At 73.8% G+C, this 54881-nt stretch carries 54 protein-coding genes (1 of these 54 running past the window's edge); 39 read left to right on the top strand and 15 right to left on the bottom strand.

The window, feature by feature from the left end:
• Positions 1-459 carry the 3' portion of a sulfite exporter TauE/SafE family protein gene (locus ACFYXV_RS06480; RefSeq protein WP_389382165.1) on the top strand. It extends 252 nt beyond the left edge of the window, so only the last 459 of its 711 coding nucleotides appear in the window; its start codon lies off the left edge, out of view; its stop codon occupies positions 457-459.
• Here ACFYXV_RS06480 and ACFYXV_RS06475 read toward each other — a convergent pair.
• A complete protein-coding gene (locus tag ACFYXV_RS06475; protein WP_385470541.1) occupies positions 443-1486 on the bottom strand; it encodes a substrate-binding domain-containing protein in 1044 nt (347 codons plus the stop codon). The genes ACFYXV_RS06480 and ACFYXV_RS06475 overlap by 17 nt on opposite strands.
• 211 nt (positions 1487-1697) lie before the next feature.
• Between ACFYXV_RS06475 and ACFYXV_RS06470 the strand changes: the two genes are divergently transcribed.
• The 3 genes from ACFYXV_RS06470 to ACFYXV_RS06460 all read left to right on the top strand — a co-directional run bounded on the left by ACFYXV_RS06470 (position 1698) and on the right by ACFYXV_RS06460 (position 4570).
• Positions 1698-2531, top strand: coding sequence for a class I SAM-dependent methyltransferase (locus ACFYXV_RS06470; RefSeq protein ID WP_385470539.1), 834 nt, complete (start codon positions 1698-1700; stop codon positions 2529-2531).
• Positions 2532-2730: 199 nt separating this feature from the next.
• On the top strand, positions 2731-3594 hold the full coding sequence (locus tag ACFYXV_RS06465; RefSeq protein WP_389382164.1) for a hypothetical protein: 864 nt from the start codon (positions 2731-2733) through the stop codon (positions 3592-3594).
• Between the two features lie 172 nt (positions 3595-3766).
• Positions 3767-4570, top strand: coding sequence for a polysaccharide deacetylase family protein (locus ACFYXV_RS06460; RefSeq protein ID WP_385470535.1), 804 nt, complete (start codon positions 3767-3769; stop codon positions 4568-4570).
• Positions 4571-4583: 13 nt separating this feature from the next.
• On the opposite strand, the gene ACFYXV_RS06455 is transcribed toward ACFYXV_RS06460, so the two are convergent.
• Positions 4584-5213 (bottom strand): TetR/AcrR family transcriptional regulator, encoded by a 630-nt coding sequence (locus ACFYXV_RS06455; RefSeq protein ID WP_385470533.1) that lies wholly within the window; start codon positions 5211-5213, stop codon positions 4584-4586.
• A gap of 98 nt (positions 5214-5311) precedes the next feature.
• Here ACFYXV_RS06455 and ACFYXV_RS06450 point away from each other — a divergent pair, with 98 nt between their 5' ends.
• Positions 5312-6355 (top strand): aldo/keto reductase, encoded by a 1044-nt coding sequence (locus ACFYXV_RS06450; RefSeq protein ID WP_385470531.1) that lies wholly within the window; start codon positions 5312-5314, stop codon positions 6353-6355.
• 15 nt (positions 6356-6370) lie between these two features.
• Here ACFYXV_RS06450 and ACFYXV_RS06445 read toward each other — a convergent pair whose 3' ends face one another.
• Positions 6371-7051, bottom strand: coding sequence for a TetR/AcrR family transcriptional regulator (locus tag ACFYXV_RS06445; RefSeq protein ID WP_389382163.1), 681 nt, complete (start codon positions 7049-7051; stop codon positions 6371-6373).
• Positions 7052-7112: 61 nt separating this feature from the next.
• Here ACFYXV_RS06445 and ACFYXV_RS06440 point away from each other — a divergent pair, with 61 nt between their 5' ends.
• A complete protein-coding gene (locus ACFYXV_RS06440) occupies positions 7113-8750 on the top strand; it encodes an FAD-binding oxidoreductase (RefSeq protein WP_389382162.1) in 1638 nt (545 codons plus the stop codon).
• A gap of 79 nt (positions 8751-8829) precedes the next feature.
• On the opposite strand, the gene ACFYXV_RS06435 is transcribed toward ACFYXV_RS06440, so the two are convergent.
• Both ACFYXV_RS06435 and ACFYXV_RS06430 read right to left on the bottom strand, forming a co-directional pair.
• The gene (locus ACFYXV_RS06435) at positions 8830-9249 is read right to left on the bottom strand and encodes a subtilase-type protease inhibitor (RefSeq protein ID WP_389382161.1); all 420 of its coding nucleotides are present in this window, start codon (positions 9247-9249) and stop codon (positions 8830-8832) included.
• Positions 9250-9755: 506 nt separating this feature from the next.
• The gene (locus ACFYXV_RS06430; protein ID WP_389382160.1) at positions 9756-10988 is read right to left on the bottom strand and encodes a M20 family metallopeptidase; all 1233 of its coding nucleotides are present in this window, start codon (positions 10986-10988) and stop codon (positions 9756-9758) included.
• Positions 10989-11210: 222 nt separating this feature from the next.
• On the opposite strand from ACFYXV_RS06430, the gene ACFYXV_RS06425 reads away from it, so the two are divergent.
• The 3 genes from ACFYXV_RS06425 to ACFYXV_RS06415 all read left to right on the top strand — a co-directional run bounded on the left by ACFYXV_RS06425 (position 11211) and on the right by ACFYXV_RS06415 (position 12430).
• Positions 11211-11579, top strand: a complete 369-nt coding sequence (locus tag ACFYXV_RS06425; RefSeq protein ID WP_385470521.1) for a PRC-barrel domain-containing protein — start codon at positions 11211-11213, stop codon at positions 11577-11579.
• Positions 11580-11768: 189 nt separating this feature from the next.
• Positions 11769-12035 (top strand): DUF4235 domain-containing protein, encoded by a 267-nt coding sequence (locus ACFYXV_RS06420; RefSeq protein ID WP_385470519.1) that lies wholly within the window; start codon positions 11769-11771, stop codon positions 12033-12035.
• Positions 12036-12184: 149 nt separating this feature from the next.
• Entirely contained in the window at positions 12185-12430 is a 246-nt protein-coding gene (locus ACFYXV_RS06415) for a DUF5133 domain-containing protein (RefSeq protein ID WP_389382458.1), read from the top strand.
• A 92-nt stretch (positions 12431-12522) separates the two neighbouring features.
• Here ACFYXV_RS06415 and ACFYXV_RS06410 read toward each other — a convergent pair whose 3' ends face one another.
• Positions 12523-12789 (bottom strand): protealysin inhibitor emfourin, encoded by a 267-nt coding sequence (locus ACFYXV_RS06410; protein ID WP_389382159.1) that lies wholly within the window; start codon positions 12787-12789, stop codon positions 12523-12525.
• Positions 12790-13171: 382 nt separating this feature from the next.
• On the opposite strand from ACFYXV_RS06410, the gene ACFYXV_RS06405 reads away from it, so the two are divergent.
• The 4 genes from ACFYXV_RS06405 (at position 13172) to ACFYXV_RS06390 (ending at position 15026) form a co-directional block, all read left to right on the top strand.
• Entirely contained in the window at positions 13172-13369 is a 198-nt protein-coding gene (locus ACFYXV_RS06405) for a CsbD family protein (RefSeq protein WP_389382158.1), read from the top strand.
• A gap of 284 nt (positions 13370-13653) precedes the next feature.
• A complete protein-coding gene (locus tag ACFYXV_RS06400) occupies positions 13654-14031 on the top strand; it encodes a hypothetical protein (RefSeq protein ID WP_385470513.1) in 378 nt (125 codons plus the stop codon).
• Positions 14032-14109: 78 nt separating this feature from the next.
• Positions 14110-14508, top strand: coding sequence for a VOC family protein (locus ACFYXV_RS06395; RefSeq protein WP_385470511.1), 399 nt, complete (start codon positions 14110-14112; stop codon positions 14506-14508).
• A gap of 26 nt (positions 14509-14534) precedes the next feature.
• Positions 14535-15026 (top strand): flavin reductase family protein, encoded by a 492-nt coding sequence (locus tag ACFYXV_RS06390; RefSeq protein ID WP_385470509.1) that lies wholly within the window; start codon positions 14535-14537, stop codon positions 15024-15026.
• A 4-nt stretch (positions 15027-15030) separates the two neighbouring features.
• Here ACFYXV_RS06390 and ACFYXV_RS06385 read toward each other — a convergent pair whose 3' ends face one another.
• Both ACFYXV_RS06385 and ACFYXV_RS06380 read right to left on the bottom strand, forming a co-directional pair.
• Complete coding sequence (locus ACFYXV_RS06385) at positions 15031-15219, bottom strand: DUF6381 family protein (RefSeq protein WP_389382157.1); 189 nt, start codon at positions 15217-15219, stop codon at positions 15031-15033.
• 127 nt (positions 15220-15346) lie between these two features.
• The gene (locus ACFYXV_RS06380) at positions 15347-15964 is read right to left on the bottom strand and encodes a hypothetical protein (protein ID WP_389382156.1); all 618 of its coding nucleotides are present in this window, start codon (positions 15962-15964) and stop codon (positions 15347-15349) included.
• A gap of 396 nt (positions 15965-16360) precedes the next feature.
• On the opposite strand from ACFYXV_RS06380, the gene ACFYXV_RS06375 reads away from it, so the two are divergent.
• The 4 genes from ACFYXV_RS06375 to ACFYXV_RS06360 all read left to right on the top strand — a co-directional run bounded on the left by ACFYXV_RS06375 (position 16361) and on the right by ACFYXV_RS06360 (position 19941).
• Positions 16361-17794, top strand: coding sequence for a lamin tail domain-containing protein (locus ACFYXV_RS06375; RefSeq protein ID WP_389382155.1), 1434 nt, complete (start codon positions 16361-16363; stop codon positions 17792-17794).
• Positions 17795-17928: 134 nt separating this feature from the next.
• Positions 17929-18351, top strand: a complete 423-nt coding sequence (locus ACFYXV_RS06370) for a GNAT family N-acetyltransferase (RefSeq protein WP_385470502.1) — start codon at positions 17929-17931, stop codon at positions 18349-18351.
• 133 nt (positions 18352-18484) lie between these two features.
• Entirely contained in the window at positions 18485-18883 is a 399-nt protein-coding gene (locus tag ACFYXV_RS06365) for a VOC family protein (protein WP_385470500.1), read from the top strand.
• Positions 18884-18969: 86 nt separating this feature from the next.
• Complete coding sequence (locus ACFYXV_RS06360) at positions 18970-19941, top strand: arylamine N-acetyltransferase (RefSeq protein ID WP_389382154.1); 972 nt, start codon at positions 18970-18972, stop codon at positions 19939-19941.
• Between the two features lie 104 nt (positions 19942-20045).
• Here the strand turns inward: ACFYXV_RS06360 and ACFYXV_RS06355 are convergent, their stop codons facing one another.
• The gene (locus ACFYXV_RS06355) at positions 20046-21080 is read right to left on the bottom strand and encodes a medium chain dehydrogenase/reductase family protein (RefSeq protein WP_385470496.1); all 1035 of its coding nucleotides are present in this window, start codon (positions 21078-21080) and stop codon (positions 20046-20048) included.
• A 181-nt stretch (positions 21081-21261) separates the two neighbouring features.
• On the opposite strand from ACFYXV_RS06355, the gene ACFYXV_RS06350 reads away from it, so the two are divergent.
• From ACFYXV_RS06350 to ACFYXV_RS06320, 7 genes are all read left to right on the top strand, one after another.
• Positions 21262-21927, top strand: coding sequence for a WHG domain-containing protein (locus ACFYXV_RS06350; RefSeq protein ID WP_385470494.1), 666 nt, complete (start codon positions 21262-21264; stop codon positions 21925-21927).
• A gap of 159 nt (positions 21928-22086) precedes the next feature.
• Positions 22087-23604: a peptidoglycan DD-metalloendopeptidase family protein gene (locus tag ACFYXV_RS06345; protein WP_385470492.1), complete on the top strand. Its 1518-nt coding sequence runs from the start codon at positions 22087-22089 to the stop codon at positions 23602-23604.
• Positions 23605-23675: 71 nt separating this feature from the next.
• Positions 23676-25172 (top strand): hypothetical protein, encoded by a 1497-nt coding sequence (locus ACFYXV_RS06340; protein WP_389382153.1) that lies wholly within the window; start codon positions 23676-23678, stop codon positions 25170-25172.
• 14 nt (positions 25173-25186) lie between these two features.
• Positions 25187-27226, top strand: coding sequence for a family 43 glycosylhydrolase (locus ACFYXV_RS06335; RefSeq protein ID WP_389382152.1), 2040 nt, complete (start codon positions 25187-25189; stop codon positions 27224-27226).
• 111 nt (positions 27227-27337) lie between these two features.
• Positions 27338-28156, top strand: coding sequence for a serine/threonine protein kinase (locus tag ACFYXV_RS06330; RefSeq protein WP_389382151.1), 819 nt, complete (start codon positions 27338-27340; stop codon positions 28154-28156).
• Positions 28157-28164: 8 nt separating this feature from the next.
• Positions 28165-29631: a serine/threonine-protein kinase gene (locus ACFYXV_RS06325; RefSeq protein ID WP_389382150.1), complete on the top strand. Its 1467-nt coding sequence runs from the start codon at positions 28165-28167 to the stop codon at positions 29629-29631.
• A gap of 70 nt (positions 29632-29701) precedes the next feature.
• Positions 29702-31255: a hypothetical protein gene (locus tag ACFYXV_RS06320; protein ID WP_389382149.1), complete on the top strand. Its 1554-nt coding sequence runs from the start codon at positions 29702-29704 to the stop codon at positions 31253-31255.
• A gap of 197 nt (positions 31256-31452) precedes the next feature.
• Here the strand turns inward: ACFYXV_RS06320 and ACFYXV_RS06315 are convergent, their stop codons facing one another.
• Together ACFYXV_RS06315 and ACFYXV_RS06310 are read right to left on the bottom strand one after the other, a co-directional pair.
• Positions 31453-32094, bottom strand: coding sequence for a sigma-70 family RNA polymerase sigma factor (locus ACFYXV_RS06315; protein WP_389382148.1), 642 nt, complete (start codon positions 32092-32094; stop codon positions 31453-31455).
• Between the two features lie 164 nt (positions 32095-32258).
• Positions 32259-32927 carry a hypothetical protein gene (locus tag ACFYXV_RS06310; RefSeq protein WP_385474147.1) on the bottom strand — a complete coding sequence of 223 codons (669 nt, stop codon included), beginning with the start codon at positions 32925-32927 and terminating at the stop codon, positions 32259-32261.
• A gap of 172 nt (positions 32928-33099) precedes the next feature.
• On the opposite strand from ACFYXV_RS06310, the gene ACFYXV_RS06305 reads away from it, so the two are divergent.
• The gene (locus ACFYXV_RS06305; RefSeq protein WP_389382147.1) at positions 33100-34212 is read left to right on the top strand and encodes a sugar ABC transporter permease; all 1113 of its coding nucleotides are present in this window, start codon (positions 33100-33102) and stop codon (positions 34210-34212) included.
• A gap of 101 nt (positions 34213-34313) precedes the next feature.
• A complete protein-coding gene (locus ACFYXV_RS06300; protein WP_389382146.1) occupies positions 34314-36158 on the top strand; it encodes a CoA transferase in 1845 nt (614 codons plus the stop codon).
• Positions 36159-36246: 88 nt separating this feature from the next.
• Here ACFYXV_RS06300 and ACFYXV_RS06295 read toward each other — a convergent pair whose 3' ends face one another.
• Positions 36247-36927, bottom strand: a complete 681-nt coding sequence (locus ACFYXV_RS06295) for a DUF4389 domain-containing protein (RefSeq protein ID WP_389382145.1) — start codon at positions 36925-36927, stop codon at positions 36247-36249.
• 166 nt (positions 36928-37093) lie between these two features.
• Here ACFYXV_RS06295 and ACFYXV_RS06290 point away from each other — a divergent pair, with 166 nt between their 5' ends.
• Positions 37094-38074 carry a GlxA family transcriptional regulator gene (locus ACFYXV_RS06290; protein WP_385474140.1) on the top strand — a complete coding sequence of 327 codons (981 nt, stop codon included), beginning with the start codon at positions 37094-37096 and terminating at the stop codon, positions 38072-38074.
• Between the two features lie 168 nt (positions 38075-38242).
• Positions 38243-38854, top strand: a complete 612-nt coding sequence (locus ACFYXV_RS06285; protein ID WP_389382144.1) for an isochorismatase family protein — start codon at positions 38243-38245, stop codon at positions 38852-38854.
• Positions 38855-38929: 75 nt separating this feature from the next.
• On the opposite strand, the gene ACFYXV_RS06280 is transcribed toward ACFYXV_RS06285, so the two are convergent.
• A complete protein-coding gene (locus ACFYXV_RS06280) occupies positions 38930-39280 on the bottom strand; it encodes a hypothetical protein (protein ID WP_389382143.1) in 351 nt (116 codons plus the stop codon).
• A gap of 122 nt (positions 39281-39402) precedes the next feature.
• Between ACFYXV_RS06280 and ACFYXV_RS06275 the strand changes: the two genes are divergently transcribed.
• The 4 genes from ACFYXV_RS06275 (at position 39403) to ACFYXV_RS06260 (ending at position 43143) form a co-directional block, all read left to right on the top strand.
• The gene (locus ACFYXV_RS06275; RefSeq protein WP_389382142.1) at positions 39403-40632 is read left to right on the top strand and encodes a Gfo/Idh/MocA family protein; all 1230 of its coding nucleotides are present in this window, start codon (positions 39403-39405) and stop codon (positions 40630-40632) included.
• A 93-nt stretch (positions 40633-40725) separates the two neighbouring features.
• Positions 40726-41469: a carbonic anhydrase gene (locus tag ACFYXV_RS06270; protein WP_385474132.1), complete on the top strand. Its 744-nt coding sequence runs from the start codon at positions 40726-40728 to the stop codon at positions 41467-41469.
• A gap of 155 nt (positions 41470-41624) precedes the next feature.
• Positions 41625-42452 (top strand): class I SAM-dependent methyltransferase, encoded by an 828-nt coding sequence (locus ACFYXV_RS06265; protein ID WP_389382141.1) that lies wholly within the window; start codon positions 41625-41627, stop codon positions 42450-42452.
• Positions 42439-43143, top strand: coding sequence for a M24 family metallopeptidase (locus ACFYXV_RS06260; RefSeq protein ID WP_385474128.1), 705 nt, complete (start codon positions 42439-42441; stop codon positions 43141-43143). The genes ACFYXV_RS06265 and ACFYXV_RS06260 overlap by 14 nt, the downstream gene beginning before the upstream one ends.
• 73 nt (positions 43144-43216) lie before the next feature.
• On the opposite strand, the gene ACFYXV_RS06255 is transcribed toward ACFYXV_RS06260, so the two are convergent.
• Together ACFYXV_RS06255 and ACFYXV_RS06250 are read right to left on the bottom strand one after the other, a co-directional pair.
• Positions 43217-45958 carry a SpoIIE family protein phosphatase gene (locus ACFYXV_RS06255; protein ID WP_389382140.1) on the bottom strand — a complete coding sequence of 914 codons (2742 nt, stop codon included), beginning with the start codon at positions 45956-45958 and terminating at the stop codon, positions 43217-43219.
• Between the two features lie 62 nt (positions 45959-46020).
• Positions 46021-46422: a DUF1992 domain-containing protein gene (locus tag ACFYXV_RS06250; RefSeq protein ID WP_389382139.1), complete on the bottom strand. Its 402-nt coding sequence runs from the start codon at positions 46420-46422 to the stop codon at positions 46021-46023.
• A 149-nt stretch (positions 46423-46571) separates the two neighbouring features.
• Between ACFYXV_RS06250 and ACFYXV_RS06245 the strand changes: the two genes are divergently transcribed.
• The 7 genes from ACFYXV_RS06245 to ACFYXV_RS06215 all read left to right on the top strand — a co-directional run.
• The gene (locus tag ACFYXV_RS06245) at positions 46572-47942 is read left to right on the top strand and encodes an MFS transporter (protein WP_389382138.1); all 1371 of its coding nucleotides are present in this window, start codon (positions 46572-46574) and stop codon (positions 47940-47942) included.
• A 141-nt stretch (positions 47943-48083) separates the two neighbouring features.
• Entirely contained in the window at positions 48084-49367 is a 1284-nt protein-coding gene (locus tag ACFYXV_RS06240) for a lysine N(6)-hydroxylase/L-ornithine N(5)-oxygenase family protein (RefSeq protein ID WP_389382137.1), read from the top strand.
• On the top strand, positions 49367-50902 hold the full coding sequence (locus ACFYXV_RS06235) for a class I tRNA ligase family protein (RefSeq protein ID WP_389382136.1): 1536 nt from the start codon (positions 49367-49369) through the stop codon (positions 50900-50902). Before ACFYXV_RS06240 ends, ACFYXV_RS06235 begins: the two co-directional genes overlap by 1 nt.
• The gene (locus ACFYXV_RS06230) at positions 50899-51966 is read left to right on the top strand and encodes an NAD(P)/FAD-dependent oxidoreductase (protein WP_389382135.1); all 1068 of its coding nucleotides are present in this window, start codon (positions 50899-50901) and stop codon (positions 51964-51966) included. The genes ACFYXV_RS06235 and ACFYXV_RS06230 overlap by 4 nt, the downstream gene beginning before the upstream one ends.
• The gene (locus ACFYXV_RS06225; protein ID WP_389382134.1) at positions 51963-53258 is read left to right on the top strand and encodes an MFS transporter; all 1296 of its coding nucleotides are present in this window, start codon (positions 51963-51965) and stop codon (positions 53256-53258) included. Before ACFYXV_RS06230 ends, ACFYXV_RS06225 begins: the two co-directional genes overlap by 4 nt.
• On the top strand, positions 53255-54538 hold the full coding sequence (locus tag ACFYXV_RS06220) for an ATP-grasp domain-containing protein (protein WP_389382133.1): 1284 nt from the start codon (positions 53255-53257) through the stop codon (positions 54536-54538). The genes ACFYXV_RS06225 and ACFYXV_RS06220 overlap by 4 nt, the downstream gene beginning before the upstream one ends.
• Positions 54535-54881, top strand: a 347-nt coding sequence (locus ACFYXV_RS06215; protein WP_389382132.1) for a SidA/IucD/PvdA family monooxygenase, incomplete at its 3' end; no start/stop codon positions are given. The genes ACFYXV_RS06220 and ACFYXV_RS06215, both read left to right, overlap by 4 nt.

Genomic DNA, 54881 nt, shown 5'->3' with positions numbered 1-54881 from the left:
GGGCTGGCCCTGCTCTGGCTGATCCCGGACCGCAGCCTGGGCCTGTTCGTGGGCGCCGCCACCGTGCTGGCGGCGGTGGTGAGTCTGGCCGCTCCCGTGTTCACCCCCGGCAGGGCCGCCTACGTCGGGGCGGGCGCGGTGACGGGGCTGACGGAGACCGCGACCGGTGTGGGCGGTCCGCCGCTCGCCCTGGTGTACCAGCACCGGCCGCCCGCCGAACTGCGCGCCACCGTCGCCGTCTGCTTCCTCATCGGCGAAGTGGCCTCGCTGGTCCTGCTGTTCGCCACCGGGCAGGGCCGTGTCCGGGACCTGGGCTGGGCGCTCCTGCTGCTTCCGGCGATCGCCGCCGGGGCGTGGCTGAGCCGCTCGGTGCACCACCGCCTGGACGCCCGCAGGACGCGCGTGTTCGTCCTGCTGTTCGCCCTGGTCTCCGGGGCGGTCCTCATGCTGGGGGCCTGACCCGCAGTGAGGACGCCCGTACGACCAGCCGGGGTGCGGGCGCCGTCGCCACCACCGGCACGCCCTCCGCGCCCCGCAGCCGCCCCAGCAGCAGTTCCACCGCGTCGGCCGCCGCCCGGTCCAGGTGCAGGTCGACGGCGGTGAGCAGCGGATCGCAGGTGCGGGCGCGCAGTCCGTCGTACCGGGTGACGACCATGACGTCGTCCGGTACGGTCCGCCCGCTGTCCCGGATGGCCCGGACCGCGCCCACCGCGAAGGCGTCCACCAGCGCGCAGACGGCGTCGGTGGCGGGATGCTCGGCGAGCAGGGCCGCGCAGCGCTCGTATCCGGCCTGTTCGCCGCCCGCCTCGGGGGCGGTGGCCACGACCGGCGGCCAGCCGTGCTCCGCCGCCATGCGCGCGTAGGCCTCGCGCGCGTCGACGGAGGAGTGCCGTTCGCCGGACCCGATGATCAGCGCCGGCCGCTCGGCGCCCTGTTCGCGCAGGTGGGCCAGGAGCATCCCGGCCACCGGCCCGCCGCGCAGGTCCACGTACGGAACCTGCTCGTCCGGGGAGACGGGCCTGCCGAGCGCCACGTACGGCAGGCCGCGCTCGCGCAGCCGGGCCGTCGCGGGGTCGTTCACGTCCGGCTCGACGACGATCGCCCCGTCGATGTCGACGGAGTGCAGCCCGGAGCCGGACTGGACGGGCGGCACGAGGACGAGGGCGTAGTCGTGCAGCAGGGCGCTCTCGGCCGCGGCGGCGGCGATCTCCATGTAGAACCCGAGCCGCGAGGGCCCGCCGGCCACCGCGAACGGCATGGAGGAGGCGAGCGCGATGGCCTTGGCCTGTCCGCGCCGCAGCCGCTGCGCCCTGAGGTTGGGCCGGTATCCGAGCTCGGCGGCGACCTGCTTGATCCGCTCCCGGGTGCGGGGGTCGACCTTGCCGAGTCCGTTCAGGGCGTGCGAGACCGTCGTGCGGGACACCCCGGCGACCCGCGCGACATCCGCGATCGTCGGAGGCTTGGGACCGGGAACGGACGCGGGCATCTGCGCGGACTCCTCACGTGTGGCGGACGGGCGACCCCGTCATCCTCGCCGAACCGCACGGCGGAAGCGCCCTGCGGGTCGGCCAATGATCGCCCACCACCCGGTCCCCGCGCCCGGCGTGGCCGGGCGGGTCCCCTGTCGCGCCGGGGATCCACGGGCCACACTGGGGATTTCGGGGCGCGGCGCCCCGTCGCGAGGAGGTGGTGGGGTGGTGTCGGGGACCCCTGAAGAGAAGCCCGCTCCGGTCGTGCGGCCCGAAGTGTGGGAGACGTACGGGCCGGCCGATCTGAGCGCCGTACCGGTGTTCGCCGGCGGGTTCATCAACTTCGGCTACTGGCAGGCGGTCGATCTCGAACGGCCGCTGTCCCAGGGGGACCGGATCCGCAGCGAGCAGGACCTCTACCGGCACGTGCTCGACGCGGTCGGTCCCGCGGGCGGCCGGGTCGTGGAGATCGGCTGTGGGCTCGGCCTCGGCTGCGCCCTCGCCCTGGAGGAGTACGGGCCCGCGGAGATGACCGGGGTGGACATCCACCCCCAGCAGCTGGGGCGGGCCCGCGAGGCGAACGCCCTCCTCCTCGGAGCCCGGCCGCCGAGGCTGCGCTTCGTGCTCGGGGCGGCGGAGAGCCTGCCGCTCGGCGACGCCGAGTTCGACTGCCTCTACAGCGTCGAGGCGGCCCAGCACTTCCCGGACCTGCCCGCCTTCGCCCGCGAGGCGGCGCGGGTCCTGCGTCCCGGTGGGCGGGTGGCCGTCGCCAGCTTCTTCAGTGTCGAGGGGGCGTCCGCTCCGGCGGAGCGGCTCGCCGGGCTGCTCGACTCGTTCGCCAGCGGTCTGGACATCGCCCGGCCCGTCTCGCGGCTCGACGAGGCCCTGACGGACGCCGGTTTCACCGATGTGCGGATCACCTCGATCGGTCCGCAGGTCTGGCCCGGCTGGGACCGCTGGCTCGCACGCCTCTGGGAGCCGGGCACGTGGCCCCGGAACTTCCACGCCGCCTGGGAGCAGCGGATCCTGGACTACTACCTGGTCACCGCCAGCCGCCCGTGACCCCACCCGTGACAGGCAGGCGAACCGCGCGGATCATGGGGAGCGGCCGGCGGACGCACATCATGGACGCGCCGGTCCGAGTGGTGTGACAACTGTGGCCGCGGGCGCTTCCTTTGGGTCGTGTACTGCACAAACTCACACACCTCACAGGTCACCTGGGTAGAGTCCGCGCGCAACACCGTCCATTCGAGGAGCCATCATGTCCGCTCGGGAGATTCCCACCCTCAAGTCCCAGTACGCAGAGAAGGTCGCCGCCGACCTCGACCTGAACACCGGTGAGCAGGAACGCATCCGGGAGGAGATCGCCTCCCTCCAGGGGCGCTTGGCCGGTCTGGAGCAGGACCACGCACTCCTCGTGGGGATGCGGGCGGCCCTCGGCGACGTCGTGACGCCGGTGCCCGCACCGCGCACCGGCGGGAAGACCGCGACGACCGCCGCCGGTACGACCGCCGCCGCGAAGAAGACGGCGGCCCGGAAGGCGACCGTCAGGAAGCCGGCCGCCAAGAGCACGGCCTCCAAGAACACGGCCGCCAAGAACACGGCAGCGAAGAACACGGCGGACAGGAAGGCGCCCGCCGTGAAGGCCGAGGCGGCCGAGCCCGTGAAGACCGCTCCGGCCGAGCCCGTGAAGGCCGCGCCGGAGAGTCCCGCGCCGGCCGGGCCCGCGAAGGCCACGAAGGCGGTGAAGGCTGTGAAGGCTGTGAAGGCCGCGAAGGAGCCCGCCAAGGCGAAGCCCGTCGCCGCCAAGGAGAAGCAGGTCCCGCTGGCCGAGCTGATCCATCGGCACCTGAGCGGACAGGCGGAGCCGAAGACGGCCCGCGAGATCGCCCAGGCGCTGAAGTCCGCGGACCCGGCCCGCAACGTCAGCGACAACCTGGTGCGCACGACCACCGAGCGACTGGTGGCCCGCAGCCTGGTGGAGCGCGTCAAGCAGGGCGCGACCGTGTACTACACGGCCCTCCCGCGCCACGGCGAGGCGGATGCGGTTCCGGCCGTCGCCGGGGGAGCGGCGGCCGGGACGGAGAAGGAGACGGAAAACACTCCGGCGCCGGCCACCGCCTGACCGACCCGTACCGCGGGCGCCGCGCACGTGCCTCCCCGGGCCTGTAGGAAATTTCCTCCGGCCCGGGGCGGGGCGCATGGGCCGATCGGGTGAGGTGGCCGCCCCCGCGCGTGACCTACCCTGGATCGGAATCGCGGGTTCCGGGGGTCGAGCGCAAAGGAAGAGCGCGTCCATGGGCATCACCAGCAGTTCCGCGCGTCGTCGACGGGCGGGATCCGCCGTGGCGGGGACCGTCCTCGCCCTTCTCCTCGCGGCGGCCGGCACGCCGGCCCTCGCCGCCACGGACGGCTCGGCGGGGCGTTCCCGTTCCGGGGCCGGATCCGAGCCGGCCCACGGCTTCGAGCCGGCCCACGGCGCCGGCGGGATCCCGCTGGGGATCTCCCGGCTGGCCCAGGGCCCGGGTCGCGACGTCGCCATCACCATCGACGACGGTCCGGACCCCCGCTGGACCCCGCAGGTCCTCAAGGTGCTGAAGCAGAACCACGTCAAGGCCACCTTCTGCATGATCGGAACCAGGGCGCAGAAGTACCCCGAGCTGGTGCGCGAGGTCGCCGCCGAGGGGCACCAGCTGTGCGACCACTCCGTCGACCACGACGTGACCATGGACCACAAGCCCGTGGCCTACCAGCGGCAGCAGATACTCGACGGCAAGGCCATGATCGAGAAGGCCGTGCCGGGCGTCGCCGTGAACTACTACCGCGCACCGGGCGGGGCCTTCACGCCCGACAGCCGTGCCATCGCCGCCGCCAGCGGGATGCGGCCGCTGGGCTGGAGCGTGGACCCCAAGGACTGGAGCCGTCCGGGCCTGCCGGCGATCGTCGCCGCCCTGGAGGGCAAGCTGCCCGAGCAGCCGACCGTGCTCTTCCACGACGGCGGCGGTGACCGCAGCGAGACGGTCGCGGCGCTGGAGCAGTACCTGCCCTGGCTCAAGGGGCAGGGCTACGGCTTCACCTTCCCGGCCCGCACCACCCCGTAGGGCGCACGCGGGCTCAGGCCGCACCCTCCCGTACGTACGCCCCCGCTCGCGCCGCCGCCGCCGCGGCCCCCGCGGCGCGGTCGGCGTCGGCCTCGTCGAGCGGGAAGGGCGTGGTCAGGAGGCGGTAGTAGAGGGGGGCGGAGGTCGCGCGGATCACCTCGTGCGCGTCCGTGCCCCCGGGCACCTCGCCGCGGGCGGCGGCCTGTTCCACACAGGGCGCCCATTCCTCGACGCGGGCGGAGTAGAAGCCGTACAGGGCCTCCGCCGCCTTCGGGTCGGAGCCGGCCGCCGCGATCACCGCCTTGAACAGCGCCCCCTGCCGGGGATCGGCCAGCGTCCGCCGCACCAGCCGGGCGTTGGCCGTCAGGTCCCCGAGGAGCGAACCCGTCTCCGTGCGCGGCACCGACTGCTGCGCCATGTCCAGCAGCAGGTCGGTCACGAGACCGGTGACCGTCCCCCAGCGGCGGTAGACGGTGGTCTTCCCCACCTCCGCGCGGCGGGCGATGTCGGCGAGGTCGAGACGGGCGAAGCCCTGCTCGGCCAGGACGTCCGCGGTGGCACCGAGCACGGCCGCCCGTACCCGCGCCGTACGCCCTCCGGGCCGGGCGGTTCCCGGGTCGGCTGCGGCTTCCGTGAACTCCATAACGGGACTCCTGTTCCATTAACTCTCTCGCGTTGCTACGCTGGGGCCATCTTAACGGAACCGCAGCCCCATTAGTTGGGTGTGAGAGGGGATTCGTCATGGAGTACAGGCGACTGGGTGCGTCCGGGCTTCAGGTTCCGGCGCTCAGCTTCGGCGCCGGGACCTTCGGCGGACGGGGACCGCTCTTCGGGGCCTGGGGCAGTACGGGAGTGGCGGAGGCCCGTCGCCTCGTGGACGTGTGCATCGAGGCCGGCGTCACGATGTTCGACACCGCCGACGTCTACTCCGACGGCGCGTCGGAGGAGGTGCTGGGGGCCGCCCTCAAGGGCCGCCGCGACCAGGTGCTCATCTCCACCAAGGCGGGCCTGCCCACGAGCGACGCCCCCGGCGACGCGGGCACCTCGCGGTCCCGCCTGATCGCTTCCGTCGACAAGGCGCTGCGCCGCCTCGGCACGGACCGCATCGACCTCTTCCAGCTGCACGCCTTCGACGCCGGCACCCCCGTGGAGGAGGCGGTCTCCGCCCTGGACGACCTGGTCCGGGCCGGGAAGGTCCGGCACCTCGGCGTCTCCAACTTCTCCGGCTGGCAGGCGATGAAGTCCCTGGCCGCCGCCGACCGCCTCGGCCGGCAGCGCTACGTCGCCCACCAGGTCTACTACTCCCTCGTCGGCCGCGACTACGAATGGGAGCTGATGCCGCTCGGGCTCGACCAGGGACTCGGGGCGATCGTCTGGAGCCCCCTCGGGTGGGGGCGGCTCACCGGCAGGATCCGCCGGGGCCGGCCGCTGCCGGCCGGCAGCAGGCTGCACGACACCGCCGACTTCGCGCCGCCGGTGGAGGACGAACACCTCTACCGCGTGGTCGACGCCCTGGAGGAGGTCGCCCGGGAAACCGGCAGGGCGATCCCGCAGATCGCCCTGCGCTGGCTGTTGCAGCGGCCGACCGTGTCCTCCGTCATCATCGGCGCGCGCAACGAGGAGCAGCTGCGGCAGAACCTCGGGGCCGTGGGCTGGACGCTCTCCCCGGAGCAGATGGCGAGGCTCGACCGGGCCGGCGCCCGCCCGGCTCCCTACCCCTATTTCCCCTATCACCGCCAGCCCGGCTTCGCCCGCCTCAACCCCCCGGTGGTCCAGGCGCATTGACGGCGGGGCGCCGGATCAGGGGGTGCGCACGGCCGTGAGCAGTCGGGCGCAGCGGGCGCTCATGTCCCGGGCGGACTGGTCGGGGTGGGCGATCCACCAGCCCATGAGCGCGCTGACGGTGCCCGTCCACACGTGCTTGAGGGCGTCGGCGTCGAGGGGGTCCTCGTTGCCGTGGCCGCTCAGCAGGGCCGCGGTGCCCGTCGCGGCGAGCGCGTCGATGGTCTCGCGGTGCCGCTGGGCGGCGAGGCGCAGTTCGGATCCCGGCGGCAAGGTCCGGTCGTAGAGGACGAACCAGGCGTGACGCTGCCTCTCGAGGGCCGTGAAGAGTCCGCTGAGGACGGCGTGGGGGAGCCGTTCCCCGTCCGGGGTGGCCGGTCCGCCCGCCATCGCCGTGTCGATGGCCTCGATGACGCGGGCGGCGATGTGTTCGAGGCAGCCGAGGTAGAGCCCGTCCTTCGAGTCGAAGTAGGCGTAGATCATCGGCTTCGTCACGCCCACGCGGGCGGCGATCGCGGCCATGGACGCGGACGCGTGCCCGTGCCGGCCGAACTCCTCCACGGCGGCGGCGAGGATCTGCTCCTCGCGCTCGGCGCGCGGTACGCCCTTCGTCCCCGCCGGTCTGCCGCGCCGCCTGCCCGGCGGGGGCGAGGTGTTCGGAGGGAGGGCCGGTACGGCGCCGGCGCTTGTGGAGTCCATGAGGTGAACTATACGGTGGAGTAAATTACCAAGCGGTAAATTACCGAAGGGTTATATCTCCATGACCGAGACCGCGCCCGCCGCCCCCGCCGCGTCACCCCGGCCGCGCCGCTCCTGGTGGGGCTGGGGCGCCGAGGACAAGGCCCTGCCGGACAGCGAGTGCGTCGCGCTCGGCGCACTGGTCCCCGGAGCGGCCGGCACCCCGCTGCCCGTGCCCGACGTCCGTTCCGTCGAGCTGCCCAAGCCCCGGATCTCCCCGCCCTCCTCCCTCGCGCACCTGATGTCCGACACCCCGCCGGACCGCGCCTGGCACACCTACGGCAAGGCCTACCGTGACGTCGTACGGGCTCTGCGCGGCGAACTCGGAGGGGCTCCCGACCAGGTCGCCTTCCCCCGCAGCGAACAGGACGTCGTGGACGTGCTCGACTGGGCCGCGGGCGCGGACGTGGTCGTCGTGCCGTACGGGGCGGGCAGTTCCGTGGTCGGCGGAGTGGAGTACCGCGGGGACCGGCGGGGCGGAGTGGTCTCGCTCGACCTCGCCGGCCTGGACCGGGTACTCGACATCGACACCGCCAGCAGGGCGGCACGGATCCAGGCGGGCGTGCTCGGGCCCGACCTCGAAGCCCGGCTGCGCCCGCACGGGCTGACCCTGCGCCACTTTCCGCAGAGCTTCGAGTTCTCCACCCTCGGCGGCTGGCTGGCGACACGGGCCGGCGGCCACTACGCCACGCTCCTCACCCACATCGACGATCTGACCGAGTCCCTGCGCGTGGTCACCCCGGCCGGCGTCAACGAGTCGCTGCGCGTGCCCGGTTCGGGTGCGGGTCCCTCTCCCGACCGGCTCTTCCTGGGATCGGAGGGCACGCTCGGAGTGATCACCGAGGCGTGGATGCGGCTCCAGGACCGGCCCCGCCACAAGGCCTCCGCCTCGTTCGTGTTCGACGATTTCAAGGCGGCGGCCGCAGCGGTGCGCGCCATCGCGCAGTCGGGGCTGAACCCGGCGAACTGCCGGCTGCTCGATCCGGGCGAGGCGGCGCTCGCGGGCGTGGCCGGCGGCGGCGGCCGGAGCGTACTGGTCCTCGGCGCGGAGTCCGCGCACTTCCCCGTCTCCGGCCGGCTCGCCGAACTGGGCGCCCTCGCGCGGGACCACGGCGGTTCGCCGGCCGGGGGCACCGGCGCGGCCTCCGCCGACGCCTCCGCCGGTGACTCCGCAGCCGGCGCGTGGCGCTCCGCCTTCCTGCGCATGCCCTACCTGCGCGACGGACTCGCGCGGATGAGCGTGATCAGCGAAACCTTCGAGACGGCGTGCACCTGGGACCGCGCCGACGCCCTGTACGAGGCCGTGCACCGGGACCTCGGCGCCGTCGTGCGCGAGGTCACCGGCGCTGAGGGAATGATCAACTGCCGCTTCACCCACGTCTATCCCGACGGCCCCGCCCCCTACTTCACCGTCATAGCCCCCGCCCGGCGCGGCTCGGAGGTCGCGATGTGGGACGAGATCAAGTCCGCCGCGATGGAGGTGCTCGGCGCGCACGGGGCGACCGTCACCCACCACCACGCCGTCGGCAGGGACCACCGGCCCGGATACGACCGGCAGCGCCCGGAGCCGTTCGCCCGGGCGCTGCGGGCCGCGAAGGGTGCGCTCGACCCGGCGGGGATCCTCAACCCCGGAGTGCTCTTCGACGGGGAGCGGAGCTAGGACGTGTCCTTCGGATCGGCCCGGGCCCGCCGTGATCCGAACGGCACGGCCCGGGTCGGAGGGCGCCGGGGCGGCGGGATCAGAACGAGAAGGCGGCGTTCCCGTTGAGGGTCGCGGACATCGTGCACGCGTTGGAGAAGGTGTGCTTCCAGGCGATGCGGCTGCCCTTCCAGACGCCGTCCGCGGTGATGGTGACGGGGTCGTAGTGCATCGGACAGGCGCGGTTGCGGTCCGGGGTCGCCAGCAGCCCGTTGAGGCTGCCGCCGGTGGCGGTGAGGGCCGCGCAGGCGGCCTGCGGGTCGGGGTGCGTGCCCTGGGCGGCCGGTGCGCAGCTGAGGGCGACCGCACGTGAGACGTCCGCGTTGCCGTCGCCGGGGGCGACGGCGAGGACCACGGCGGACGGGGCGTACAGGCTCGCGGGCTGCGCCTCGGCGATCCCGGCGGCCCCGGCGAGGGGGAGGAGGGCGGCGGCGGTGACAGCGGCGATGCGGTGACGCACGACAGGACTCTCTTTCAATTCGAAGGACAGATGCAGCATTTGGCTGCGGTGTATCGGCTGGACGACGTTGAGTCTTGCTGGTGCGAAGGTCGTATGCACATCGATGACCGATTTACGGACACGGCGTTCGATTACCGGCGACCGAACGGTCGTTCTGCCAGCTCATCCCCCGTGTGCGCCCTTCGCGATCACGCGTAAACGGAGCGTGACACGCGGTGTGAGGGGTCGATCGCAGGCCGTTGACCTGCTGTCGGCCGCGCGCGATTCACCGAACGGCCATCCAGGCTGACCGGATAGTGCCGTTGCGGAGCGGGCCGGGGTGGTTCGGGAGGCCTTGCCCCGGCCGCTCACCATGTCGCGGAGGCGGTCAGCGAAGCCCAGTCCGGGCGCCAGGATCCTGTCGGCGAGGTCGTGGCCGGCTGGCGGCCTGCCTGCTGAGCACTCCGGCGCTCACCGCGGACGCCGCGCGGGCCGCACCGCGCCCCGCACCAAGTACGCGCGCCGGTTCAGCCGCCGTCCGCCACGCCCGGGTCCCCGGCCCGCAAGGCCGCGGCGGCGTGCAGGGCCGCCCCGGCTGCCAGTGCCTCCTCGTCGAAGACGACCCGGCAGGAGTGCAGGTCGGCCGCGTCCGCGGGAGGGATCGCGGGTGGCCGGGCCCCCAGGAAGGCCATCGCGCCCGGAACCCGTTCCAGGACGTACGAGAAGTCCTCGGCCCACATGAACGGCCGGGGCAGCTCGTGGACCCGGCCGGCACCGAGGAGTTCGACCGCGGTGTCGTGGAGGGCGGCGGTGCGCGCGGGGTCGTTGACGACGGGCGGGTAGCCCTCGGTCAGCGTGACCTCGGCGCGGGCCGCGTGGGCGGCGGCGACGTGGTGGGCGACGCGGGTGATTCCCTCGCGTACGAGCTGCCGGGTGGCGGGGGGGAGAGTGCGGAAGGTCCCGACGATCTCCGCCGTGTCGGGGATGACGTTGGCCGCCGTACCGGCGTGGACCGAGGCGACGGTGACCACCGCCGGATCGTGGACGTCGACGGTACGGGTGACCATGCTCTGCAGGGCCTGGACGATCTCGCAGGCGACGGGTACCGGGTCCAGGCCGAGGTGTGGGGCGCAGGCGTGCCCGCCGCGACCGCGGACGGTCACCAGGAACCGGTCGGACGCCGCGAACGTCGGCCCCGGGCGCAGGTGGAGGGTGCCGCTGTCGAAGCGGGTGGTGAGGTGCAGGGCGAAGGCGTGGTCCGCCATCGCGCCGTCCGAGGTCCTGAGCACCCCTTCGCCGATCATCTGCAGGGCGCCCCCGCCGGACTCCTCCGCGGGCTGGAACATGAACACCACGCGCCCGGCCAGCTTCGCGCGCCGGGCGGACAGCAGCCGGGCGGCCGTCACGAGCATGGCGGTGTGCGCGTCGTGTCCGCAGGCGTGCATGGCCCCCGGCACCCGGGAGGCGAAGTCCAGGCCGCTCTCCTCCTCCAGGGGCAGGGCGTCCATGTCGGCGCGCAGCAGGACCGTCGGACCGGGCAGGGCGCCCTCCAGGGTCGCGGTGACGGAGCTGAGGGCGGAGCTGGTGGCGAGGTGCAGCGGAAGCCCGGCCAGTGCGTCCAGGACGGCCTGCCGGGTGCGGGGCAGGTGCGCCCCGAGCTCGGGGTGGCGGTGGATGGCGCGGCGCAGGGCCACGGTGTCGGGCTGGAGGGCGTGCGCCTCCGCGAGCAGCCCCGACAGCGACTCCCGGGCGGCGGTCACCGACCCGCCCCCGCGACGCCCTCGGGCAGCTCCCGTTCCACGCCGCATGCACCTCGCCCGTGATCGCGTACCACTCTGACCGCAGAGGGTAGAGGGGAGCGGCCCGGCGGCGGCTGCGCCGCGCGGGGTCACGGAATCCGGATGGTCGGGTGTGGGAGCGGGGACGAGGGGCAGGCGCGCTGTTACGAGAGTCCGACCCGACCACGACGGAGGGCACTTTTCATGACGGACAACGTGTGGGGCTATCGCGAGACCTCGGGCCGTCTGCGGGGCGTCGACCTCACGGGCTTCAAGGTCGAGGCGGTCGACGGCGGCATCGGCAAGGTGGACAAGCACTCGGACGAGGCCGGATCCGCGTACATCGTGGTGGACACCGGTCCGTGGATCTTCGGCAAGGAGGTCCTCCTCCCCGCCGGCACCGTCTCCCGCATCGACGTCGACGAAGAGCGGATCCACGTCGACCAGACCAGGGAACAGATCAAGAACGCCCCCGAGTTCCACCGGGACCACCACCTGCAAGACGAGGCCTACCGGGCGGAAATCGGTACGTACTACGGCATCGGCGGCCTGTACGGCGGCCGCATCTTCTGACGCCCGACGCCCGACGCCCGACGCCGGAGCCCGGCGCCGGGCGGGCGAACGGGACCGCTCCGGGCATTGACCCCGGAGGCGGCGGGCCCGCGGCGGCTCCCCGGCGCTCAGGCGTCGGGGAGCCGCGTCGGGTTGCGCGGTGACGGAAAGAGCGAGGGAAAAGAGAGGGAAAGAGGAGGCGTGCGTGCGATGAAGGCATCGAAAGTCGCCTACAAGCCGGTCGGGTTGGCCCTCGGAGCCGGCGCCGGCCTGCTGGCCGGGGCGCTCTTCAAAGAGGTCTGGAAACTCGCCGGACACGAGGACGACGCTCCGAACGCCACGGACGAGGAGCGGCGCTGGCGCGAGATACTGATCGCCGCCGCGATTCAGGGCGCGATCTTCTCGCTCGTCAAAGCGGCCGTCCAGCGGTCCGGGGCGGTGGCCGTACGCCGCGTGTCGGGTACGTGGCCGGCCTGAACCCCGGGACCGGTGGTCCGCGGTGCGGCGCGGCGCACTATCGGCCAGTACGACGCGTGGGGCGCATGGGATCCCCCGCCCGGGGCACACGGTGCGCAGGTGGCGTTCGGGCCCCGTGAGGCGACGTGTGAAGGAGCGAGACCGTGCTGATGGCTCACCCTGCGGTGCTGGCGCGTCTGGTGGAGGAGTACGGGACGGTGTCGCAGCTCCGGGCCGGCGACCGTCGGGAACCGCTGCGGCAGCGGCTTGAGGACGTGGTGTACACCCTGTGCGTGTCGACCGGGACGCGCGATGTCGACGCCGCCCTGGCCTCGGCCCGGGAACGGATGGCGGCCGCCGGGCTCGTCGACGCAGACGGCACGGCAGCGGCAGCAGCGGCAGCGGCGGCGGTCTGAGGGCCGGCTCGACGCGGACCGACCGAGCCCGAGCCGGCGCCGGCGCTGTTCCGGGCCCGGGAGGTCCGGAACAGCGCCGGCGGCCGGGCCGGTCAGGCGCCTTCGCCCAAGACGGTGGCGATTAGCTGCCGTTGTTCGTCGGTGAGGTACGGATCCCGTAACTCCACCAGCTTGCCGTCGATGTGGACTACGTAGTGGAACCCGTCCGGCACGGAGGCCCGGTCCGCGGGGCACTCCCCGCTCAGGGCCCGCTCCGCCAGCAGCTCCAGTTCGGCGCCGTCGCTCCGGTACTCCGTGTCGAGGGAAGCGGTCCGTTCCCTGCCCGCGAAGCCGCCGGTACGGGTGACGGTGATGAGCATGGTGAAACCTCCTTGAATCGAGCGCCCCGCGTGGCCGGCCCGGTCGGCCGGATGGGCGTGGCGCGCGGTACGGACACCCTCTCGCCTGCCCCCGAAAGTCCCCCGTGCGCCTCTGGGCGCGGCATCGGCGGGATATGTCCGAAAGTGGCCGCGCGGCGCCGCGGCGGCCGGGCGCCCGGAACCGAGCGCGGAATGCGAAATTCCTGTGCATGCGAGGGGCTTCGCGGGGCAGACGGTTGCCGGGGGTACCGCTGGTAGCCCGCCCCTGTCGACACGGCGAATCCCATCCTCGGGCGCGTGGCAAACGGCGGCCCCGCCGCGCGCAATAGTCCTATTTCATCTAGTTTGGGCCCCGTTGAGACCCCACACCAAGGAGTTCACCATGGCTGACAAGGGAAAGATGGACCAGGCCAAGGGCAAGGCCAAGGAAGCCGCCGGCAAGATCACCGGAAGTGACCGGATGAAGGCCGAGGGCAAGATGGACCAAGCCAAGGGCAAGGCCAAGGAAACCCTGAGCGAGACCGAGGAGCGCGTCCGCGGAATCCAGGACTCCCTGAGCGACAAGCGCGACAGGACCTGACGCCGCCCGGCGGGCCCCTCGCGGCTCGTGGGTGACCAGGCGCGGCCCCCGGCGCTCCGGCGCCGCGGGGCCGCGTCTTGTTCCCGGTCTTGTTCCCGGTCTTGTTCCTGGTGTGGCCCCCGGCGCCGGCCCCCGCGCCGGGCGGAGGCAAATGATGCGGGGCCCCGACCCCTGTGGCACGTTCGGAGCGGGGAGGGTTCCGCACCAGGATTCCGCATCCGGCTTCCACGTCGCACGTTGCACGTTCCGCACACCGATGCCGCACGCACGAGAGAGGTCCCCCGATGGACAGACACGACGAGGACATCCCGGTGGCCGAGGTGGTCGTGGCGGTCGGCGACTGCTCCGCGGAGGACGCCCGCGCCGTCCTCGACCTCCTTGAGCGCTCCTTCCCCGCGGAGCCCGGCGCGGGCGGCGCGGCGGAAGGCGGTCGGGCGGCGACCGTGTGGAGCGCGGTCCTCGACGCGGCCAAGCCGGCCGAACCGGCCGGGCGCCAGTCCGCACCCGTACGGCTGAACGACGCGGTCAGCGTCACCCTCCAGGGAGGCCCCCGCGCGGTGGAGCGGGTACAGGCCGCGCTCGTCGGCAACTTCACGGTCGAGGACATGGGAGCCGTATCGGGTGACCAGGAACGGGAGATCGGGCTCCGCATCCGCTCCTGAGGGATCGAGCGGGGCCCACGCCGCGCACGCACCGTGTACGCACCGTGTACGGGTGCCCGCACGGGGCACACGGGGTGCATGACCGTACCCAAGACAGCCGTTCTCGTCCTGGACAGCGCCGAGCCCGAGCTGCTGGCGCAGTTCTACGCCCAACTGCTCGGTGCCACGGCGGGACCGGCCCCGGGCGACGGGGAGCTCCTCCTCGTCACCGGCCCCACCGGAGTGGTCCTCGGAGTCCGCCGCGACCCCGGCCACATACCGCCCAGCTGGCCGCTCCCGGAGGGCTCCCGGCAGGCCCATGTGCGCATCCTCGTCGAGGAGCGGAGCCTCGACGAGGCCGAGCGCGAGGCCGTGGCCCTCGGGGCGCGCCCGGTGGCCGCGGAGGACGACGGCGCCGTGCCGGGCAGCCGGACCACCCTGCGGCGCTACGCCGACCCGGCCGGCCACGCCTTCGCCCTGGCCGTCGTCGTCCCCTAGACAGCGGAACACCGAGGGAGCAAGTGGTGGCCGAGACCGAGCTCGACGCGTTCGCCGACGTCCTGGACGGCCCCGTGTACGTGGTCACGGTGGCCGCCTCGGGCGAACGCTCGGGCTGCCTCGTGGGCTTCGCCTCGCAGTGCTCGATCCGGCCGCCGCGCTTCGTGGTGTGGCTCTCCAAGCTCAACCACACCTTCCGCGTGTCCCGCGCCGCCTCCCATCTGGCGGTGCACGTACTGGACCACGGCGAGGGCCCGCTGGCGGAACTGTTCGGCGGTGAGACGGGCGACCGGGTGGACAAGTTCGCCCGTGTCGACTGGCGGCCGAGCGCCGACGGCAGCCCCCTGCTGGCCGGCGCCCGCGCGTGGTTCGTCGGCCGCATCGAGAAGCGGATGGACGCGGGGGACCACGTGGGCTTCGTCCTGGCACCCACGGAGGTCTCCCCACCGGCCCGGACCGCGCCCGCCCTGCTGCGGTACGGCGACGTCAAGCAGATCGACCCGGGCCACCCCGCCTGAGCGGCTACATGGGGTCCATGGTCCCGCTGCCCTTGCCGTACTCCCGCTCGCTCCTCTCGCGCACGCGCATGGCCCTGTCCCGCAGCCGCTGCCGCTCACCGGGATCCATGGCGTGCTGCGCCGCCCGCTCCAGTTCCTCGGCCTTGTCGCGCATCTGCCGAACCCGCTCGTTCGGCCAGCTTTCTCCGTCCATGTCCGCTCCTCGGGTCAGTGGGCCGGCGGCGGGCGACGCCCGAGCAGGTCGGTGACCGTACGGTCGGCCGCCAGGGCCTTGACCGCGCTGGTCCCCGCGTTGCCGCCGGAGCCGGTGACGACGACCCTCATGACGCCCACCGGGCCTTTCGGGCCAGCGGGTGGCGTGCGGTGCGTCGGGCCCGGTCCCGGCCGGCCCGGGCGGGGGCCCGGGCGCCGGCGGTGAAGGTCCGGCCGACGGCGCTCACCCGCAGCCTCTCCAGTACGACCGCTTGCCGCTCGGCGCGGTCCAGGAGACGGCCGACCGCGGCCGGGTCGAGCGGGGCCGAGGTCTCGGCGAGGGTCCCCAGCGACCGCCACAGCGACGCCTTGCCCTCGACTCCGAGCCGCATGGCTTCCAGTTCGAGGACGTCGCTCAGCGGCGAGCGGCCCATCAGCCGGCCGTTGAGCTTGACCCTGGCCGCCTTCTCGGCCAGACGGCCCATGGCGACCCGGGACCAGCGCGCGGGCACGTCGAGGGCCGTCATGATCTCGCGCAGGCTCTCCCGGTCCTCGGCGATCTCCCCGGCCAGCTCGGCCAGGAGCGGTCCCGCCGGGGTGTCGCGCTGGGTCCGTGCCATGCGGCGGGCGAGGCAGACGCCGCCGCCGGCGCCCGCGAGGTGGTCGTTCAGGTAGACCGTGAGGAGACGCTGCCGCGTCGCCGCGGGGGAGGAACGGGATTCCGGGCTCTGGAAGGGGGTCTCCATGGCGCTGTTCCGATCGCTTGGACGTCTCGCCCGCCACCCCGCCGCGGCGGTCGTGTGCGGGCCGCCCCCGACGCGTGCCGCGGCGCGCGGCAGGGGAGTGGCCCTTGGCGTCTGACCAGACTGACGGCCCTCAAACCAGCGGTCACCGAGAGTGGGTGCAGCCCACTCCGCGCGACGGTGTGGCGGCCGGGCCGGGCGCCGTGCGCAAGGGCGGCCGGCTGTGATGTGCGTTCTTCGTGCGTTCACATGACGACCCGTCGGACGCCGACGGGCGTTCGGCGCCGGCCGGGACCCTCGTATGGCCCCGAGGGGTCTCTTGTGGATCAGGGCCGGGCCCGGGTCGGCCCGACCCTGATCCACACGCCCCCAGCCCCCACTCCTCCCCGGACGGTCACCGTGCTCGAAGCAGGCACATCCCGAGGGCGTCCCCGCCTCGCCCCGCTCCGCCTCGTCCTCGCCGGCTCCACGCTGGCCGCCGCGGCGCTGCTGTTCGCGCCCGCGGCGCACGCCGCCCCCGCCGACGACGTCCGCATCAACGAGGTGGTCACCACCGGCAGCGTCGACGACTCGATCGAGCTGTTCAACAAGGGCACGGCCACCGCCGACGTCTCCGGCTGGATCCTCAAGGACGACGACAACAGCTCGAAGTTCAAGATCCCGTCGGGGACGCGGCTCGCCCCGGGGACGGCCCGCGCCTTCGACGTGGACGGGGAGTTCGGTCTGGGCTCCGGCGACAAGGCCCGCCTCTACCTCCCCGACGGCAGCACCCTGGTCGACAGCTTCGGCTGGAGCGGGCACTCCAGCCCGTCCTGGTCGCGGTGCCCCGACGGCACCGGAGCCTTCGGCAAGGCCGCCCTGACCCTCGGCGCCCCGAACGACTGCGGCTCCGGGGACGGCGGCGGCACGAACCCGGTGCCCTGGCCCGGTGGCAGCTCCGTCGCCACGGCCGACGGCTCGAACGTGTTCGGCGAGGACCTCAGCGGCCTGTACCAGGAGGGCTCCGTACTCTGGGGCGCCCAGAACTCCGGCAAGCTGTGGCGACTGGTCCGCGACGGCTCCGGCGGCTGGCGCCCGGACACCACGAACGGCTGGTCCTCCGGCAAGTCCCTGCGCTATCCGGGCGGTTCCGGCAGCCCGGACGGCGAGGCCGTCACCCTGACCGCCGCCGGCGCGGCGGGCGGCGCGTACGTCGCGGCCGAGCGCAACGGCGACGCGTCGGGCACCAGCCGCCTGTCCGTGCTGCGTTACGACGTCACCACCGGCTCCGGCAGCGCCCTGACCGCCACGAAGGAGTGGAACCTGACGGCCGGCCTGCCCTCCGTCGGCTCCAACCTCGGCTTCGAGGCGATCACATGGATCCCCGACGCCACCCTGACCGCGGCCGGCTTCAAGGACGAGTCGACCGGCACGGCGTACGACCCGAACCGGTACGGGGCGCACACCGGCGGCGTGTTCCTCCTCGGGGGCGAGGGCACCGGCACGGTCTACGGGTACGTCCTGCAGGACGGCGGGGCCGCGACCCGCGTCGCCACGATCGCCAGTGGCATGTCCGGCGTGATGGAGCTCCAGTGGGAGCCGCAGGCCGCGCGGCTGTGGCTGGTCTGCGACGACACCTGCGACGGCCGGCACCGCACCATGAAGATCGGGTCCTCCGGCACCTTCGGGCCCGCCGCCACCTACGACCGCCCGAGCGCGATGCCGAACCTCAACAACGAGGGCTTCGCCCTCGCCGGAGCCGAGGAGTGCTCCGGCGGCACCAAGCCCGTGTACTGGTCCGACGACGGCAACACCGGCGGCCACGCCCTCCGCAGGGGCACCGTCACCTGCTGATCCCCCCCGCCCCGGGACGCCCCGCCGGCCCGGCCCGCCTCCCCTCCCGCCCCGTCACGCGGAACCTGACGGCAAAGGAGCCGGATCGGGTCCGCGGGGACGGGGAGGGCGCGGCGGCGTGCGAGGCTTCGGGCATGGATGTGATCTATGCCGACGACGAGCGCGCGGTACGCCGCTGCTGGCCGGTCTTCTCGCAGCTGCGGCCGCACTTGGACGAGGAAGCCTTCGTTGAGGGCTGGCGGACCCAGTCCGCGGAGGGCTACCGGATCGTCTGCCTGGAGGAGGACGGCGAGGTGTGCGTCGTCGCGGGCTTCCGCGTCATGCACACCATGATCTCGGGCCGGATCCTGTACCTGGACGACCTCGTCGCCGACGAGTCCGCCCGCGGCCGGGGACTCGGCAGCCGCATGCTCACCGAGCTGAAGGCCATCGCCGCGGACGCGGGCTGCGCGGAGTTCCACCTCGACACCGGCCACCAGCGCCACGCCGCGCACCGGACCTACCTGCGCAACGGCTTCCGCATCGACGCCCACCACGTCTCCATGACCCTGCGCTGACACCGGACCCCGGCCGAGCCCGGACCCCGGCCGAGCCGCCCGGACCATGGCCGGCCCGGGCGCCGGCCCCGACCTGCCACACCCCGCCCGGGCCCTCTGGCCGGGGCCCGGGCGCGCCCGTACCCTCTGCCCCATGATCGATTCACGCACCCACGTCCGTGTCGCCCGCCCCTCCCTCGACCTGAAGGCCGCCGAGCGGTTCTACGTCGACGGGCTCGGCCTCGAAGTGCAGTGGCGCAGTGCCGAGCACGTGCCCGGCGAGCACGACCTGCTCATGGTCGGGCCGGCGGCGGGCGGTTGGCACTTCGAACTCACCCACGACCCCGACAACCCGATCACGCCCGCGCCCACCGTGGACGACCTCTTCGTCGTCTACCTCGGCGAGGCGCCCGACGAGGCCCTCGTCCGACGGCTCGTCGAGCACGGCGGCACCCGCGTCACCGCGCACAACCCCTACTGGGACGAGCACGGAGTCACCGTCGCCGACCCGGACGGCTACCGGCTCGTGCTCTGCTCCCGCACCTGGGGCTGACGCGGCGTCAGGGGGGTTTCCCGGGGACGTGACGTATTTTCCCCGGGCTCTCCGGCCATGACCGATTTCCTATGCACCATGTCTTCATGACGACGAACGACGATGCCACGGCCTGGCAGGGCGGCAGCCTCGACCTGGATGCGTACCTCCGGCGTACCGGCTACGACGGGGAGCTCGCGCCCACCCTCGACGTTCTGCGGGCGCTGACGCGTGCGCACATCACCTCGATACCCTTCGAGACCGTCGAGATCGTGCTCGGCCGGCCGATCTCCCTCGACCTGCAGGACATCCAGGACAAGCTGGTCCACGGACACCGCGGCGGCTACTGCTACGAACACACGGTGCTCCTCGCGGCGGTGCTGGAACGCGTCGGCTTCCGGGTGACCGGTCTCGCCTCGCGGGTCCGGATCGGTTCCGAGGGAGTCGTACGTGCGGCGACGCACGCGATGCTGCGCGTGGAGACGGCCGAGACGCCAGAGACCGGCAAGGTGTGGGTGTGCGACCCCGGCTTCGGCCGCAATCCCATCGAGCCCATCGAACTCACGGACGGCGCGGAGACCTCGCTCAGCGGCTGGGGCTTCCGGCTGGAGGCCTCCACCACCGAGACCGGCGACCGGCTGTACGCGATGCGCACGCGCGGCGCCGACGGCTGGTACGACCTGCACGCCTTCACCCTCGACCAGCGGTACCCGCAGGACTGGATGGTGGCCAACCACTTCCTGTCCACCCACGCGCGCTCGCCCTTCGCGGGCCGGCTCCTGGTCCAGCAGATGCACGAGGGGGAGCACGTCTTCCTCGACGGCACCGTCTTGACCCGGACCCTGCCCGACGGCACGGCCAGCTCGCACACGTACGCCCCGGAGGAGATCCCGGGCCTGCTGCGCGACCTGTTCGGGATGGAGGTGCCGCCCACCGACCGCGACGAACTCATCGCCCGGGTGTACGTGGCCCGTCAGGCCGCCGTGATGTACCCGACGACCGTGCAGCCGTCGACGGTGCCCATCCAGCCGCCGCGGGCGCACCGCGCCGGGCGCAGGAGGACGGCGCCGGTCAGCTGACGCCGTGGGCCTGCCCGGCCGGCCCCTCGGGGCCGGCGGCGGGCCGTGCGGCTCAAGGCCGCCTTGCGGCCCGTGCGGTCGCGGACCTCGGGTGCGCGGCCCGGTCAGGGGACCAGGACCACCTTCCCGGCGACGGTGCCCGACTCGGCCAGGCGCATCGCCTCCGCGGCACGGGCCAGCGGGATCTCGGCGGCGACCTTGGCCGTGATCTCGCCGCGCTGCAGGGCCGTGAACACCTGGGTCAGGTCGGAGCGCAGGCGCGCCCGGAAGCGGTTCTTGGCGTACGCGCGTCCGGCCCACACGTTGAAGAAGTACGCGCGGCGGCCGTTGGGCAGCGCGTTCCACAGCCACACCCGGCCCAGCAGCTTGAACACCGGCCACGAGCCGGATCCCTGGTCGTCGCGGGTGGCGGCGGTGCCGTACGAGACGAGGGTGCCGCCGGGTGCCAGCAGCCGCCAGGAATCGACGATGCCCTCGCCGCCGACGTGGTCGAAGACCGCGTCCACCCCGCCGGGCGCGAGGGCCCGTACCCGTGCGGCGACGTTGCCGGATCGGTAGTCGATCGGGGTCACCCCGAGGGCACGCAGCCCTTCGTGGTGGCGGGTGGAGGCCGTGCCGATCACCGTGGCCCCGGCGGCCAGCGCCAGTTGGACCAGGATCGAGCCGACCCCGCCGTTGGCCCCGTGGACCAGTACGGTCCGGCCGGCGCGGATCCGGGCCTTGCGGTGGAGCATCTGCCAGGCGGTGATGCCGTTGACGACCGCCGTCTCGGCCTCCACCGCGCCGACGCCTTCGGGTACCTCCACCACGTCGGCGGCGTCGAGCGCGATGTGGCTCGCCCAGCCCCCGGTCTTCGTCAGGGCGGCCACCCGGCGGCCCAGCATGCCGGAGCCGACGCCGTCGCCGACCGCCAGCACCGTGCCGACCAGGTCGTATCCGGGCACGAAGGGGAACGGGGGCTGGTCGTAGTACCGGCCGCGGCGCATCTGCTGTTCGGCGAAGGAGACGCCCGTCGCCTCCATCGCGACGACCACCTGCCCGGCCGAGGGCACCGGGACCGGGCCCCGGTGCAGTTCCAGGGCCTCGGGCTCGACCTTGCCCGGCAGAACGATCTCCACGCGCTCGACCGTGTTCACCATGACCTCCAGAGGGGTTCGTCGTCTCGACTGTTCGCTTTGGCTTCTCTTGTTCGTTAGAAGCTGTAACTAGAATGAGCGGGTGTGGCGTCGATGTCAAGCGAGTGGATCGTCCGATCGCGATGAGTGCTGCCGATCGTGATAGGTTCTAACCAATTGGTGGCAGGTGAGGAGAGGCGGCGGGATGAGCACGACCGGACGTACGGAGACCCCACGCGAGCGGTACCGGCAGCAGGTGCGCGAGGAGGTCAAGGAGAAGGCCTGGCAGCAGATCGCCGGCTCCGGCGCCTCCGCGCTGTCGCTCAACGCCATCGCCAAGCAGATGGGCATGAGCGGACCGGCGCTGTACCGGTACTTCGCCAACCGCGACGAGCTGATCACCGAGCTCATCCGGGACGCGTACCGCAGCCTCGCCGACGCCTTCATCGCCGTCCGCGAAGCGGCGGCGGACCAGCCGCCCGGCCTCGACGCGCTGGCGCAGGTGCTGCGCCGCTGGGCCCTGGAGGACCCGCACCGCTACTTCCTCGTCTACGGCACCCCCGTACCCGGCTACCACGCGCCGCAGGACACCACGGCGATCACCGCCGAGATGATGTCCGTCCTGCTCGACGCCTGTACGGCGGCCGGACCGGGGGAGGGGCCCCGGGACTTCGAGCGGCACCTGGCCGGCCACCGGGAGTGGGCCGGCGGCCACCCCGACGCACCGCCGTCCGCCCTGCGCCTGGCGCTGGCCTTCTGGAGCCGCCTGCACGGCGTGCTGTCCCTGGAACTGGCGGGCCATTTCACGGGCATGGGACTGGACCCCGCCCTGCTCTACGCGGCCGAGGTGGACGGCCTGACCGCCGGCTGAGCGCGGGCCGGGGGATGGGGGGGGCGGGGGTCGGGGGGCCTTCAGCCCTACCCGAGCCGCATCCCCCTGTCATTCCGGAATGTTCCGGATCCCCTGGTCACGGGCCGTTGCTACGTTCGCGTACGACCCGGCACGGCGACCCAGGGGGAGGAACGTCACGTGGTTCCCGGTATTTCGCGACGCGCGTGGGGGCTGGTCCTGGCGGCGACAGCCGCCGTACTGCCACCGCTCGTGGCCCCGTCCCCGGCTGTGGCCCGGACCGCGGGCTTCGCCGCCTCCTGCCCGAACTCCGGCTGGATAATCCAGCACTACAGCCAGGAGCACAACGGCATAGACATCGCGAGCGACTACGGCACCCCGATCTACGCCGTGGGCGACGGCGAGGTCCTCGTCTCGGGTCCCGCGGACGGCTACGGCCAGTGGATCCGCATCCTGCACGGCGACGGGACGATATCCGAGTACGGGCACATGCAGCGGCGGGACGTCGCCACCGGTGACCATGTCAGGGCCGGGCAGCAGATCGCCCTCGTGGGCAGCGAGGGCCAGTCCGAGGGCCCCCACCTCCACCTGCGGATCTGGGGCGACCGCAACGCGAGCGTCCGCACCGACCCCGAACCGTACCTCGCGGAACGCGGGGTGACCTTCCCCTGCGTGCCGGGCCAGGGCCCCGGACCCGGGCCCGCCCCGGCGGTGCACCCGGTGGAGTCGGGCCGGGTGGTCTCGGCCCGGTCGGCGGACGGCCGGCTGGAGGTGTTCGCGGCCGCCGCCGACGGCGTCCACCACGCCTGGCAGACCGCCGTCAACGGCGGCTGGTCCCCCTGGGAGGCCCTCGGCGGCCCCGGCAACGCCGAACTGGCGATCGCCCCCAACGCGGACGGCCGGCTCGAACTCCTCGCCGTCAACGGCGACACCTTCCAGCACCGCTACCAGACCGGGCCGTCCGCGGGCTGGTCGGGCTGGGAGTCCTTCGGCGGGGGCGGCAAGGACATAGCCGCCGGTACGAACGCCGACGGGCGGATCGAGGTGTTCGCCTCCGGACCGGCGGGGATCTTCCACCGGTACCAGAACGCGCCCGGCGGCGGCTGGTCCGGGTGGGAACCCACCGGTGGCGGCCCGGCTCAGGGGCGGATCGAGATGGAGAAGTCCCCGGACGGCCGGCTGGAGGTGTTCGCCGTCAACGGGGACACGTTCCGGCACCAGTACCAGACCGCCGCCAACGGCGGCTGGTCCTCCTGGGAGGAGTTCGGCGGCGGTGGACACGATCTGACCGTCGACCACAACGCCGACGGGCGGCTGGAGGTCTTCGCCTCCGGTCCCGTGGGGGTCTTCCACAAGTACCAGACCGGCCCGACGGCTTGGTCGCAATGGGAACCCTCCGGAGGCCCGGCCGACGCACAGCTGACGAGCGAGCGCACCGCCGACGGCCGGGTCGAGGTCTTCGCCATCAACGGCACCGTGGCCATGCAGACCTGGCAGACGGGCCTCAACGCCCCGTACAGCCAGTGGGCCGAGTTCGGCGGTGGCGGGAGCGAAGTCACCGCCGCCACCAATGCCGACGGGCGCATCGAGGTCTTCGGTACGAGCGGCTCCGGCGTCTTCCACAAATGGCAGACCGGATTCTCCACCTGGTCCCAGTGGACGTGGGTGACCGACAGCGCCGGCCCCGCCGTCAACTGATCCGGTCTCACCACCGGCCACCGGCCACCGCTCCACGCCACCGCACCGCACCGCGCCCGAGGGGGAAACAGATGTCCGCAGCCCAGCGCTCCTTACCCACCGGTACGACCTCGTCACCGCGCCGGCCCACCGCCCGCCGGCTGGCCGCACCGGCGCTGGCCGTGCTGCTCGGCGCCGCGGGAACGCTCACCGGGGCCTCGCCCGCGTCCGCCGCCTCGAGCGATCTGTGCGCGCAGACCGGATACAACGCCGGCTTCCGCGGCGACGGCCTGGTGACCGCCGTCGCCGTCGCCCTCGCGGAGTCCAGCTGCAACCCGTCGGCGACCAACGTCCAGAACAACACGCCCCCGTCCAGGGACCGCGGCCTGTGGCAGATCAACGACTACTGGCACCCCGAGGTCGACGACTCCTGCGCCTACGACGCCCAGTGCAACGCGAACGCCGCCTTCGCGATCTCCTCCGGGGGCACGAACTGGGAGCCCTGGTCCACCTACAACGCGGGTGTGCACCGCCGCCACATGGACGAGGCGCGGGCCGCAGTGGACCGCCTCGGCCACCAGGAGCCCGGAGCGGGCCCGCTGACGTATCCGGCGGAATCGGGCCGGGTGGTGTCGGCCCGGTCCGCGGACGGCCGGCTGGAGGTCTTCGCGGCCGGGGCCGACGGCATCCACCACGCCTGGCAGAACACGGTGAACGGCTCGTGGTCCGAGTGGGAGCCCCTGGGCGGCCCGGGCGGCGCGGAGCTGGCGATCGGCCCCAACGCCGACGGCCGGCTGGAGCTGTTCGCCATCAACGGCGACACCTTCTCGCACCGTTACCAGCTCCAGCCCTCGGGCGGCTGGTCCGGCTGGGAGTCCTTCGGCGGGGGCGGCAAGGACATCGCCGTCGGCGCGAACGGCGACGGGCGGCTGGAGGTGTTCGCCTCCGGTCCGGTCGGGGTGTTCCACCGGTACCAGAACGCGCCGAACGGCGGCTGGTCCGCATGGGAGCCCACCGGTGGCGGTCCGGCCGACAGCCGGATCGAGATGGAGAAGTCCCTCGACGGGCGTCTGGAGGTCTTCGCCCTGAACGGCGACACCTTCCGGCACCTGTACCAGACGGCGGTGGGTGGCGGCTGGTCGGCCTGGGAGGAGTTCGGCGGCGGCGGTCGCGACCTGACCGCGGACCACAACCAGGACGGCCGCCTGGAGGTCTTCGCCTCCGGACCGGCCGGCGTCTTCCACAAGTACCAGACCGGAGCCTCGGGTTGGTCCGGCTGGGAGCCCACCGGCGGCCCGGCCGACTCCCAGCTCGCCAGCGAACGGTCCCCGGACGGCCGCGTCGAGGTCTTCGCCGTCAACACGACCACCGCCCAGCACCTGTGGCAGAGCGGGGTCAACGCCCCGTACGGCCAGTGGGCCGAATTCGGCGGCGGGGGAACCGAGATCGGCGCCGCCACCAACGCCGACGGCCGCATCGAGGTCTTCGGGACCAGCGGCGCCGGCGTCCACCACAAATGGCAGACGGGCTTCACCACCTGGTCCGAGTGGGCCTGGGTGAGCGGCACCTCCGGCCCCGCCGTCAACTGACTCCGGAGGAAACCGTGCGTCCGATCAGCAGGCGGGGCGTGTTGCGGGGTGCGGCCGCCGCCGCGGGGGCGCTCGCGCTGCCGGGGACGGCCGGCGCGGCGGCCGCGGCGGCCTCGGCGGATCCGCCGCACCGGTGGATCGGCGCCGGTCCGTTCACCCACGTCCACGACCCCTCCCTCCCCGGCCGGCAGCGCTACCTCAACGACCACACGCTGATCGAGGCGGGCGGCCGCTGGCACCTGTTCGGCATCGTCGGCGACAGCGCACGCCCCGGCGAGTCCCCGGACAGCGCCGCCGAGGCCGCCTTCACCCACGCAGACGCCCCGGATCCGTACGGCCCCTGGACCCCGCACGCCGACGCGCTGACCGTCGACCGGTCCTACTTCGGCGAGGAGCACCTGTGGGCCCCGTACGTCGTCGAGGCGGACGGCGCGTTCCTGATGTTCTACGCCGCGGGCGGCCGCGGCGGCGCCGCGATCAACCTCGCGACCTCCACGGATCTGTTCACCTGGACCCGCGTCCCGTCCGGTCCCCTCTTCCGGGGGATCGCGGCGCGCGATCCGATGGTCCTGCGGATCGCCGACGAGTGGGTGATGTACTACACCGAGCTGTCCGCCCCGCGGGGAGGCCGGCACATCGTGGCCGCCCGGCGCTCCGCCGACCTGCTGCACTGGAGCGCGCCGGAGACCGTTTTCACCGATGCGACCACCGACGCGACGCTGTCGGTCACCGAATCGCCGTGCGTGGTCGAACGGGACGGCTGGTACCACCTGTTCATCGGACCCCGGGGCGGGTACGAGGGCACGGACGTGTTCGCGTCCAGGGACCCGTTCCGCTTCGGCCAGGGCGGCTACGCGGGCCATGTCCCGGGCCACGCCGTCGAGGTGTTCTCCGACGGGCGGCAGTGGTACGCGAGTGCCGCGGGCTGGTTCCGCCAGGGCCTGTACGTGGCGCCCCTGCTCTGGCGCGACGACGGACCGCCGCCCTGGCAGAGCGTGGACAACCCGGTCGCCGGACTGGACGTGCGGGGCCGGCTGACGGTGTTCGCGCTCGACGCGGGTGACCGGTCGGTCCTGCGGCGCGTCCAGCTCGACCCGGAATCCGACACGTGGTCCGCGTGGGAGACCTTCGGCGGGCCGGCCGGGGCGGTCCCCACCCTCGGCCGCGACGTCGACGGCCGGCTGGAGGTCTTCTCCCTCGCCCCGGGCGGCGCCAACCTGCACCACCGCGCTCAGCGGCCCGACGGCGGCTGGTACGACTGGGAGGAGTTCGGCGGCCCGGCGGGAGCCGCCCCCGCCGTGGCCCGGGGCGGCGACGGCCGGCTGGAGGTCTTCGCACCGGCCCCCGCGGGCGCCTGCCTCGCGCGGCGCCGGCAGCGGTCGCCTGCCTCGCCGGCCTGGGAAGAGTGGGACGGGGCCTTCGGCGGCCCGGTCGGCGCGCCCCCGGCCGTCGCCGCCAACGCCGACGGCCGGCTGGAGGTGTTCGCCCTCGCACCGGGAGGCTCCGCGATCCACCACCGCTGGCAGGAGACGCCGGGCGGGGCCTGGGCCGCGGCATGGCAGCCGTTCGGTACGGCGGCCGGCGGCGCGCCGCGCGTGGCCCGGGACGGTTCGGGCCGCCTCACCGTCGCGGCCGTCGCCCCCTCCGGCCTCGCCGCCTTCCACCGGCGCCAGTCGGTACCCAGCGGCGGCTGGGGCGACTGGCAGCACCTGTTCGGCTGGTCGGCCGCGGCCCCGGCGCTCGCCGCCGGCGCCGACGGGAGGCTGGAGGCCTTCGCCCTGTCGCCCGGCGGGGGCCGCCTCGTCCACCGCTGGTACGCCGACCCCGGCGGAACCTGGGCCGCGGCGGAGGAGTTCGGTGAGCCGGGAGCCCCGCTCGCCGCCCCGCCCGTGGCCGCGGCCGACGCCACCGGGCGGATCCACGTCTTCGCCGTCACCGCCGATGGCCGGATCCGTACCCGCGTCCAGGAGCGGCCCAGCGGCGGCTGGGGACCGTGGAACGCCTTCGGGGAACGCCTGGTCGCACCGCTCCCGGCGGGCTCCGCCGCCTACTGAGCCCAGGCCCGCGGGGCCCCGGAATTGGCCGGAGTACCCCCCTGTGGCCGGCCTTCCAGCCGGTACCGTTCCCCGTACGACGTCTTGTCAGCACGTCGTACAGGGGGAGTGGTGAGCGGCATAGTCGTCCATCTGCCGCAGGGGAGCGGCGGCGGCGCCGGCGGGGAGCCGGGCGGCGAGGCGGTGACGTTGCGGCTCGGACCGGGCGAGGTCGCGCGGTTCGGACGCGGCTCCCCGGCGACCCCGGTCGAACTGCGGCTCGCCGACGAGGCGATCTCCCGGCTGGCCGGGGAGATCCGGGTCACCGACGACCACTGGCAGCTGACCAACCACAGCACCACGCAGACCTACCTCGTGGAGAACCCGGAGGGCGCCGGCGAGTACCTGCGGGTGTCGCCGCGCCGGGCCGGGGCGCCGATCCCGTTCGAGTTCTCCCGGGTGGTGCTGCCCACGCGGCGGGGGACCACCGTCTCCTTCCAGGTGTTCGCGCCCGACCACGTCTACCTGGACCCGCCCGGCGCGGGCGGCTCCCGCGCGAGCCGTACCGTCACGGCGTACTCCCTGGACGAGACGGCCACGTACTTCCTCGTGCTCGTCGCCCTCTGCGAACCCTGGCTGCGCGACCAGTCGCCGGTCGCGGTGCCCACCACCCCGCAGATCGTCGAGCGGCTGCGGGGCCATGCCACCGGAGGCCGGCTGACGGCGCGCGCGGTCAGCTCGCACATCGACTACCTGGCCGACGAGAAGCTGCGCATCGCCGTCGCGGCCGCCGCGCCGGAAGCCGGCGCGGGCGGCGTTCCCGGGACCGGCGACCGCCGCAACGGGAAGCGGGACGCCGTCGTCGGGCTCGCCCTGAAGTTCGCCGTCGTACGGGAGGAACACCTCGCGCTGCTGCCGCCCCGGGCCGAAGCGGGCGCGCGGGGGCGGTAGGCGACGTGATGCGGGTGCAGGGGCCGGGCGGTCCGGGCGGTCCGGACGCCTCGTGGGACAGCGGCCACACCGAACTGCTGCCCCCGGGCCACCGGGTGGGCGACTGGGCGGTCACCGAGCCCATCGGGGCCGGGGGCTGGGCCACGGTGTACGCGGGGCGCCGGGCCGCGGCCGGCGGGCCGGGGGCGGCCGCGGAGCTCCGCGAGGTCGCCCTCAAGATCATGCCGACCTCCGGGCTCGCACCGCGCCAGGCCCGGGGCGTGGCCGAGGCGGCCCGGCGCGAGGTCGAGATCGGGGTGCGCGCGGGCCATCCGCGGCTCATCCGGCTGCTGGACAGCACCGTCCTCAGCGCACCCGACCAGCCCGCGCTCGACGGCGCGATCGTGCTGGTCATGGAGCGGGCCCGGGGCAGCCTGCGCGACCTGCTCGGCGCGGGGATCACCGAGACCGAGGGCGCCGGGCTGATTGCCGGGATCTGCGAGGGGCTGGCCCATCTGCACCGCGCCGGATGGGTGCACGCCGACCTCAAGCCCGAGAACGTCCTCATCGGCGGGGACGGTTCGGTCAAGCTCTCCGACTTCGGGCTCGCCACCGAGCTGACGACCGGCACGCACGGGCACGGGCCCCCGATGGGCACCCTGGACTACCTCCCGCCCGAGCGCTGGAGGGCCCCGCTCGGGGAGCTGGGCGTGGAGATCCGTCCGAGCGCCGACATCTGGGCCCTGGGCATCGTGATCCACGAGGTGTTCGCCTCGGGGGCCCCGCTGTTCTCCGGCGCCACGCCGGTGGCGCGGGGCGCCGCGGTGCAGGAGTACGCGGCGGGCCGCGCGCCCCTGCGCATGGCCAACGGGGTCCCGGAGTTCTGGCGCGCGCTGGCCGCCGACTGCCTCGCCCCGACGCACGCCGCCCGCGCGCCGCACACCGCCGAGAGCCTGCTGGAGCGGATCGAGGCCCGACGGGCGGGCGCCTCCCTCCCCCGCAGCGGCAGGCGACGCCTTCGGCGGGCGGCGCGCACCGCCCTCATCGCCCTCGCGGCGTGCGGGGCGGTCGGCTCCGCGATCTGGTCGTACGCGGCACCCTCCGCCCGGGAAGGCGTCGGCGCCGCGCGCGTCGGCACCGCCGATCCTCCGCTCCCGATAAGGGTGTTCAACGCCGAGGGGGCCTGCCGGGACCGTACGGACCGGGACCCGCGGTGCAGCCTCGGCCTGGCGATCGACCCCACGAGGCCGTACATCGCCGGGAACGTCGTGCCGGCCCGGGTCTGGCACACCGACGTCCTCGACGCCGACTGCCAGCTCCTGCGCGGCGAAGTGGTCATCGACGAATCGGACACGCGGTCCACGCACTGGTTCCGGGTCCGCCTGCCGGGCGCGGACCCGGCCGCGGCTCCGGACGCCATCGCCTGGCTGCCGGCGGTACGGACGAAGGACCGCCCGCCGCTCCCGAGGTGCCCGGCCCCCGCGGCCTCCCGGTGACTCCCGCCGAACGGCTGACAATTCACCGCCTGCGGTACAGAATCTGTGCAGCTGACGTCGGGGGGCGGTCATGGGGCGGACATCGCGGGCGCTGTGGGTGGGGATACCCGTTCTTCTGGCGGGGCTGTTCTTCTGGTGGGCCTCGTACGCCACCACGATCATCGTGTGGGAGGGCCGCAAACTCCTGTCCTGGCTGGCCGCGCCCCTGCTGCTCGTCGCCTTCCTCCTGCTGGTGGGGCTGGTGTTGAGGCTCCTGCGGCGCAAGCGGGACGGCGGCTCGGGCGGCGGGAGCGCCGGGGTGGTCCTCGGATGGCTGGGCGCCGTCCTCGGGCTGGGCCTCGGGATCTGGTGGCTGGTGTACGGGTCGTACCTCCAGGACCGGGCGTACATGCAGAACGTGCAGATCGTGAGCGAGCCGGTGCCCGAACTGGCGGCCCGCGCACCCTACGTGGTCGGGAAGGCGCAGGCCGCCCCGCACCTCGGCGACGTCACCGGCGAGATCTCCGACATCACCTACCTGCCCGACACGGACCGGTTCTCGACCCTCGTCGAGCGGCGCGGCTGGCTCTCGGGATACGAGGTCGGCCTGGAGCAGGACATCCCGCTCGGCGGCAACAGCCGCAGCCAGCAGCGCTGTTCCTTCGACATCGACAAGGCCGACGCGCGGATCGGCGGCTGGTTCGGCCACAACCTCGGCCGCAAGATCTCGGCGCAGCAGCGCTGGGTGCGCTTCGACGCCGACGACGCGTACGTGACCTGCGAGGGCGACACCCCGACCGTGGTCGTCCCCCTCAAACGACAGACCGGGATCCTGGTGGTGACCGAACGGCCCGCCGGGCTCGCGCTCTACAACGGGCGGACCGGGAAGCTCACCATCACCGCCGACACGGCGAAGGTGCCCGGCCCGTCCTATCCGCTCAGCCTCGCGGCCCGGCAGCGGGAGGGAACCGCCGCCGTGGGCAGCTTCAGCGACTGGTGGTTCGAGCGCAGCGGCTGGGACGCCTCCGAGGACGGGGCCAACGCCGGCAACGAGTCGGAGTTCACCCTCAAGTACCGCGACACCAGCGGGCGCAGCGCCTACGTCACCCCCCTCACCCCGCAGGGGGAGGCCAGCTCGGTGGTGGCCGTCTCGACCGTGCCGACCCGCCACCAGGGCGGCGGACTCGCCCCGATGACGGTCCACCGGCTCGATCCGACCTGGTCCTCGCCGAAGGCACTGGTCGCGCTGATCAAGGCCGAGTACAGGGACGTCTGCTGCTACAACGACGACCAGGTGTTCGAGGTGGTGCCGACCGGCGGCAGCACCTGGACCGCCACGGTCGGCAGCGAGCAGAACATCCGGTACCGGGTCGAGGGCCGGGGCCAGGTGGGCGGGCGCGAGGCGACCTGCCTGAAGGCCGCCGACGGGGCCCTCATCAGGTGCGCGTACGCTGCGCCCGGTTCGCCGGAGGAACAGGAGCTCCAGCGCCGGGAACAGGAGAAACAGAAACAGCAGCAGACGGGCCAGAGCCCGGGCGGCGCCAAGGACCCCGGCGATCTCACGGCATACACCCCCGAGCAACTCGCCGACCTCCAGAAACGGGTGTCCGACGAGGTCGTCCGCCGGCTGAAGGCCGCCGGCTAGGCCGTTGCCCTCAGATCATCGGATCGTTGGTCTGGTGTGGGTCCTTGACTGACTCCCAGTCATCCGCTCGGCCAGGTGCTCCGGGAGCGCGAAAGCGAGCACGGGAGCCCTCTCCGTCCGCGTATCCACTCGGCAGGATTCGGAGGACACCCCCTGGGGCCGGGGCGAGGGGTTCGCCCCGGCCGGGCGGGCGTCGGTCAGGCGGCGGCCCGAGCCGCCAGGGTGGGCCGGTCCGCGTCGGCGTCCGTGAGCAGCTCCATGAGCGAGGTGCGGGCGCGGGCCACGCGGGAGCGGACCGTGCCGATGGGACAGCCGAGCGCACTCGCCGCCTCCGCGTACGGCAGTCCCAGGACCTGGGTGAGTACGAAGACGTCACGGCGTTCGGCGGGGATCTCCCCCAGCAGCTCCGCGAGGGCTATCCCGTCCTCGAAGCCGGGCAGGTCGCGCGGCTGGGCGCGTTCGGCGGCGCTCTGCCAGTCGTCCCGGTCCGAGATCCGGGGGCGGGCCGCCTTGTGGCGGAGGCTGTCGATGACGGTGCGCCGGGCGATCGAGAGCAGCCACGTACGCGCGGAGGAGCGGCCCTCGAAGCGGTGCAGGCTGCCCAGCGCGCGCAGGAACGTCTCCTGGGCCAGGTCGTCCGCCGACTGCGGATCGGCGCTGAGGTGGGCCACGTAGCGGCGGACGTCGCGGTGCAGGGCGCGTACGAAACGGTCCACCGCGTCGGGGTCGCCCTCGCGGGCGGCGAGCGCCAGCAGGGTCGTCGGCTCGTCCGGGCCGCCGCAGTGGCGCACGGGTGCCGTCTCGGCGGTGGTCGGCGGGGGAAGCAGGGCAGGGGTCATCGCCTGGGGTCCTTCCGGGATTCCGGAATCCGGTTCCGGCGCCGTGTGCCCACCGCGGGGCGGAGGGCGGGGCGGGCCGGTGAGCGGTACGGCCCCGCCGGACGGCGAGGCCGATGACCGAGGCGCGCGGCGGAGCGGCATCGCGCGCGTCGGTGAGCCGGCTGTCAGACGACAGCGGTCCCGGGAGGCGGACCCCGTGAGGTGAGGACGTGGACGAGCAGGAGCCCGCGCAGCGGCCGTGCGCGGAGGTCGGGACGGACACCGCGGCGCGGGAGGCCCACGGGGGCGGGCGGGCGGAAGGCCCGGCGCAGCGGTACGAGCAGCAGGCCGGCCAGGGCCCGCAGGACGCGGAACGTGCCCTGCTCCCCGTAGGCGAGCCAGAGTCCGCAGAGCAGGGCGGCGAGGAGGTGTGCGGCCAGCATGCCGGTCGGTGAGGCGGAGCCGATGCCGTGACCGGCGGCCATCGGCATCGGCATCGGCATCGGCATGGTCACGCCGACGTCGGCCATCGTGTGCCCCGCGTGAGGGGCGTGCCCGCCCGCGCCGGGCGGCGGAGCGGGGACCGTCGGCGGGCGGACGGCCGCGTGGGCCAGCGCGAACCCGGTGTGCAGGGCGGCCTGGACGGCGACGGTCGCGGAGGTGACGGCCAGGAGGCCGCGTTCACGATCGGCGAGGACCCAGGCGACCCCTCCGGTGGCCGCCACGGCCACCGCCATCGCCCACCAGGGGACCGTCGACCCCGACATGAGGAGGTGGCCGAGGGCGGCGAGCAGCACGCATACGGCCGCGAACAACGCGGCCCGGAAGGCGCGGCAACACCGGTCGGGAGTCATGGCGGGCTCATCGTCGCACCGCTCTCAAGACGGCCACAGAGGGGCGCCGAGAATTGGCACGACCGGACAAAACCATATGTGTCCTACGCCACAACAGGGTTTGGGAACCCGCGAGTTCACCGATCCGACTCCTGCCGCGGAGCGAAATGACGGCCAGGGAACGGAGTCGGTGATGGCGGAGCGGACGGCATCGGCGGCGCGGCCCGCGTACGGAGGCCGCCGCGTGGCCCCCGCGAACTGGGCCGGGCGGGCGCTGGCCGACGTACTCGACCGGGCCGCCGTCACCCGCACCGAGACCGGCGACCGGTTCCCGCTGTACGCCGACCCCGAGACCGGCCGCTGGACCACCACCGGCCGCGGTGCGTGGACCGGCGGGTTCTGGGCCGCACTGCTGTGGCTGCGGGCCCGGCACACCGGGGAGCCTGCCGACCGGGCGGCCGCCGCCGCGTGCACGGCGCGGCTGGCCGACTGGGTCGAGGCCGACACCGCCACGCGCGGGCTGATCCTCTGGTACGGCACGGCGCTCGCCGACGGCGACCCCGGTGCGCGGGAGCTGCGCGCCCGGGCGGCCGAGGCCGCGTTGGCCGCGCTGGATCCCGAACTCGGCCTGGTGCCCTGGGGATCGGCCTTCGGCGGCCCCCGGCTGCTGGCCCGCGTCGACGGCGTACCCGGCATGGTGGGGCTGCTCGCCGCCGCCGGCCCGGACGGCGAACGGGCCGCCGCCTCGCACCTGCACCGGCATCTCGACCTCTGCGCCGGTGCGGGTGGACGCACCGTGCCGGCCTGGGAGTTCCACCCCGGGGCGGGCTGGCGGGCGTACGCGGAGCCGCGGGCAGGCTGGAGCCGGGGGGACGCCTGGCTGCTGCTGGCGGTGGCCGACGCCCTGCACCGCCCCGGGGTCGCCCGGATCGCCCCCGACCGGCTGGAGGCGGCGGCGGAGCGGCTGGCCGACGCGTGGACGCGCCCCTGCACCCCGCTCGTTCCCCTCGCGGACGAGGGGCGGCCGGCCGGCCCGCTGGACACCTCGGCCGCCGCCATCGCGGCCGTGGCGCTGCTGAAACTCGCCCGCGTTCCGGGCTGCCGGGCCGCGTCGCAGTACGCGTACCGGGCGGCCGCGATCCTGGAGCGCCTGGTGGGCGAGCACCTCACCCGGGGCATGCTGCTGGACGGCTGCTACGACGCCGGCAAGGGCCTGGCCGTACGGCACGAACTGGTGTGGGGCGACTTCTTCCTGGCCCTCGGCCTGGCGGCGCTGACGGGCCTGGCCGGGATCGGGGACTGCTGAGCGGTGTCGTCGAAGTCCCTTCCGACCGACTCCCCGGGGAACCGGTCGGGTGCGCAGCCGGCCCGGTTCCCGCGTCGCGCACGTCCGAGAAGAGGAGAGGCATGGGTTCACCTGCCGTCACCCGCACGGTCCGGCCGCTCGAAGGGCTGCACCTCACCGCCTCGGGACCGCCCGAGCTGACCGGCCCGGCCCTGGAACACCTCCGACTCCTCGGCGCCGGAACGGAGACGGAGACGGAAACGGAGACGGGAGCCGGGGCGGCCACCAGACCCGGCCCGGCCGGTCCGCGCGACCGCGGTACGGCGCGCATCGCCCTGTCCGGCGCTGGCTTCGAGCGCCAGGACGCGATCGTCCGCTGGTCGGCGAACCCGGCTGGCGGCATGACCGACGAGGCGACCGTCCAGGCCGCCACCGGCATCATGGCCGTCCACGGGCGGCGCGACGGCGCCCCCCGCGGCCTGGCCGTGGACTACGCGGCCACCGCCACGGGGGTACTCGCCGTACAGGGGCTGCTCGCCGGGCTGCTGGCCCAGGCCCGCGGCGGCCGGGCCGCCCGGGTGACCACCAGCGCCGACCGGGCCGGGCTGCTGGCGGTCTCCCCGTACCTCGCCGCGGCCGGTGCCGACGAGGGCGAGGCCGTCCGACCGGCCCCCGGCGGACCCCCGTTCACATCCGCCGACGGAGTCCTCTTCGAGCTGGAAACCCCCGGCCCGGGAGCCTGGGCCGCGTTCTGGCGGGCCCTGGAGGCTCCCTTCGGCGCCGTACGGGCCGGGTGGCGGCCGTTCCGGTTCCGGTACGCCACCGCCTGCGCCCCCTTCCCGGCGGCCCTGCACGCCACCGCCCGTACGCACACCTGGCGGCGGATCCAGGCGGCCGCCGCGGCCTGCGGCGCCGAGGTCTGCCGCCTGCGGACCCTCGACGAGCGCGCCGCCGAACACGACGGCGCCGCACCCTGGTCCCTGACCCCGTACGGATCCGGCCCCCGGCCCCGCCCCGCGCACCGCGAGCCCGCCCCGCCCCGTCCCGCGCGCCCGCTGGCCGGGCTGACCGTGCTCGAAGCGGGACGCCGGATCCAGGCCCCGCTCGCCGCCCACCTGCTGGGCCTGCTCGGCGCCGACGTCGTACGGATCGAGCCCCCGGGCGGCGACCCGCTGCGCGGCATGCCGCCCGCCTGCTCAGGGATCTCCGCCCGCTGGCTCGCGCTGAACCGCGGCAAGCAGGCCGTCGAGGTGGACATCACGTCGGCCGCCGATCGGCGCCGGCTGCGCGAGATGGCCGTCGGGGCGGACGTCTTCCTGCACAACTGGGCCCCCGGCAAGGCGGCCGCGCTGGGTCTCGACTCCGTCCACCTGGCGGCCGTGAACCCCGGTCTGGTCTACGCGTACACGGGTGGCTGGGCCGGCCGGATCCCCGACGCCCCGACCGGTACGGACTTCATGGTCCAGGCCCGTACCGGCGTCGGCGAGGCCGCCCGGCCGCGGGACGAGCCGCCCGCGCCCTCCCTGATGACCCTGCTCGGCGTACTGGGCGGACTCCTCGGCGCCGAGGCCGTCCTGGCGGGGCTGCTGCTGCGCGAGCGCAACGGCGGAGCGGGCGTCCGCGTCGACTCCTCCCTGCTCGCAGCCGCCGACGCGCTCACCGCCCCCGCCCTGCGCCGGGCGCTGCGCGGGCAGGACCCGCGCCGGCCGGCCGGGTTCCGCCGCCCGCTGCGCACCGCGGACGGCTGGATCGCCCCCACCGACACCTGTGCGCCCGCGACCGCCGCCTACGACCTGAGCGAACTGACCACCACCGCGGCCCTCGCGCAGCTGCGCGCCCACGGGCTGTCCGCGACCGCCGTCACCGCCGATCCGGCCGACCTGCGCCACGACCGGCGCTTCCCCGGCTCGATCAGACGCGACGCGCACGGTGCCCCCGCAGTTCCCGCCCCCTGGAGCTTCCTGTGACCGCCGGTCGCCCCGCACGATCCGCTGCCCGCCGGCCTCCGCCGCGGCCGGGCGGCCGAAGGGGCTCGCAGGCCGTTCGTCCGCAGGGTCAGGTGGATGCGGCGGGGTCCGTGGCCGGGGCGGGCGCGGGATCGTCCCCGCCCTGGTCCAGGCGGAACGGCGGGTACTCGTCCGTCATCAACGCGGCGTACGCGGCGACGCGCAGCACCCACCGGTGCAACCCCACGATCAGGTCGAACAGGCCCCGCGGGTAGGTGGAGGTGAAGGCCAGGGCCACGGCCGCGAAGAGGGCCAGCAGCGTGATCAGACCGCCGCCCGCGCACCAGCCGTGGCGCATGCCGCCGGTGAAGAAGGCGATGACCAGGTACTGCGGGATGGCCAGCAGCCACCACTTCACCAGCACCAGGGGCCGCGACAGGCGCTGCGGGTAGGCGACCTCCAGGCGTGCCGGGTAGCCGGGCTCCGGGCCGAGGCTGAACGGCGGGTACCGGTCCGTGGCGAGGGCCCCGTACGCGTAGTACGCGACCCGCCACGACCAGCGCAGCACGCCGACGTTGAAGTCGAACAGGGCGCGGGGGTAGCGCTCGGTGAAAAGGATCGCGAAGAAGGCGATCACGCTGACCACGACGAAGGCGATCCAGAGGAAGAACAGCACGATGTAGTGCGGGATCGCCAGGATCCACTTGACCAGCCAGAGCCAGCGCGACAGCGGGCTGTCGAGGTCGGCGATCACCCTGACCGAGCGGTACGAAGAAACGTTCGCGGACATGATTGCGTCACCGTCCCGTGTCCGGCGTCCTGAACCCCCCGGACCTCGTGCCCCTCCATCATCCGCGCCGTACGGGGCATGCTCCAGTCGGCGTCCGGCCGTCGGTGTCCGGATGTGACAGACAACCGTCATTGCGGCCACCCGTCCGTCCGGCCAGGATGGACGCATGCCCACGCCCCACCGCGTCGTGATCGCGGTCTTCCCCGATGTCGACCTGCTCGACGTCACCGGCCCCGCCGAGGTCTTCGCCCTCGCGAGCCGGGAGGCCGGGCGCCGGCTGTACGACGTACGTCTGGCGGGTCCGGACGGAGGCCAGGTCACCACCTCGGCCGGCGTCCGGCTGGTCACCGACCTCTCCTTCGACGAGGTCGGGGCCGCCGTGGACACCCTCGTGGTGCCCGGCGCCGTCGAGCTGACGCAGGAGGGTCCGGTCGCCCGGGTCGACGAGGAGGTGGTGCGCTGGATCGGCTCCACCGCCCCGCACGCCGGGCGCGTGGCCTCGGTGTGCGTCGGCGCCCACCTGCTGGCGGCGGCCGGCCTGCTGGACGGGCGCCGGGCCACCACCCACTGGTCCACGGCCGGCCAGCTGTCGGCCGAGCACCCGCGGGTCGAGGTCGACCCGGACCCGATCTTCGTCCGGTCGGGCCGGGTGTGGACCGGGGCCGGGATCAGCGCCTGCATGGACCTGACGCTGGCCCTGGTGGCCGAGGACCACGGCGAGGAACTGGCCCTCGCGGTGGCCAGGCAGCTGGTCATGTACCTGAAGCGGCAGGGCGGCCAGAGCCAGTTCAGCGTGCCGCTCAGCCGCCCGGCGGCCTCCCGCAGGGACATCGACGCCCTGTGCGCCCACATCGGCGAACACCTCGGCGCGGACCTGTCCGCGGCCGCGCTCGCGGCGCGGATGAGCCTGAGCGAGCGCCATTTCGCCCGTACGTTCCGCAAGGAGCTGGGCACCAGCCCCGCCGCGTACGTGGAGGCCGTGCGGGTGGAAGCCGCCCGGCGGCTGCTGGAGACCACCGACCAGCCGCTGGAGCAGGTCGCCGCGGCGGCGGGCCTGGGCTCGGTGGAGACCCTGCACAGGGCCTTCCGCAAACAGATCTCCACGACCCCGGCCGCCTACCGCCGCCGCTTCCGCACGGCACGCTGACCGTCACGCCCGCTGACCGTCACGACCACTGACCGTTCCCACCCGCTCACCGTTCCCGCCCGTTCACCGTTCCCACCCACGCACCGCTCCCCTCCCCAGAGCCCGGCGCGACCGCGCGCCGAGCCGCGGCTTCGCCGTGCCCGTTTCCCGAGAGAAGGACGATCCGACATGTCTGCACCCACCCCCTCCGCCACCCTGCGCGAGGTCTCCGGCCTGCCCGCCACGCTGCCCCGGCTGGCCGAGGCCACCCTGATCATGGTCGACTTCCAGAACACCTACCGCTCCGGCGTGATGGCCCTGGAGGGCGCCGAGGAGGCCCTGGCGGCGGGCGCCCGGCTGCTGGCCGCGGCCCGGGCCGCCGCAGCCCCCGTCATCCACGTCGTCAACGACGGCGGCGAGGGGACCCCGTACGACATCCGGGCCGAGATCGGCGCCATCAGCGCCGAGGTCGCTCCGCTGGAGGGGGAGCCGGTCGTGGTCAAGCAGGTTCCGAACGCCTTCCACGCCACCGGGCTGGAGAAGACCCTCCGGCAGCTGGGCGCCGGCCCGGACCTGGTCATCGCCGGCTTCATGACCCACATGTGCGTCACGTTCACCGCCCAGGGCGCCTTCAACCTGGGCTACCGCCCGACCGTCGTCGCCGAGGCCACCGCGACGCGCACGCTCGCGGCGCCGGACGGCACCCCGGTCCCGGCCGCCACCCTCCAGGCGGCGAGCCTCACCACGATCGCCGACCTCTTCGGCCCGGTGGCCCCCACGGTCGACTCCCTCCCGGTCTGACGCCCCGGAACGCGGCAGGACCCCGGACCGAACGGTCCGGGGTCCTGCCGGCGCGCCGGCCCGGAGCCGACGCCGTCAGTGGATGACGCTGAAGCTGCGCCAGGGGAGGCTGACCGGGGCCGTGACGTTCGAGAGCGTGGTGGCCACGTAGACGCCGTCGTTCCCCAAGGGCGTGGTGCAGTCCAGCGTCCGGTACAGCACGACGTCGACGAGGGTGTTGTTCTCCACGTGGGTGGCGCCCTTCGGGAGGGCGATCCTGTGGCATCCGTTCACCGAGGTGTTCGAGTAGCTCAGCTCCACCGGCGAGTCGTGGCCGCGGAACGTCAGCATGCCGACGGTGCTTCGGCCCAGACCCGAGCAGGCGGTGGCGGTCAGCAGCAGTGCTGCGGCCGCGGTGATGACGCCGATACGCCGGCTGTGGGACATGGCGCGGTCCTCGTCTGTGCGGTGGTCACTGCCTTGCCCACAGACTGCCCCGGCCCGGCGCGGGCGGCATCCGGTGCTCGGCCGGGCGGATGAACGCGGGTGCGCGGGGAAGGGACCCGGCCATGACCACCGACCTTCGCATCGGCGTCCTCGGATACGGGCTGCGCGGCAGCATCGCGCGCACGGCGCACCGGCCCGGTGGCGGCGCGGCCGTCACCGCCGTCGCGGATCCCGATCCGCGGGCCAGGTCGGACGCCGCCGCGGCCTTCCCGGGCGCCCGCACCAGCGCCGATCCCGCGGCCGTGATCGAGGATCCGGACATCGACGCCGTCCTCGTCCTGACCCCCGACCACACCCACGCCGACCTGGCCCGCCGGACGCTCCTCGCCCGCAAGCCCGCCTTCGTCGAGAAGCCGCTCGCCATCACCGTCGACGGCTGCGACGCGATCCTGCGCACCGCCCGCGCCACGGGCACCCGCCTCTACGTCGGGCACAACATGCGCCACATGCCCGTGGTGCGGCTGATGCGCGAGCTCATCGGGGCCGGCGCCATCGGCCGGGTGCGGACGGTCTGGGTCCGGCACTTCGTCGGCCACGGCGGCGACTGGTACTTCAAGGACTGGCACGCCGAGCGGCGCCACACCACCGGCCTGCTGCTCCAGAAGGCCGCGCACGACATCGACGTACTGCACTGGCTGGCCGGCTCCTACACCGAGGACGTCCAGGCGATGGGCGACCTGATGGTCTACGGGGAGAACCCGCACCGGCGGGCCCCCGGCGGGCCCAGGACGCAGGACCGGTCCACCGAGGACACCGAGGACACCGAGGACACCGAGGACGGCCACTGGCCCCCGCACACCCAGCGCGGCCTCAACCCCGTCATCGACGTCGAGGACGTCTCGCTGGTCAATCTGCGCCTCGCGGGCGGGGTGCTCGCCGCCTACCAGCAGTGCCATTTCACCCCCGACTACTGGCGCAACTACACCGTCATCGGCGACGCCGGCCGCCTGGAGAACTTCGGCGACGGCCCGGGCGCACAGGTCCGGGTCTGGAACGCCCGCCGCTCCGGATACCGGGCGGAGCCGGACACCACCCACACCGTCCCCGACGCGGACGCCGCGGGCGGGCACGGCGGCGCCGACCCGCTGCTGATCGACGAGTTCCTGCGCTTCGTACGGCACGGGGGAGCGACGGACACCTCGCCGGTCGCCGCCCGGATGGCGGTCGCGGCGGGCTGCCTGGCGACGGAGTCCCTGCGCGACGGCGGCACGCCCCGGCGGGTACCGCCGCTCGATCCGGACCTCGCCGCGTACTTCGACCAGGGCCAGACCGGGTCGGGAGGCGGCGGCTGAACCGCCCCGCCGGCCCCGGCGTTTGCCCAAGAGTTCCCCAAGGGCGGGCCCGCCTCCGGCTCCCCGGCCCCGCGGGGCCTAGCTTGGGCCCGCATGAGCGTCCTTGCCGAGCATCACCGGGCCGACGGGACTCCCGGGCGGCGTCGCCTGGTACGGGGCGCCCTCACCGCGGCCGTGGCCCTGGGCGCGGGGCTGGCGGCCGGCGGCGGCTCCACCGGCGCCGTCTCCCGTACGGGCCTGCACGGCCCGCGCCCCGCCACGCCCGAGGCGGCGCTGCGCGAGCTGTCGGCCGGCAACGCCCGCTGGCGGACCTTCCACGAGCGGCATCCCGACGCCACGCGGACCGTACGGCAGGCGCTGGTCGGGGGGCAGCACCCGTTCGCCGTCATCCTGGGCTGCGTGGACTCCCGCGTCCCGCCGGAGCTGGTCTTCGACCAGGGGCTCGGCGATCTGATGACCGTACGGTCGGCCGGTGAGGTGCTGGACGACGCGGTGCTGGGGAGCATCGCCTTCGGGGTCGTCGAGCTGGCCATTCCGCTGGTGGTGGTCCTCGGGCACCAGTCCTGCGGGGCGGTGACGGCCGCGGTCCGCGCCGCCGAGGGGCTGGAGCAGCTGCCCGGCCACCTGCGCTACCTGGCGGAGCAGATCCGTCCGGCCGTCGACCGTTCGCTCGGCCGGAACGCCCGCGTCGACGCCGCGGTCACCCAGAACGTCCGGCTGGTCCGCGCCCGGCTGGCGGCGGAACCCGATCTCGCGTCCCGGATCGCCTCCGGGAAGCTGGCCGTGGTCGGAGCACGGTACGAACTCACCAGCCAGCGCGTGCACCGGATCCGCTGAGCGGACCTCCAGGCCCACATGTGCGGGGCTCTTGGTTGTTTTGCCAGGCATCTGCCAACTGATTTACGCGGGTGACCTTGCAGATGCATTATGGGGGTGGCCACCGCCCGGGCGGCAACGCTCCGACTCCTGCTCACGAGGCGAGGTAGGGATCCATGGATGTACGCAGCTGGGACGGCGGTGCCCGCGATGCCGGCCCCGGTGCGATCGGCCCCGGTGCGATCGGCTCCGGCCCCGCGGACTTCCGGCGGCCCGACCCCCGCATCGCCCGGTTCATCGCCGACGCGCTCGGAGGGGCCCGCACCGTGGTCAACATCGGCGCCGGGGCCGGATCGTACGAGTCCGCGGCCACCGCAGTGACCCCCGTCGAACCGTCCCGGTCGATGCGGGACCGGCGCTCGGCGGCCCTGCCCCGGGCGGTGGACGCCGTCGCGGAGGACCTGCCGTTCGCGGACCGGGAGTTCGACGCGGCCATGACCCTGTTCAGCGTGCACCAGTGGAACGACGTCGAGGCGGGCCTGCGCGAGATGCGCCGGGTGACCCGCGGCCCGGCGGTCGTGCTGACCTGCGACCCCGGCCGGGTACGGGACTTCTGGCTGTACGCGTACGCGCCCGAGGTCCTCGACATCGAGGCCCGCCGGCACCCGCCGCTGGAAAGGATGGCCGCGGCCCTCGGCGGCGCCGGGACGGTACGGACCGTGCCGATCCCGCTGGACTGCACCGACGGGTTCAACGAGGCCTACTACGGGCGCCCCGAAATGCTGCTCGACCCCGCGGCCCGGCAGGCCTGCTCCGCGTGGAGCTTCGTCGACGACGGCGTGCGCGAGCGGTTCACCACCCGGCTGCGCGCGGACCTGGACTCCGGGGCGTGGGACGAGCGCTTCGGCCACCTGCGCAGCAGGCCGTTCTACGAGGGTTCGCTCGTCATCGTGCGCGCGATACCCGAGCACCTGACAGAGGAGCACCACGATGGAGGTACCTGACCGCATGGACGAACAACTGCGCGTCCTGGGTCTGGTCGAGGCACAGCGCAAGGCCGAGGCCCTGTTCGCCGAGATCGAGGCACGGGGGCTGGTGGCGCCCGGCGCGGCCGAACGGGAGGTGAGCGACCGGATCCGGGACCTCGCCAACGAGATGTTCGGGACCACGAAGCACTGGCACAAGCGGATCGTCCGCTCCGGCCCGCACACGATGTTCCCGTACAAGGAGAACCCGCCGGACCGGGTCATCGGCGAGGACGACATCGCGTTCGCCGACTTCGGCCCGATCTTCGAGGAGTACGAGGCGGACTTCGGCCGCACCTTCGTCTTCGGGGCCGACCCGGTCAAGCACCGGCTGCGCGGCGACCTGGCCAGGGTGTTCGACGCCGGACGCACCGCCTTCCGCGCCGACCCGCACATCACCGGCAAGCAGCTGTACGCGCAGGTGGAGCGGCTCGCCGCCGAGGCGGGCTGGACGCTCGGCGGGTGGCACGCCGGGCACCTCGTGGGGGAGTTCCCGCACGAGACGATCGACGGCGCCCGGGCGGAGTCGTACATCACGCCGGACAACGACACCCCGCTGCGCCGGACCGACCGGGCCGGCTGGCGCTGCCACTGGATCCTGGAGATCCACCTGGTCGACGAACCGCACGGCTTCGGAGGATTCCACGAGCAGCTGCTCGACCTCGCCTGAGGCCCCGCCTGAGGCACCTCCTGAGGCGGGGCCTGAGGCACCGCCCGGGACGGGCCCCCGGGCCGGCTCCCGGTCACGCAGGGCCGGTGCCTCCCGGGCCGGTGTCCCCCGGTGCGGTTTCCTCCGGGTCCGGCAGCGACTGCTCCGACCAGATGACCTTGCCCTCCGGCGTGTACCGGGCTCCCCAGCGACGGCTGAGCTGCGCCACCAGGAAGAGGCCGCGGCCCCCCTCGTCGGTGGTCTTGGCGTAGTGCAGCCGCGGCGAGCTGCTGCTGCCGTCGAAGACCTCGCAGGTCAGCACCCGGTCGTGCAGGAGCCGTACGCGGACCGGCTCGGAGCCGTGCCGGATCGCGTTCGTGATGAGCTCGCTCAGCACCAGCTCCGTGCCGAAGGCGAGCTCGGACAGGCCCCACTCCTCCAGCTTCTCCACGGCGAGGGCCCGCATGGTCCCGACCGCGCTCGGCTCGAACGGAACCTCCCATTCGGCGATGCGGTCGGCGGGCAGCGCCGACGTCCGCGCGACCAGCAGGGCCACGTCGTCGCGCGGGCGCACCGGCAGCAGCTCCGCCAGGACCTCCCGGCAGGTGTCCTCCGGGCTGCGGTCCGCGTGCGCCAGGGCCGAGCGGAGCAGGACGAGCCCCTCGTCGATGTCGCGGGCGCGGTCCTCGATCAGCCCGTCGGTGTAGAGCACCAGCTGGGTGCCCTCGCTCAGGTCCAGCTCCGCCGACTCGAACGGGAACCCGCCGAGCCCCAGCGGGGCGCCCGCGGGCAGCTCCGGGATCTCCACCGTGCCGTCCGGGCGGACGAGGGCCGGCGGCATGTGGCCCGCCCGCGCCACCGTGCAGCGCTGGGTCACCGCGTCGTACACGGCGTACAGGCAGGTGGCCCCGATCAGGCCGCCCTCGGCGCCGTCACCGCCCGCCACGCCCTCGTCGATGTACTGGACGAGGTCGTCGAGGCGGGCGAGCAGCTCGTCGGGCGGCAGGTCCAGGGACGAGAAGTTCAGTACGGCCGTCCGCAGGCGGCCCATGGCCGCGGCGGCGTGCAGACCGTGGCCGACGACGTCCCCCACGACGAGAGCCACGCGGGCACCCGGGAGCGGGATCACGTCGAACCAGTCGCCGCCCACCCCCGACCGCGCGGGCAGGTAGTAGTGCGCGACCTCCACCGCGCTCTGCTCGGGCAGATCGCGCGGCAGCAGGCTGCGCTGGAGGGTCACGGCCAGGGCGTGCTCGCGCGTGTAGCGGCGCGCGTTGTCGATGCTGACCCCGGCGCGGGCGACGAGCTCCTCCGCCAGCGTCAGGTCCTCCTCGTCGAAGGGCTCCTTCTCCGAGCGCCAGAAGTTGACCAGGCCGAGGACGACGCCGCGGGCCTTGAGCGGTGCGGTGATCAGGGAGTGGACGCCGAATTCGACGATGGCCCGGGCCCGGGGCGGGTCCTGCGCGTGCCATCCCGGCGCGTCGGCCAGGTCGCCCACCATCTCGGCGTGCCCGCTGTTCAGCCCGCGCGCCTGCGGGGTGGAGGGCACGAAGTCGATCAGCCGGCCGCGCGGGTAGAGCGGGACGTCGTCCCGGATCCCGCTGACCCCGGTGCGGCGCAGGTCGGCCTTGACGGCGGTGGGCTCGTCGCCGAGGAGCACGGGTTCCGCCAGGTCGACGGTGACGTAGTCCGCGAAGCGCGGTACGGCGACGTCCGCGAGCTCCTGGGCGGTCTGCTCCACGTCCAGGGTGGTGCCGACGCCGACCCCCGCGTCGTACAGCAGCCGGAGCCGTTTGCGGGCGGCTTCGGCGCGGGTGCTGAGCACCTGCATCTCGGTGGAGTCGCGGATGGTGACGGCCGTGCCCTCGGGCCGGCCGCGGGGGCGGGTGGCGCGCTGGTTGACGACGAGCAGCCGGTCTCCGGCCTCGTGCACCTCGTCGGTGGTCTCCCGGCCGGACAGCAGGAGGTCGGCCATCTGCGGGTCGAGCCCCGACAGCTCCCGGATGTGCTGGCCCTCGGCGTCGGGCGGGAGTCTGAGCAGACGTTTCGCCTCGTCGTTGGCGAGGAGGAGCCGGCCGCCGCCGTCGGTGATCAGCACCCCCTCGCGCACGGAGTGCAGCACCGCGTCGTGGTGTTCGTACATGCGGGTCATCTCGGCCGGCCCGAGCCCGCGGGTCTGGCGGCGCAGACGCCGGCTGATGAGCGCCGCGCCGGCGGTGGCGAGGGCGAGGCCTGCCGCGCTGGTGCCGAGGATGAGGGGCAGCTGCCGCTGGAACACACCCGTGACGTTCTTCACCGTGAGGCCGGCCGACACCAGTCCCACGACCGGTCCGCCGTCCTTGTAGGGGTCGGCGAACACGGGGACCACGGCCTGGATCTCCTGGCCGAGGGGTCCCTTCACGCTTTCGGTGTACACCTGGCCGGCCAGTGAGGGCGCGATGGTGCCCACGAACTGTTTGCCGATGCGGTCGGGCAGCGGATGGGTGTAGCGGATCCCCTGGTCGTTCATCACGACGATGAAGTCCACTCCGGCATCCTTGCGCGTCACCTCGGTGAGCGGCTGGAGGATCTTCGAGGGATCGGGGGCGAGGAGCGCCTGGCGCAGTCCGAGCGAATGGGCGAAGGTCTGGGCGACCGCCACCGAGCGCGTCCGGGCCTCCCGGTCCACGTCGTGCCGGGACTGGAGTACGAGGGCCAGTACCGCCCCGGCGGCGAGCAGCACCACGACCGCCACCTGAAGGACGAATACCTGTCGGGCGACGCTGCGCGGGCGCTTGGTGATCAGTGACCGCACCGACGTCCCCGGCACGGGTTGCAAGGATGGGCCACGAACCATTTGTAGCACTGTCGGTCGTCTGCGGCCGGGAGAGCCGCGACCCGTCGCGTCCGGGCGTGCCGTCAGCCCGTCCGGCCCTCCCGCCGGGTCCGGAGGACGGCGTCCACGTCGAATTCGGTGAGGCGCAGGGGCGGGCCGGGCGGTGGCCGGCGCAGGGCCGCGCGGATCTTCTCGTTGATCTCGGCGAGGATGGCCCGCGCCCGGCGCTCCGAGGGGGCCGCGCGGACCGCCTCCAGAGCGTCCTCGGCCTCCTTGCGCAGGGCGAGCGCGGGCGGCAGGGCGGCGAATCCCTCGCGGTGCATCTTGCCCCGGATCCACCACAGCTCGTCGTACGGGGCGTCGAGCGAGGCCAGGGGCTTCCCGTAGCCCGGGAGCCGTTCGAACTCGCCGCGCTCGGCGGCCTCCCTGATCTGGCGGTCCACCCATGACTCGAAGCTCACGCCCGGTGGCTTGCGGTCGGTCACGACTGCTCCCCTCGTCGGTCCGCTCAGCCTAGCGCCGGGGCGGGTGGCCCAGCCGGCGAATTTATCTTGACGTCAAGATTGATTTCCGGCAGGCTGCCACGAAGTATCTCGACATCGAGATACTTCGGCGGGGGCGTGGAGGACCGGGAATGATCTGGCGGCGCGGGGCGGGGAAGAACGGCGGCCGAGGGGGCGGCGGGGGCGGGCCGCTGGCCCGGTTGCGGCATCCGCCCGGCGGGCGGGACGCCCGGATCATGCTCTTCGCCCAGCTGCTCGACCGCACCGGGACCGGGGTGTGGGGCGCGTCCTGCGTCCTCTTCTTCACGTTCGTCGCAGGCCTGGACGGCCGGCAGCTGGGCCTGCTGCTGGGCGCGGCCGGCGTGGCGGGCATCGCCGGCTCGCCGCTGGCCGGCCACCTGGCCGCCCGCTTCCCCGCCCGTACGCTGCTGATCGGCTTTCACCTGCTGCGTCTCGCCGCGGTCGGTGCGCTGCTCCTGTTCACCCGGTTCGAGGTGCTGCTGCTCCTGGTCGCCGTCACCTCGCTCGGCGACCGGGCGGCCAAGATGCTGGAGATGCTCTTCGCCACGCGGGCGGCGGGCGAGCAGCGCGGTACGTACCAGGCGCTGTCGCGCAGCGTGGCGAACGCCGGCTACGCGCTCGGCGCGGGACTGGCCGCCATCGGCCTGGCCGTGGGCACGCGCGAGGCGTACCAGGTGCTGATCCTGGGCAACGCGCTGTCGTTCGTGCTGGCCGCGGCGCTGGTCTGGCGGACGGGGGAGCAGCGCGCGCAGGCCGCGGACGCGGGGAGGGCGGGGGAGCCGGGGGAACCGGGGGAGCCGGGCCCGTCCGCCGCCGCGAATCCGTGGCGGGACCGCGGCTACCTCCGGTTCGTCCTGCTGGACATCCCGCTCTGCCTGGACGACTCGATCCTGGGCGTCGGGCTGCCGCTGTGGCTGATCGAGCACACCGACGCGCCGCACGCCGTGGTGCCGGCCTTCCTCATCGTCAACACGGTGCTCGTCGTGGTCCTCCAGATGACGGTGTCCGCGAGGGTCGGACAGCCGCGCCAGGCCGCCGGGGCGGCCCGGTTGTACGGGCTGGCGCTGCTCGGCTGCTGCGTGCTCCTGGCCCTCACCCCCGAACACGGGGCCTGGGCCGCCGCGATCGCCCTGCTGGCCGCGGCCGTGCTGGTCACGGCCGCGGAGCTGCTGCGCTCGGTGAGCTCCTGGGAGCTGGCCGTCTCCCTCGCACCCCGGGAGGCGAGGGCCTCGTACCTGGGAGTGGCGGGCATGTCCCAGTCCATCCAGAAGTCGGCCGGACCGGTGCTGCTGACCGGTGCGGTGATGGTGGCGGGGCCGGCGGGCTGGCTGGTGCTCGGGACGGCGGTCGCGGGAGTGTCCGTCGTCCAACGGCACTTCGCGCTGCGGCGGTTGGACGCCCTGCGGAGCGCCGAGGCCGCGGGCGCCGGGGCGGCCGCATCCCGCGCCGCGACGGGCGGTGGTGCCGCGCGCGTGTCCTGACGCCCCGGCGTTCCCGCCCGCCCCTTCCCCACCCAGATTCCCCACTCGACGGGACAAGTTCCCCTATCTCTCGGGAACGGCGGAAATCTAGCCTCGCTACTGCCTGTCCGCGACTGGGATCAGTGGGTTCGAGGGGGAAGTGTGGCTGTTCGGGAGGTCGGTGTTCTGGCGATCGGCGCCGGTCCGGCGAATTTGGCGCTGGCCGTGGCCATCGAGGAGTCGGGTTCGGCCGAATTGGCGGACGGAACCCTGTTGTTGGAGCAGAGTCCGGACGTCAAGTGGCAGCGCGATCTGCTGATGCCCTGGGCGCGCAGCCAGGTGTCCTTCCTGAAGGACCTGGTGACGCTGCGCAATCCGTCGAGCAGGTTCACGTTCCTCAACTTCCTCCACGAGCAGGGGAGGCTGGACGAGTTCGTGAACCTGGGCACCTTCCACCCGTACCGGTGGGAGTTCTCCGACTACCTCCAGTGGGTCGCCACCTCGCTCAAGCGGGTGCGGATCCAGTACGGGGCCCGGGCCGCGCGGGTGGACCCCGTACTGGTCGCCGACGGCTCGGTGTCCGGGTGGAGCGTGGTGCTGACCGACGGGGACGAGATCCGCTGCCGGGACCTGGTGGTCGGCGGCGGCCGCGACCCGCGCGTACCGGAAGTGTTCTCCGCCCTTCCGGACGACCGGCTGATTCACAGCGCGCAGTACCGGACGCGGATCGCCGGGATCGCGCGGGACGAGCCGGTGCGGGCGGTGGTGGTCGGCGGGGCGCAGAGCGCGGCGGAAATGTTCTACGCGCTCCACGAGAACCTCCCGCAGAGCCGGGTGACGATGCTGGTGCGGTCGATCGGACTCCAGACGTACCAGACCAGCAAATTCGTCAACGAGTTGTTCTTCCCCTCTTTCGTGGACGAGTTCTACGACAGTCCGGCGGAAGTCAGGGCCGGGCTGCTGGACGAAATGCGCTTCACGAATTACGCCGGCCTGGCGCCGCCGTTCCTCGACGAGCTGTACACGATGCTCTACCGGCAGAAGGCCCTCGGCCCGCAGCGGTCCGAGGTGCGGGCCATGACCGAGGTGGTGGGCGCCCGGATCGAGGACGGGGACGTCGTACTCGATCTGCGGGACCGCCTCAGCGGCAAGACCGAGCCGCTGCGCTGCGACCTCGTCCTCCTCGGCACCGGCTACGACCCCCGAAAACCGGCGCTCGTACGGGAGCTGGCGGCCCGGGTCGGGATCGACGAGGTGGAGGTCAGCCGCGCCCACCGGGTGGAGCTCGGCGAATCGGCCTGGGGCGCGGTCTACCTCCAGGGCGTCAACGAGGAGACCCACGGCATCGCCGACTCCCTCATCAGCGTCCTCGCCCACCGCTCCCGCGACATCCTCACCGACCTGCTCGCCCGCCGCGCCGGCGGCACGGAACCCAGGAGCGCATGATGGAGCGGACACTGGTCATCGCCCCCGGTCCGACCGCGAACGGCGATCTGCACCTCGGCCACCTGGCCGGCCCGTTCCTCGCCGCCGACGTCTGCGCGCGGTACGCCCGCGCCGCCGGACACGACGTGCTGTTCGGCACGGGCGTGCACTTCACGCAGAACTACATCGTCACCACCGCCCGCAGGCTGGGCGTACCACCGGAGGAGCTGCGCGTCCGCTCGGCCGGCCAGGTGGAGGAGACGCTGACGGCCATGGGCATCGAGCCCGACGGGTTCGTCCGGTTCGGCGACCGCTACGTCAAGACCGTCCGGACCTTCTTCGAGCGCCTGCACGGCAGCGGCAAACTCCGGCTGCGGGGGCTCAAGTTCCCCTACGCACCGCGCACCGGCGAGTTCCTCACCGACGCGTACGTGCGCGGAGGCTGCCCGGTCTGCCTCGCCGACGGGTGCGCCGGGCTCTGTGAGAACTGCGGCCACTGGATCGCGTCGGGCGACCTGACCGATCCGCGCTCCACCCTGCACCCGCAGGACCCGGTCGAACTGCGCGAGCAGCAGGTCCTGGTGCTCCCGCTCGAAGAGCACCGCGAGGCGCTCACCGCCTACTTCGCGCGGCAGAGCGCGACGATGCGCCCTCGCCTGGCGCAGATGATCGAGGAGATCCTCGCCCGGCCGCTGCCGGATTACCCCGTGACCCTCCCCATCGCCTGGGGCATTCCCGCCCCCTTCCCCGAGGTCGCGGGGCAGGTGATCTACGCGGACGCCGAGACCATCGCCTGGAGCATGCACTGCACGGCCCTCGCCGCCGAGCAGCGGGGCGAAGTACCGGCCGCCGAAGACGAGTTGTGGTTCTCCGAAACCGGAAACAACGTGGTGTACTTCTTCGGCTCCGACGCCGGGTTCGCGTTCGCGGTCGTCGGAGCGGCCATGCTGGAGGCGCTGGGCGGCTACGTCCTGCCCGGGCACTTCGTCACCAACGAGTTCTACGAGCTCGACCACGACAAGTTCTCCACCAGCCGCGGCCATGTCGTATCGGGCCGGGAACTGGCCGCCGAAGTGCCGCGGGACCTCATCCGCTACTACCTCGCCGCGACCAGCCCGGACTTCCAGCGCACCAATTTCACCCGCCGGGCCCTGGCCCGGGTGACCGGTGAACGGCTCGTACAACCGTGGAACCGCGTCGCCGACAAGGTCGACCGCTGGGCGGGCCGGGGCCCGCTGCCGGTGACCGAGCGGTCCCGGGAAGCGGCCGCCCGCCTCCTGGAGCGTTTCGCCGCGGCCTACGACGTACGCCGCTTCAACCTGACCGCGGCGGCCTTCACCCTGACCGAGCAACTGGCCCGGCTGGACCGGTGGGAGCCCGGACCGGCCGACGCCGGAGACTTCTGCCACGAGGTCGACCTGTTCCTGCGCTGCGCCGCTCCGCTCCTGATCGACCTGGCCGGGGAGGCCCTCGCGGAGCGCGCCGTCCCCGCCGCCCCGCACGCCACGGAGTTCGCCCCCGTACGGCTGCCGCGCCTGGCGGAGCCGGGGCCGTGAGCGCGGCCACGGTCCTGGTCGTGGGGGCCGGGGTCACCGGGCTGCTGACCGCGGTGCGGTGCGCGCTGGCCGGCCATCGCGTGACCGTACTGGACGGGGGCCCGATCCCCAACCCGCGGTCCAGCTCGTACGACCAGCACCGGGTCGTGCGCACCCTCAGCCCGGACGACCCGGACGCCACCCGGCGGATGACCGCGGCCCACCGCCGCTGGCGGGACACGGAAACCCTGCTCGGAGTCCGCTTGCTCCGTCCGGTCGGAGTGGTCACCGCCTGGCCGCGCGAACGCCTCCCCGCGCTGACCGCGTCGGCCGCCGGGGCGGGGGTCCGCGTCCGGACGGTGGAGCCGCAGGCGTTGCCGCACCTGGAGTTCCCGCCGGACTCGGCCGGCGTACTGGAGGAGGACGCCGGGGTGCTGCTCGCGGAGCGGGCCCTGGAGGCCGCGGCCCGGTGGCTCGGCGGGCATCCGGCGGTGACCTTGCGCCCGTACGGCGCGGTCGCCGAGGTGGACGCGGAATCCGGCAAGGTGCGGCTGTCGGGCGGGGAGCGGCTGGGCGCCGATCTCGTCCTGGTCGCGGCCGGGCCGTGGACCCGGGACCTCGTCGAGCAGCCGCCGGTCGTACTGCACCGCCAGACCATGCTCTACCTGCACCCGCCGCCGGACACCGCGCGGTGGTGGGAGCGGGCACCCGCGGCCGGCGGCCTCGGCCCGGACGGCCGGGGGTGGGCGGTGCCGCCCGGGGACGGCACGCTCCTGAAGATCAGCTCCGACGCGGTCCGCCGCACGGTGGACGCCACCGGCGACGCCGGCGCCGAGGACCAGGCGCCTTGGGCCGGGCTGCTGGCCTCGGCCGCGCCGCTGACCGGGCTGCACCGCTACACCGTGGCCGCCGTGAAGGCCTGCCACTACACGGCCGACGCGCAGACCGGCGGCCCGCGGCTCACCCGCGTGGGGCCCGCGGTCTGGGCGCGGGCGGCGTGCGGCGGCTCCGGATTCGCTTCGGCTCCGCTCGTCGCGGACCACATCGTCGAAGTCCTGAAGGACTTCAGGGAAGGGGCGGTATGACGGACGATGCTCCGGTCCGGGTGTTCGATGCGCTGAAGGCGACTCCGACACCGGTCCGCTATCTGCTCGGCGGCGTGCTGGTCAACCAACTCGGCGCGTTCGTCCAGACGTTCCTCGTGCTGTACCTGACCTTCCGCGGTGCGTCGGTCAGCACGGCCGGCCTGGCGCTCGTCGCGTACAGCGTCGGTTCGATCTTCGGCACGATGCTGGGAGCCGAGATCACCCACCGGTTCGGCCCGCGGGCCACGATCATGACGGCCATGGCGGCCTCGGCCCCGCTGGTGGGATCGATCTCCTGGCTGAGCGGGCCGGGGACGCTGTGGCCGCTGCTGGTCGTGGTCGGGCTCGCCGGGCTGTTCACCCAGGCGTACCGGCCGGCGGCCGCCGTCCTGCTCAGCGACCTGATGCCGGAGCGGTACCAGGTGATGGCGTTCTCGATGATGCGGATCGCGCTGAACATCGGCGCCGCCGTGGCCCCGCTGATCGCCGCGGTCGTCATCCTGGTCGACTGGGACCTGCTGTTCTGGATCGACGGCGGGACCGCGCTTCTCTACGCGCTGCTGGCCTTCGCCCTGCTCCCGAAGCGTCCCGCGCGGGCGAAGGCGCCGGCGGACGCCGAGGCCGCCGCGGCCGCACCGGCTGCCGCCGAGGGCCGTTCCGCGTACGCCGTGATGCTCCGCGACCGGAAGTACCTGCTCTACCTGGCCGCCATCCTGCTCGGTTCGCTCACCTACGCACAGGGCCACATCGCCCTGCCGCTGGAGCTCGCCGAGGACGACTACCCGACCAGCTTCTACAGCACCGTGCTCACGGTGTCCTCGGTCGTGCTGATCACCTGCGAGCTCAAGATCACTGCCTACCTCAGCAGGCTGCCCAAACACGTCCGGGTGATCACCGGCCACCTGGTGGAGGCCCTCGGCCTCGCCGTCTACGGACTGTCCTCGCGGTCCGGCGCGTTCACCATCGCCGGCGCCGTCCTGGTGGTCCTCGGGATCATGATCGCCGCCCCGAGCATGTTCGCCCACCCGGCGACCTTCCCCGCGGCGGTCAAGGCCCGCTACATCGGCACCAGCCAGGCCGTCGGCGGGGCGGCCTCCGCCCTCGCGCCCCTGTTCGGCGTCTTCCTGTGGACGCGGCTCGGGGGCGGGTTCTGGCTGCTGTGCGGGATCGTGACCGCCGTTGCCGGACTGCTCGCCCTGGCCGGTGTGCGACAGCCGCCCGAACCACCCCCGGCCAAGGACGCGGACCCGCGGACCGAGGGCGAACCCGAGGTCGTCGGAGGAAGCTCATGAGCGAGCGGAGGCCACAGGCACGGCCGGCCACCGGACCGGTGCTGATCGTGGGGTTCGTCGGCGTCACCCTCGCCGCGATCGGGGAGTTCCAGCCGGACGACTCGGTGATCTACATCGAGGAACCCGACGTCGTCCGCAAGCGGCACGTGCGCGAGCAGCTCGACGGGGTGGCGTTCGTCCGCGGCCTGATCGAGTGGGAGTACCACCTGGCGGGCAGGGCCGACGAGTTCCACAACGCCCACCCCGGCCTCGCTCCCGTCGCGGTCGTCCCCGCGATCGAGTACGCGACCCCGTTCGCCGCGCGCCTCGCGGAGCGCTACGGGCTGCCCGGCGCAGGGCTCGGGGCCGCCCAGATCCTGCGCGACAAGGCGCTGCTGCGACAGGTCAGCGCGGCGGCGGGCATCGCCAATCCGGCGAGCGTCCGGGTCAACGGACCGGCCGAGGTGCGGGAGTTCCTGCGCGGCCAGGACGGGCCCGTCGTACTCAAACCCGCCAACCGGCAGGCCGCCGTGGGCACCCGGGTGATCCACGAACCGGCCGAGGTCGAGCGGGCCTGGGCCGACTGCCTCGTCCAGGACGAGGGGATCTTCGTACCGGACCGGCCCATGGAACTGTCCATGCTTGCCGAACGGTACGTCGTGGGGCCGGAGTTCAGCGTCGAGATGCTCGTGCGCGACGGCCGCCCGCTGTTCGTCAACGTCACCGGAAAAGAGCTCTTCCCCGGACCCCACCCGGTGGAGATGGCGCACATCGTGCCGGCCGACATCCCGGAGGAGCTCGCGCGGACGCTCGGCGCGCAGACGGCCCGCGTGGTCGCGGCCGTCGGCTTCCGCGACGGGATCGTGCACTGCGAATGGATCGTCTCGGACGGTGTCCCGTACCTCGTGGAATGCGCGGGCCGGCTCGCCGGCGGCGGCATCGTCGACACGATCGAGCGCGCCTACCCGGTCGAGCTCATGCGCGGCTACTACGCGGTGCTGAAGGGCGAGCAGCCCCCCGCCGAGCTGCCCCGGCGGGCCGAGCGCGGAGCGGCCGTACGGTTCCTGGCCGCCGGCCCGGGCCGGGTCGCGGCCGTGCACGGGGTCGAGGAGGCCCGCCGGTCCGACGGGGTGTTCCTGGTCGCGGTCACCGCCGAGCCGGGCGACCGGTTCACGGGGCTGCGCCACTCCTGGGACCGCGCCGGGATCGTCATGGCCACCGCGGACAGCTCGGCCGAGGCGCTGCGGCGGGCCGAGGCCGCCGCGGCCACAGTCCGGATCGACATCGAGGAGGAAGCGTGACGGTACGGGAGGTCGGTGTACTGGCCATCGGCGCGGGCCCGGCGAATCTGGCGCTGGCCGTGGCCATCGAGGAGTCGGGCTCGCCCGAACTGGCCGCAGGGACCCTGCTGTTGGAGCAGAGTCCGGACATCAAGTGGCAGCGGGACCTGCTGATGCCCTGGGCGCGCAGCCAGGTGTCCTTCCTGAAGGACCTGGTGACGCTGCGCAATCCGTCGAGCAGGTTCACGTTCCTCAACTTCCTCCACGAACAGGGGAGGCTGGACGAGTTCGTGAACCTGGGCACCTTCCACCCGTACCGGTGGGAGTTCTCCGACTACCTCCAGTGGGTCGCCACCTCGCTCAA

Origin of the sequence: Streptomyces sp. NPDC002181 (genome assembly GCF_042890485.1) — a bacterium.
In the GTDB taxonomy this organism is placed as follows: Bacteria; Actinomycetota; Actinomycetes; order Streptomycetales; family Streptomycetaceae; genus Streptomyces.
This window is presented reverse-complemented; position numbering and strand designations above follow the sequence as displayed.

Excerpts from the sequence above, each read along its gene's own strand:
- ACFYXV_RS06475 (WP_385470541.1), bottom strand. The coding sequence starts at position 1,486 with ATGCCCGCGTCCGTTCCCGGTCCCAAGCCTCCGACGATCGCGGATGTC.
- ACFYXV_RS06465 (WP_389382164.1), top strand. The coding sequence starts at position 2,731 with ATGTCCGCTCGGGAGATTCCCACCCTCAAGTCCCAGTACGCAGAGAAG.
- ACFYXV_RS06460 (WP_385470535.1), top strand. The coding sequence starts at position 3,767 with ATGGGCATCACCAGCAGTTCCGCGCGTCGTCGACGGGCGGGATCCGCC.
- ACFYXV_RS06455 (WP_385470533.1), bottom strand. The coding sequence starts at position 5,213 with ATGGAGTTCACGGAAGCCGCAGCCGACCCGGGAACCGCCCGGCCCGGA.
- ACFYXV_RS06450 (WP_385470531.1), top strand. The coding sequence starts at position 5,312 with ATGGAGTACAGGCGACTGGGTGCGTCCGGGCTTCAGGTTCCGGCGCTC.
- ACFYXV_RS06445 (WP_389382163.1), bottom strand. The coding sequence starts at position 7,051 with ATGGACTCCACAAGCGCCGGCGCCGTACCGGCCCTCCCTCCGAACACC.
- ACFYXV_RS06440 (WP_389382162.1), top strand. The coding sequence starts at position 7,113 with ATGACCGAGACCGCGCCCGCCGCCCCCGCCGCGTCACCCCGGCCGCGC.
- ACFYXV_RS06425 (WP_385470521.1), top strand. The coding sequence starts at position 11,211 with ATGACGGACAACGTGTGGGGCTATCGCGAGACCTCGGGCCGTCTGCGG.
- ACFYXV_RS06420 (WP_385470519.1), top strand. The coding sequence starts at position 11,769 with ATGAAGGCATCGAAAGTCGCCTACAAGCCGGTCGGGTTGGCCCTCGGA.
- ACFYXV_RS06415 (WP_389382458.1), top strand. The coding sequence starts at position 12,185 with ATGGCTCACCCTGCGGTGCTGGCGCGTCTGGTGGAGGAGTACGGGACG.
- ACFYXV_RS06410 (WP_389382159.1), bottom strand. The coding sequence starts at position 12,789 with ATGCTCATCACCGTCACCCGTACCGGCGGCTTCGCGGGCAGGGAACGG.
- ACFYXV_RS06405 (WP_389382158.1), top strand. The coding sequence starts at position 13,172 with ATGGCTGACAAGGGAAAGATGGACCAGGCCAAGGGCAAGGCCAAGGAA.
- ACFYXV_RS06400 (WP_385470513.1), top strand. The coding sequence starts at position 13,654 with ATGGACAGACACGACGAGGACATCCCGGTGGCCGAGGTGGTCGTGGCG.
- ACFYXV_RS06395 (WP_385470511.1), top strand. The coding sequence starts at position 14,110 with ATGACCGTACCCAAGACAGCCGTTCTCGTCCTGGACAGCGCCGAGCCC.
- ACFYXV_RS06385 (WP_389382157.1), bottom strand. The coding sequence starts at position 15,219 with ATGGACGGAGAAAGCTGGCCGAACGAGCGGGTTCGGCAGATGCGCGAC.
- ACFYXV_RS06380 (WP_389382156.1), bottom strand. The coding sequence starts at position 15,964 with ATGGAGACCCCCTTCCAGAGCCCGGAATCCCGTTCCTCCCCCGCGGCG.
- ACFYXV_RS06370 (WP_385470502.1), top strand. The coding sequence starts at position 17,929 with ATGGATGTGATCTATGCCGACGACGAGCGCGCGGTACGCCGCTGCTGG.
- ACFYXV_RS06365 (WP_385470500.1), top strand. The coding sequence starts at position 18,485 with ATGATCGATTCACGCACCCACGTCCGTGTCGCCCGCCCCTCCCTCGAC.
- ACFYXV_RS06360 (WP_389382154.1), top strand. The coding sequence starts at position 18,970 with ATGACGACGAACGACGATGCCACGGCCTGGCAGGGCGGCAGCCTCGAC.
- ACFYXV_RS06355 (WP_385470496.1), bottom strand. The coding sequence starts at position 21,080 with ATGGTGAACACGGTCGAGCGCGTGGAGATCGTTCTGCCGGGCAAGGTC.
- ACFYXV_RS06350 (WP_385470494.1), top strand. The coding sequence starts at position 21,262 with ATGAGCACGACCGGACGTACGGAGACCCCACGCGAGCGGTACCGGCAG.
- ACFYXV_RS06340 (WP_389382153.1), top strand. The coding sequence starts at position 23,676 with ATGTCCGCAGCCCAGCGCTCCTTACCCACCGGTACGACCTCGTCACCG.
- ACFYXV_RS06325 (WP_389382150.1), top strand. The coding sequence starts at position 28,165 with ATGCGGGTGCAGGGGCCGGGCGGTCCGGGCGGTCCGGACGCCTCGTGG.
- ACFYXV_RS06320 (WP_389382149.1), top strand. The coding sequence starts at position 29,702 with ATGGGGCGGACATCGCGGGCGCTGTGGGTGGGGATACCCGTTCTTCTG.
- ACFYXV_RS06315 (WP_389382148.1), bottom strand. The coding sequence starts at position 32,094 with ATGACCCCTGCCCTGCTTCCCCCGCCGACCACCGCCGAGACGGCACCC.
- ACFYXV_RS06310 (WP_385474147.1), bottom strand. The coding sequence starts at position 32,927 with ATGACTCCCGACCGGTGTTGCCGCGCCTTCCGGGCCGCGTTGTTCGCG.
- ACFYXV_RS06305 (WP_389382147.1), top strand. The coding sequence starts at position 33,100 with ATGGCGGAGCGGACGGCATCGGCGGCGCGGCCCGCGTACGGAGGCCGC.
- ACFYXV_RS06300 (WP_389382146.1), top strand. The coding sequence starts at position 34,314 with ATGGGTTCACCTGCCGTCACCCGCACGGTCCGGCCGCTCGAAGGGCTG.
- ACFYXV_RS06295 (WP_389382145.1), bottom strand. The coding sequence starts at position 36,927 with ATGTCCGCGAACGTTTCTTCGTACCGCTCGGTCAGGGTGATCGCCGAC.
- ACFYXV_RS06290 (WP_385474140.1), top strand. The coding sequence starts at position 37,094 with ATGCCCACGCCCCACCGCGTCGTGATCGCGGTCTTCCCCGATGTCGAC.
- ACFYXV_RS06285 (WP_389382144.1), top strand. The coding sequence starts at position 38,243 with ATGTCTGCACCCACCCCCTCCGCCACCCTGCGCGAGGTCTCCGGCCTG.
- ACFYXV_RS06280 (WP_389382143.1), bottom strand. The coding sequence starts at position 39,280 with ATGTCCCACAGCCGGCGTATCGGCGTCATCACCGCGGCCGCAGCACTG.
- ACFYXV_RS06275 (WP_389382142.1), top strand. The coding sequence starts at position 39,403 with ATGACCACCGACCTTCGCATCGGCGTCCTCGGATACGGGCTGCGCGGC.
- ACFYXV_RS06270 (WP_385474132.1), top strand. The coding sequence starts at position 40,726 with ATGAGCGTCCTTGCCGAGCATCACCGGGCCGACGGGACTCCCGGGCGG.
- ACFYXV_RS06265 (WP_389382141.1), top strand. The coding sequence starts at position 41,625 with ATGGATGTACGCAGCTGGGACGGCGGTGCCCGCGATGCCGGCCCCGGT.
- ACFYXV_RS06260 (WP_385474128.1), top strand. The coding sequence starts at position 42,439 with ATGGAGGTACCTGACCGCATGGACGAACAACTGCGCGTCCTGGGTCTG.
- ACFYXV_RS06255 (WP_389382140.1), bottom strand. The coding sequence starts at position 45,958 with ATGGTTCGTGGCCCATCCTTGCAACCCGTGCCGGGGACGTCGGTGCGG.
- ACFYXV_RS06245 (WP_389382138.1), top strand. The coding sequence starts at position 46,572 with ATGATCTGGCGGCGCGGGGCGGGGAAGAACGGCGGCCGAGGGGGCGGC.
- ACFYXV_RS06235 (WP_389382136.1), top strand. The coding sequence starts at position 49,367 with ATGGAGCGGACACTGGTCATCGCCCCCGGTCCGACCGCGAACGGCGAT.
- ACFYXV_RS06225 (WP_389382134.1), top strand. The coding sequence starts at position 51,963 with ATGACGGACGATGCTCCGGTCCGGGTGTTCGATGCGCTGAAGGCGACT.
- ACFYXV_RS06220 (WP_389382133.1), top strand. The coding sequence starts at position 53,255 with ATGAGCGAGCGGAGGCCACAGGCACGGCCGGCCACCGGACCGGTGCTG.